This is a genomic window from Intestinimonas sp. HCP28S3_D6, from assembly GCF_052065695.1.
Classification (GTDB): domain Bacteria; phylum Bacillota; class Clostridia; order Oscillospirales; family Oscillospiraceae; genus Intestinimonas.
This window is the reverse complement of record NZ_JBQHTM010000020.1, coordinates 1-56,106: the sequence shown is the minus strand read 5'-3', so window position 1 is coordinate 56,106 and position 56,106 is coordinate 1. Positions and strand designations below refer to the sequence as shown.

General features: G+C 61.3%; 55 protein-coding genes. 27 read left to right on the top strand and 28 right to left on the bottom strand.

Annotated elements, in window-relative coordinates:
* Positions 1-189 precede the first annotated feature (189 nt).
* The 3 genes from ACTNBK_RS08470 to ACTNBK_RS08460 all read left to right on the top strand — a co-directional run bounded on the left by ACTNBK_RS08470 (position 190) and on the right by ACTNBK_RS08460 (position 4,584).
* The gene (locus tag ACTNBK_RS08470) at positions 190-1,596 is read left to right on the top strand and encodes an MATE family efflux transporter (protein ID WP_441145326.1); all 1,407 of its coding nucleotides are present in this window, start codon (positions 190-192) and stop codon (positions 1,594-1,596) included.
* Positions 1,593-2,171: an AAA family ATPase gene (locus ACTNBK_RS08465; protein ID WP_441145324.1), complete on the top strand. Its 579-nt coding sequence runs from the start codon at positions 1,593-1,595 to the stop codon at positions 2,169-2,171. Before ACTNBK_RS08470 ends, ACTNBK_RS08465 begins: the two co-directional genes overlap by 4 nt.
* 193 nt (positions 2,172-2,364) lie before the next feature.
* A complete protein-coding gene (locus ACTNBK_RS08460) occupies positions 2,365-4,584 on the top strand; it encodes a hypothetical protein (RefSeq protein ID WP_441145322.1) in 2,220 nt (739 codons plus the stop codon).
* Positions 4,585-4,775: 191 nt separating this feature from the next.
* On the opposite strand, the gene ACTNBK_RS08455 is transcribed toward ACTNBK_RS08460, so the two are convergent.
* From ACTNBK_RS08455 to ACTNBK_RS08440, 4 genes are all read right to left on the bottom strand, one after another.
* A complete protein-coding gene (locus ACTNBK_RS08455) occupies positions 4,776-5,267 on the bottom strand; it encodes a GNAT family N-acetyltransferase (RefSeq protein WP_441145320.1) in 492 nt (163 codons plus the stop codon).
* 166 nt (positions 5,268-5,433) lie between these two features.
* A complete protein-coding gene (locus ACTNBK_RS08450) occupies positions 5,434-6,495 on the bottom strand; it encodes a S1C family serine protease (protein ID WP_441145318.1) in 1,062 nt (353 codons plus the stop codon).
* 106 nt (positions 6,496-6,601) lie between these two features.
* Complete coding sequence (locus tag ACTNBK_RS08445) at positions 6,602-7,879, bottom strand: sensor histidine kinase (protein WP_441145316.1); 1,278 nt, start codon at positions 7,877-7,879, stop codon at positions 6,602-6,604.
* A complete protein-coding gene (locus tag ACTNBK_RS08440; RefSeq protein ID WP_441145315.1) occupies positions 7,876-8,553 on the bottom strand; it encodes a response regulator transcription factor in 678 nt (225 codons plus the stop codon). The genes ACTNBK_RS08445 and ACTNBK_RS08440 overlap by 4 nt, the downstream gene beginning before the upstream one ends.
* Positions 8,554-8,801: 248 nt before the next feature.
* On the opposite strand from ACTNBK_RS08440, the gene ACTNBK_RS08435 reads away from it, so the two are divergent.
* From ACTNBK_RS08435 to ACTNBK_RS08425, 3 genes are read left to right on the top strand one after another with little or no spacing between them, the layout of a single operon-like run.
* Positions 8,802-9,518: a polyphosphate polymerase domain-containing protein gene (locus ACTNBK_RS08435; protein ID WP_441145314.1), complete on the top strand. Its 717-nt coding sequence runs from the start codon at positions 8,802-8,804 to the stop codon at positions 9,516-9,518.
* The gene (locus tag ACTNBK_RS08430; RefSeq protein WP_441145313.1) at positions 9,511-10,206 is read left to right on the top strand and encodes a DUF4956 domain-containing protein; all 696 of its coding nucleotides are present in this window, start codon (positions 9,511-9,513) and stop codon (positions 10,204-10,206) included. The genes ACTNBK_RS08435 and ACTNBK_RS08430 overlap by 8 nt, the downstream gene beginning before the upstream one ends.
* A gap of 19 nt (positions 10,207-10,225) precedes the next feature.
* Positions 10,226-11,971, top strand: a complete 1,746-nt coding sequence (locus tag ACTNBK_RS08425) for a carbohydrate-binding domain-containing protein (RefSeq protein ID WP_441145312.1) — start codon at positions 10,226-10,228, stop codon at positions 11,969-11,971.
* 188 nt (positions 11,972-12,159) lie between these two features.
* Here the strand turns inward: ACTNBK_RS08425 and ACTNBK_RS08420 are convergent, their stop codons facing one another.
* From ACTNBK_RS08420 to ACTNBK_RS08400, 5 genes are all read right to left on the bottom strand, one after another.
* Positions 12,160-12,450 (bottom strand): DUF6809 family protein, encoded by a 291-nt coding sequence (locus ACTNBK_RS08420; RefSeq protein ID WP_441145310.1) that lies wholly within the window; start codon positions 12,448-12,450, stop codon positions 12,160-12,162.
* A 253-nt stretch (positions 12,451-12,703) separates the two neighbouring features.
* Entirely contained in the window at positions 12,704-13,003 is a 300-nt protein-coding gene (locus ACTNBK_RS08415; protein ID WP_294514391.1) for a hypothetical protein, read from the bottom strand.
* The gene (locus ACTNBK_RS08410) at positions 13,000-13,722 is read right to left on the bottom strand and encodes a 5'-methylthioadenosine/S-adenosylhomocysteine nucleosidase (RefSeq protein ID WP_441145308.1); all 723 of its coding nucleotides are present in this window, start codon (positions 13,720-13,722) and stop codon (positions 13,000-13,002) included. The genes ACTNBK_RS08415 and ACTNBK_RS08410 overlap by 4 nt, the downstream gene beginning before the upstream one ends.
* Positions 13,719-14,273, bottom strand: coding sequence for a phosphatase PAP2 family protein (locus tag ACTNBK_RS08405; RefSeq protein WP_441145306.1), 555 nt, complete (start codon positions 14,271-14,273; stop codon positions 13,719-13,721). Before ACTNBK_RS08405 ends, ACTNBK_RS08410 begins: the two co-directional genes overlap by 4 nt.
* Positions 14,274-14,355: 82 nt before the next feature.
* A complete protein-coding gene (locus ACTNBK_RS08400; RefSeq protein ID WP_441145305.1) occupies positions 14,356-14,889 on the bottom strand; it encodes a DUF4330 family protein in 534 nt (177 codons plus the stop codon).
* 143 nt (positions 14,890-15,032) lie between these two features.
* Between ACTNBK_RS08400 and csaB the strand changes: the two genes are divergently transcribed.
* From csaB to ACTNBK_RS08330, 14 genes are all read left to right on the top strand, one after another.
* On the top strand, positions 15,033-17,264 hold the full coding sequence (csaB, locus tag ACTNBK_RS08395) for a polysaccharide pyruvyl transferase CsaB (protein WP_441145303.1): 2,232 nt from the start codon (positions 15,033-15,035) through the stop codon (positions 17,262-17,264).
* A 21-nt stretch (positions 17,265-17,285) separates the two neighbouring features.
* Positions 17,286-18,371, top strand: coding sequence for a glycosyltransferase family protein (locus tag ACTNBK_RS08390; RefSeq protein WP_441145301.1), 1,086 nt, complete (start codon positions 17,286-17,288; stop codon positions 18,369-18,371).
* A gap of 302 nt (positions 18,372-18,673) precedes the next feature.
* Complete coding sequence (purE, locus tag ACTNBK_RS08385; protein WP_441145300.1) at positions 18,674-19,165, top strand: 5-(carboxyamino)imidazole ribonucleotide mutase; 492 nt, start codon at positions 18,674-18,676, stop codon at positions 19,163-19,165.
* Between the two features lie 47 nt (positions 19,166-19,212).
* Positions 19,213-19,932, top strand: coding sequence for a phosphoribosylaminoimidazolesuccinocarboxamide synthase (gene purC, locus ACTNBK_RS08380; protein WP_441145299.1), 720 nt, complete (start codon positions 19,213-19,215; stop codon positions 19,930-19,932).
* 2 nt (positions 19,933-19,934) lie between these two features.
* The gene (locus ACTNBK_RS08375) at positions 19,935-21,356 is read left to right on the top strand and encodes an amidophosphoribosyltransferase (RefSeq protein WP_441145298.1); all 1,422 of its coding nucleotides are present in this window, start codon (positions 19,935-19,937) and stop codon (positions 21,354-21,356) included.
* Between the two features lie 49 nt (positions 21,357-21,405).
* Positions 21,406-22,827: an amidophosphoribosyltransferase gene (purF, locus tag ACTNBK_RS08370; RefSeq protein ID WP_441145296.1), complete on the top strand. Its 1,422-nt coding sequence runs from the start codon at positions 21,406-21,408 to the stop codon at positions 22,825-22,827.
* 19 nt (positions 22,828-22,846) lie between these two features.
* On the top strand, positions 22,847-23,890 hold the full coding sequence (purM, locus tag ACTNBK_RS08365; protein WP_441145294.1) for a phosphoribosylformylglycinamidine cyclo-ligase: 1,044 nt from the start codon (positions 22,847-22,849) through the stop codon (positions 23,888-23,890).
* The gene (gene purN / locus ACTNBK_RS08360; protein WP_441145292.1) at positions 23,887-24,522 is read left to right on the top strand and encodes a phosphoribosylglycinamide formyltransferase; all 636 of its coding nucleotides are present in this window, start codon (positions 23,887-23,889) and stop codon (positions 24,520-24,522) included. Before purM ends, purN begins: the two co-directional genes overlap by 4 nt.
* Before the next feature lie 2 nt (positions 24,523-24,524).
* Entirely contained in the window at positions 24,525-25,226 is a 702-nt protein-coding gene (locus tag ACTNBK_RS08355) for an IMP cyclohydrolase (protein WP_441145290.1), read from the top strand.
* A gap of 19 nt (positions 25,227-25,245) precedes the next feature.
* Positions 25,246-26,418: a phosphoribosylaminoimidazolecarboxamide formyltransferase gene (locus tag ACTNBK_RS08350; RefSeq protein ID WP_441145288.1), complete on the top strand. Its 1,173-nt coding sequence runs from the start codon at positions 25,246-25,248 to the stop codon at positions 26,416-26,418.
* A 1-nt stretch (position 26,419) separates the two neighbouring features.
* Entirely contained in the window at positions 26,420-27,229 is an 810-nt protein-coding gene (locus ACTNBK_RS08345) for a TraX family protein (protein ID WP_441145286.1), read from the top strand.
* Positions 27,230-27,260: 31 nt separating this feature from the next.
* Complete coding sequence (purD, locus tag ACTNBK_RS08340) at positions 27,261-28,520, top strand: phosphoribosylamine--glycine ligase (protein WP_441145284.1); 1,260 nt, start codon at positions 27,261-27,263, stop codon at positions 28,518-28,520.
* Between the two features lie 114 nt (positions 28,521-28,634).
* Entirely contained in the window at positions 28,635-29,411 is a 777-nt protein-coding gene (locus ACTNBK_RS08335; protein WP_441145282.1) for a helix-turn-helix domain-containing protein, read from the top strand.
* Between the two features lie 56 nt (positions 29,412-29,467).
* Positions 29,468-30,535: a YkvI family membrane protein gene (locus ACTNBK_RS08330; protein ID WP_441145280.1), complete on the top strand. Its 1,068-nt coding sequence runs from the start codon at positions 29,468-29,470 to the stop codon at positions 30,533-30,535.
* Between the two features lie 45 nt (positions 30,536-30,580).
* Here ACTNBK_RS08330 and ACTNBK_RS08325 read toward each other — a convergent pair whose 3' ends face one another.
* The gene (locus ACTNBK_RS08325; RefSeq protein WP_441145278.1) at positions 30,581-31,717 is read right to left on the bottom strand and encodes a DUF4317 domain-containing protein; all 1,137 of its coding nucleotides are present in this window, start codon (positions 31,715-31,717) and stop codon (positions 30,581-30,583) included.
* A gap of 200 nt (positions 31,718-31,917) precedes the next feature.
* Positions 31,918-32,592 carry a GntR family transcriptional regulator gene (locus ACTNBK_RS08320; RefSeq protein WP_441145276.1) on the bottom strand — a complete coding sequence of 225 codons (675 nt, stop codon included), beginning with the start codon at positions 32,590-32,592 and terminating at the stop codon, positions 31,918-31,920.
* Between the two features lie 264 nt (positions 32,593-32,856).
* Here ACTNBK_RS08320 and ACTNBK_RS08315 point away from each other — a divergent pair, with 264 nt between their 5' ends.
* The 3 genes from ACTNBK_RS08315 (at position 32,857) to uxaC (ending at position 36,401) form a co-directional block, all read left to right on the top strand.
* Positions 32,857-33,816 carry a bifunctional 4-hydroxy-2-oxoglutarate aldolase/2-dehydro-3-deoxy-phosphogluconate aldolase gene (locus tag ACTNBK_RS08315; RefSeq protein WP_441145274.1) on the top strand — a complete coding sequence of 320 codons (960 nt, stop codon included), beginning with the start codon at positions 32,857-32,859 and terminating at the stop codon, positions 33,814-33,816.
* A gap of 18 nt (positions 33,817-33,834) precedes the next feature.
* Positions 33,835-34,863: a PfkB family carbohydrate kinase gene (locus ACTNBK_RS08310; RefSeq protein WP_441145272.1), complete on the top strand. Its 1,029-nt coding sequence runs from the start codon at positions 33,835-33,837 to the stop codon at positions 34,861-34,863.
* A 104-nt stretch (positions 34,864-34,967) separates the two neighbouring features.
* Positions 34,968-36,401 carry a glucuronate isomerase gene (gene uxaC / locus ACTNBK_RS08305; RefSeq protein WP_441145270.1) on the top strand — a complete coding sequence of 478 codons (1,434 nt, stop codon included), beginning with the start codon at positions 34,968-34,970 and terminating at the stop codon, positions 36,399-36,401.
* A gap of 62 nt (positions 36,402-36,463) precedes the next feature.
* Here uxaC and ACTNBK_RS08300 read toward each other — a convergent pair whose 3' ends face one another.
* Genes ACTNBK_RS08300 through ACTNBK_RS08290 form a run of 3 tightly spaced genes read right to left on the bottom strand, consistent with a single transcriptional unit; the run spans position 36,464 to position 39,123 of the window.
* The gene (locus ACTNBK_RS08300; protein ID WP_441145268.1) at positions 36,464-37,822 is read right to left on the bottom strand and encodes an MATE family efflux transporter; all 1,359 of its coding nucleotides are present in this window, start codon (positions 37,820-37,822) and stop codon (positions 36,464-36,466) included.
* A 19-nt stretch (positions 37,823-37,841) separates the two neighbouring features.
* Entirely contained in the window at positions 37,842-38,621 is a 780-nt protein-coding gene (locus ACTNBK_RS08295; RefSeq protein WP_441145266.1) for a type III pantothenate kinase, read from the bottom strand.
* A 22-nt stretch (positions 38,622-38,643) separates the two neighbouring features.
* Positions 38,644-39,123, bottom strand: a complete 480-nt coding sequence (locus tag ACTNBK_RS08290) for a metallophosphoesterase (protein ID WP_441145264.1) — start codon at positions 39,121-39,123, stop codon at positions 38,644-38,646.
* A gap of 72 nt (positions 39,124-39,195) precedes the next feature.
* Here ACTNBK_RS08290 and ACTNBK_RS08285 point away from each other — a divergent pair, with 72 nt between their 5' ends.
* From ACTNBK_RS08285 to ACTNBK_RS08275, 3 genes are read left to right on the top strand one after another with little or no spacing between them, the layout of a single operon-like run.
* Positions 39,196-39,468: a hypothetical protein gene (locus tag ACTNBK_RS08285; RefSeq protein ID WP_441145262.1), complete on the top strand. Its 273-nt coding sequence runs from the start codon at positions 39,196-39,198 to the stop codon at positions 39,466-39,468.
* Positions 39,469-39,508: 40 nt separating this feature from the next.
* Positions 39,509-39,937 (top strand): hypothetical protein, encoded by a 429-nt coding sequence (locus ACTNBK_RS08280; protein WP_441145261.1) that lies wholly within the window; start codon positions 39,509-39,511, stop codon positions 39,935-39,937.
* Complete coding sequence (locus ACTNBK_RS08275) at positions 39,930-40,250, top strand: hypothetical protein (protein ID WP_441145259.1); 321 nt, start codon at positions 39,930-39,932, stop codon at positions 40,248-40,250. The genes ACTNBK_RS08280 and ACTNBK_RS08275 overlap by 8 nt, the downstream gene beginning before the upstream one ends.
* A 1-nt stretch (position 40,251) precedes the next feature.
* On the opposite strand, the gene ACTNBK_RS08270 is transcribed toward ACTNBK_RS08275, so the two are convergent.
* The 8 genes from ACTNBK_RS08270 to yfmF form a co-directional block, all read right to left on the bottom strand.
* Positions 40,252-41,043, bottom strand: a complete 792-nt coding sequence (locus tag ACTNBK_RS08270) for a hypothetical protein (RefSeq protein WP_441145257.1) — start codon at positions 41,041-41,043, stop codon at positions 40,252-40,254.
* Positions 41,044-41,070: 27 nt separating this feature from the next.
* Positions 41,071-42,219 (bottom strand): non-hydrolyzing UDP-N-acetylglucosamine 2-epimerase, encoded by a 1,149-nt coding sequence (wecB, locus tag ACTNBK_RS08265; RefSeq protein ID WP_441145255.1) that lies wholly within the window; start codon positions 42,217-42,219, stop codon positions 41,071-41,073.
* Positions 42,216-43,301, bottom strand: coding sequence for an MraY family glycosyltransferase (locus tag ACTNBK_RS08260; protein WP_441145253.1), 1,086 nt, complete (start codon positions 43,299-43,301; stop codon positions 42,216-42,218). Before ACTNBK_RS08260 ends, wecB begins: the two co-directional genes overlap by 4 nt.
* Positions 43,302-43,338: 37 nt before the next feature.
* Entirely contained in the window at positions 43,339-44,346 is a 1,008-nt protein-coding gene (trpS, locus tag ACTNBK_RS08255) for a tryptophan--tRNA ligase (RefSeq protein ID WP_441145251.1), read from the bottom strand.
* A 186-nt stretch (positions 44,347-44,532) separates the two neighbouring features.
* Positions 44,533-45,375: a bifunctional methylenetetrahydrofolate dehydrogenase/methenyltetrahydrofolate cyclohydrolase FolD gene (gene folD, locus ACTNBK_RS08250; protein ID WP_441145249.1), complete on the bottom strand. Its 843-nt coding sequence runs from the start codon at positions 45,373-45,375 to the stop codon at positions 44,533-44,535.
* The gene (gene lgt / locus ACTNBK_RS08245; protein ID WP_441145247.1) at positions 45,356-46,285 is read right to left on the bottom strand and encodes a prolipoprotein diacylglyceryl transferase; all 930 of its coding nucleotides are present in this window, start codon (positions 46,283-46,285) and stop codon (positions 45,356-45,358) included. Before lgt ends, folD begins: the two co-directional genes overlap by 20 nt.
* Positions 46,282-47,562 carry an EF-P 5-aminopentanol modification-associated protein YfmH gene (yfmH, locus tag ACTNBK_RS08240; RefSeq protein WP_441145245.1) on the bottom strand — a complete coding sequence of 427 codons (1,281 nt, stop codon included), beginning with the start codon at positions 47,560-47,562 and terminating at the stop codon, positions 46,282-46,284. The genes lgt and yfmH overlap by 4 nt, the downstream gene beginning before the upstream one ends.
* A 4-nt stretch (positions 47,563-47,566) precedes the next feature.
* Complete coding sequence (gene yfmF / locus ACTNBK_RS08235) at positions 47,567-48,853, bottom strand: EF-P 5-aminopentanol modification-associated protein YfmF (RefSeq protein ID WP_441145243.1); 1,287 nt, start codon at positions 48,851-48,853, stop codon at positions 47,567-47,569.
* 190 nt (positions 48,854-49,043) lie between these two features.
* Here yfmF and ACTNBK_RS08230 point away from each other — a divergent pair, with 190 nt between their 5' ends.
* Positions 49,044-49,658, top strand: a complete 615-nt coding sequence (locus tag ACTNBK_RS08230) for a hypothetical protein (RefSeq protein ID WP_441145241.1) — start codon at positions 49,044-49,046, stop codon at positions 49,656-49,658.
* Positions 49,659-49,726: 68 nt separating this feature from the next.
* On the opposite strand, the gene ACTNBK_RS08225 is transcribed toward ACTNBK_RS08230, so the two are convergent.
* Genes ACTNBK_RS08225 through ACTNBK_RS08200 form a run of 6 tightly spaced genes read right to left on the bottom strand, consistent with a single transcriptional unit; the run spans position 49,727 to position 55,998 of the window.
* On the bottom strand, positions 49,727-50,614 hold the full coding sequence (locus ACTNBK_RS08225) for a ribokinase (RefSeq protein WP_441145239.1): 888 nt from the start codon (positions 50,612-50,614) through the stop codon (positions 49,727-49,729).
* A gap of 22 nt (positions 50,615-50,636) precedes the next feature.
* The gene (locus ACTNBK_RS08220; RefSeq protein ID WP_441145238.1) at positions 50,637-51,584 is read right to left on the bottom strand and encodes a nucleoside hydrolase; all 948 of its coding nucleotides are present in this window, start codon (positions 51,582-51,584) and stop codon (positions 50,637-50,639) included.
* 36 nt (positions 51,585-51,620) lie between these two features.
* Complete coding sequence (locus ACTNBK_RS08215; RefSeq protein WP_441145236.1) at positions 51,621-52,394, bottom strand: nucleoside phosphorylase; 774 nt, start codon at positions 52,392-52,394, stop codon at positions 51,621-51,623.
* Positions 52,395-52,417: 23 nt separating this feature from the next.
* Positions 52,418-53,344 (bottom strand): ABC transporter permease, encoded by a 927-nt coding sequence (locus ACTNBK_RS08210; protein ID WP_441145234.1) that lies wholly within the window; start codon positions 53,342-53,344, stop codon positions 52,418-52,420.
* Positions 53,345-53,356: 12 nt separating this feature from the next.
* Positions 53,357-54,445, bottom strand: coding sequence for an ABC transporter permease (locus tag ACTNBK_RS08205; RefSeq protein WP_441145232.1), 1,089 nt, complete (start codon positions 54,443-54,445; stop codon positions 53,357-53,359).
* Positions 54,442-55,998, bottom strand: a complete 1,557-nt coding sequence (locus tag ACTNBK_RS08200) for an ABC transporter ATP-binding protein (RefSeq protein ID WP_441145230.1) — start codon at positions 55,996-55,998, stop codon at positions 54,442-54,444. The genes ACTNBK_RS08205 and ACTNBK_RS08200 overlap by 4 nt, the downstream gene beginning before the upstream one ends.
* Positions 55,999-56,106: the final 108 nt, after the last annotated feature.

Sequence of the window (56,106 nt, the reverse complement as noted above, 5' to 3'; positions counted from 1 at the left end):
GTAAATGTTTCCTGTTTCTTCATCCCCATACACCACCATTGCGTTGATAGTGTTATTATCCCACATCCGGAGCCTTTATGGTAGTGCGGATTAAATCAGAGATTCCTTAGAGTAAAATCGTGTAGCAGAAGTGCGTAAGTCCGGATTTGGGCTTACGCACTTTATTTTTTGGAAAGAAAGGTGATTCAAGTGGACACAGCAAATCAGTTTTTAGGCAGTGAGAAGATCGGAGCCCTGATGCGGAAGTATGCCATCCCCTGCATCATTTCCCTGCTGGTGGGCGCCCTTTACAACATCGTGGATCAGATCTTCATCGCCAACGCCAGCTATCTTGGTTCCTACGGCAACGCCGCCAATACGGTGGTTTTCCCTTTAACGGTGGTGGCATTGGCCATCGCCGTTCTGGTGGGAGATGGCTGCTGCGCCTTTGTCAGCATCAGCCTGGGCAGGAGCGAGGTGGACAAGGCGAAGCACAGCGTGGGCAACGCGGTCATTCTGGCCGTGGCCAGCAGTCTTGTGCTCACCGCCATCTACCTCATCTTTGCCGACGCCATCATTTCCATGTTCGGCGGCACAGTCAATGAGGAGACCTTCCATTACTCCCAGGAGTATTTCTTCTACATTACCCTGGGCATCCCGTTCTACATGTTCGGCCAAGCCATGAACCCCATCATCCGGGCGGACGGCAACCCGAAATTTGCCATGGCCTCTACCCTTACGGGTGCGGTCATCAACATCATTCTGGACTCGCTCTTTATCTTCGGCTGCAAGTGGGGCATGATGGGCGCGGCGGTGGCCACCGTCATCGGACAGATCGCCACCGCCGCTTTGTCGGTCTGGTATCTACTCCATATGCGGATCATCCGGCCCGGACACGGTGATTTCGCATTGAACAGGAAGATCTGCGGGCGGATGCTGGTCCTGGGGATCACCAGTTTCCTCTCCCAGATCAGCCTGGTGGCGGCCATGGCAGCCATTAACAATATGCTGCGCAAATACGGAGCCCTGGACCCCGTGTTCGGTCAGGCGGAATATGCCCAGATCCCCATGGCGGTGGTGGGCATCGTCATGAAATTCTTCCAGATCGTCATCTCCATCGTTGTGGGCATGGCGGCTGGGTGCATTCCCATCGTGGGCTACAACATGGGCGCGGGAAAGGCCCGGCGAGTCAAAGACCTGTTCACCCGGCTGCTGATCGCCGAAGCGGCTGTGGGTGCGGTGGCCCTGATCTTTGCCGAATGCTTTCCTCAGCAGCTCATCAACATCTTTGGCGCGGCCAACGAGAGCAGCTATTATACCGAGTTTGCCATCAAGGCGTTCCGTACCTATCTCTGTATGATGATCCTTGCCTGCGTGAACAAGGCCTGTTTCATCTTTTTGCAGGCGGTGGGCAGAGCACTGGCCTCCACCATGCTCTCTCTGTTCCGCGAGGTGGTGTTTGGCGTGGGATTTGCGCTGTTGCTGCCAGTGTTTTTCGGGCTGGACGGCGTGCTGTACTCCATGCCCGTGTCTGACGTCCTCACCTTTTTGATCTCTGTATTTATCATCCGGAACACCTATAAAAAACTCAATGCAGAAGGAGCTGAGATCGCATGAAAAATCGCATTATTACCATCAGCCGGGAGTTCGGCAGCGGCGGACGCACCATCGGCAGGCAGGCCGCGGAGAAACTGGGCATTCCCTGCTACGATGCGGAGCTGATCCAGAAGCTGGCGGAGGAAAGCGGGTTTTCCGAAAGCTATGTCAAAGAGGCCGGAGAATATACGCCCCATAGTTTTTTGTCCTTTGCCTTTTCCAATCGCGCTCAGGGACCGACCAATGAGGATGTCCTGTGGGACCTGCAATACAAGGTGATCACGGAGCTGGCCGAGAAAGGCCCCTGCGTCATCGTGGGCCGGTGCGCCGACTACATCCTGCGGGACAAAGCGGACTGCCTGAAGGTGTTCATCCATGCGGACATGGCCTTCCGGGCGGAGCGGATCGTCAAAGTATATGGCGAGCGGGAGCAGTCTCCTGAGCAGCGGCTCCGGGACAAGGATAAGCGCCGCGCCGCCTATCACCGCTTTTACACCGACATGAAGTGGGGCCACGCCCAGAATTACCATATCACGCTTAACAGCGGGGTCCTGGGGATCGACCGGTGTGTGGATATCATCTATGGGCTTTTCTGATCATTAAACGAACGGGCAGAAGTTTTAATCAACTCCTGCCCGTTTATCTTCATGGGTAAGCTTGCGTTCTCACCCGCCCTTTCGATGAGAGCGGATGCCGTCATGGGTGAGCTCTGTTATATTTTCAGAGAATTAAAGTCCAGTTAATTTTCAGTATGTATGATAGCTCCACCATCAAACAGGAGGCACTTTTATGGATTTGAAAAAAGTCACCGCATTGCTGCTATCCCTGTCCCTGGCGGCAGGGTTATGCGCCTGCGGTCAGAAGGCAGAGGAACCGGAAGTCGAAGAAACTACTTCCACTGTGGCCAATGCCGAGGAAAAAGCCTATATTGAGGAGACGCTGAATCTGGCCAACAATGCCGATCTGACCTGGACCTACAACGCGGACGCTGACGCTTGGGTCATGTCTATCGTTTCGGCGGTGGCCTATCCGGAGCTGCCCGATCAGCAGGGCGTTTCCGTCTGCGTGCCCGGCGCCTATGTTACGGGCATTGACACGGACGGGGATGGCTCCGCTGATGTAACCGGTGCGGATGCCGGTGAAGAAGCCGTCAGCGGCACCCTGGTCATCGACTATGAGGCGGAAATCACCAGTACCAACGGCCAGACCTACACCGCCGCCACCGCCCCCATCATTCTGAATACCGGTGCGGCTGGCTACGGCTCTCAGAACAACTCTCTGGCTTCCACCACCTATGCCGCTGACGGCTATATCAATGTGTCCTGCGGCAACCGCGGCAAGCAGGATACCGCTACGGATGAAGATGGAAACACCTACTACACCGGCGACGCCCCTTTCTGCCTGGCTGATCAGAAGGCTGCGGCACGCTTCATCCAATACAACATCCTGCTGGGCAACCTGCCCGGCTGCGGGGACTATCTCATTTCCACTGGGGGCTCCGGCGGCGGAGCCCACGCGGTGATGTTCGCGGCCACCTCCAATAATTCTGATTTCTACGACTACCAGATTGAGGCGGGCGCTGTGGGCGTCTACTACACCGAGGACGGCGGCTATTCCACCGCTGTTACCATCGACGGCGTGGACTATGAGATTTCGGATGGGGCCTGGGGCTGTATTGGATACAGCGCCATTACCTCTCTGGCGGAGTCCGATATGACGCTGGCCTTTGAATACTACCTGAACGCCGACTATGACTTTTCCACCCAGTTCCAGGCTCAGCTGGCAGAGTATCTGTCCGCTGCCTATATGGAGTATATCAATGAACAGAACCTCTCCGTCAACGAGGCTGATGTAGGCTTTGACCTCAACGGCGACGGCGATTTGGAGGACACCGTCGCGCTGACCATCGAATATGACCTGGAAGCTCACCCCGAGACCAATGGCTACTACGGCACGTATCTGGATCTGTACCTGGCGGAATTCACCCAGAATCTCCAGTGGTATGTGGACAATCTGGACTATGCCGAGGACTGGACCTGGTTTGATGCCGACGGAAACCCGCTCAGCGATGAGGAAGTTGCCGCCATGACCAGTGAGGAGAAAGCGGAAGCCCTCCTGGAAGGCCGCTATGCCAAAGGCGCTTCCGGCGGTAAGGGGGACATGATGGGCGGTCGCGGCGACGGCATGGGTGATCTGCCGGACGGAGAGCTGCCGGACGGTGAACTGCCCGCCGATCTGAAACACGGCCAGATGGGCCGCGATACCGGTGACGGCAACCGGGAAATGATCGTAGGCACCCCCGATGCCGGTACGACCCAGGCCGCGGGCAGCGGCGTGGACTCCAACAACTACGCCACTTATGAGGAAATGGTGGAGGCCTACCGCGCTGACATTGAGAGCATCCAGGCCGGAGACCAATACGGCAACAACCTGGTGGAACTGTATGACCCCTTCAACTATATCAATGCCGATGGGACGGAGAACCCCACTTGGGTCAGAATCCTTTGCGGTGCGGCGGAGGGCGACATCTCCATGTTCAACTCCCTGAATCTTCAGATCGCCATGCTCAATTCCGGCATTGATGCAACGATTGAATGGCAGTGGGACGGCGGCCATGTACCCTCCGAGGTGCTGGGTGACTCCTTCAGCCTGTATGTGGATCAGATGTACGGCGAGTATGTGGACGGCGCCGCCACGATCACCAAGGCCGCCGCTGAGGCCCAGACCATCAACGGCACCGCCACAGAGCCTACCGGCACCGATCTCACCGGCTGGGTCAGCTATGAGAACGGGGAGGTCTCCTTCTCCCTGGCCGATGCGGCTGCCTACCGTACCGCCGGAGCCAGCAAGGCCATGCCCGGCTTCGATGTCATCGACTACGGCCAGGAGGACTATGTATTCGGCACCAGCGAGCAGGATGCCCGCCACTGGGACAGCGTCCTTCTGGAGATTTTCGAGACCTATGCCGACACGCTTGCACCTCTGTTCAACAGTAGCAGCGCACAATAATATTTCTTAGAAAAAGGGAAGCGGAGACCCTAAATGGGGCTCCGCTTCCTTACTATTGATCAGGTATCCCAATACTTTTTATAAATCTGGCTTTCATTGCCGTCAAGATTCAGCTGATATATCCACCAAAATGTTTCTGGGTTGCAACCGTTCCTCATAAAATCAAACACTCTGTATTAAAGCAAGTGTATTCATCTGATTCCCTCTCCGTTATTTGAATCCTCTACAGGCTTATGCGTAAGACGCATATATAAAAGCGGATAGGGATTGCCCTGCTCATCCAGCTCTGTCCTCTTATAAACCTGAAAGCCCATGTGCTCATAAAATCCCCTGGCCTGCGGGTTTTGCTCATTCACAGCTACCCGCTCTACGGCATAGGATTTGATCCCGTACTGGATCAGGCGCTTCCCCAGCCCCTTTCCTCGTTCTTCCGGGGAAAGGAACAACATTTCCAACGTGCCGTCCTCAACTCCCATAAAGGCTACGGGGCAGCCTGTATCATCTTCCGCAATCATCAAATGGGCGATTCCCATGAGCGCCTGCGGGACATATTCCTTGATGTGTTCGATCTCGCTGTCCGACAGGAACAGGTGTGTTGCCTTTACGGAGCTTTCCCATACCGTCAGCAGCCGGTCTATGAGATCCGCTGTCCTGTTTTTTGTTTCAACTTCAATGATTTTCATGCCGTCTCCTTTGCAGGATGTGCGATTACATATATGCCGATCTGTAAGCCTATTATACTTCGGCTGCCCCATCCGGGCAAGAGAAGCGCAGGCAGTTCCCCGTGGAAGGGGAGCTGCCTGCGCTTCGTTGCTTATCGATTATCTTCCTGGCATACGCTCTGCCGTGTTACGCGGCAGGGCGGCTTCCATGCCAGCCCGGCGTTGTGCTCCCAGCCGGCTGGGTGGTGCTGGAGCTGGTCTGGGCCAGATCTGTGGTCTGGATCATCAGCTGGGAGATCAGCTCCGCCACATCAGAGATGGGGATGGCGTAGCCCATACCCTCCACATCGGTGTCAGACAGCTTGGCGGTGTTGATTCCAATTAGTTCCCCATCCAGATTCAGCAGAGCGCCGCCGCTGTTGCCGGGGTTGATGGCGGCGTCGGTCTGGATGTAGGTGGAGGTGGTGCCGCTGTCACTGGTGATGCTGCGGTTCAGGGCGCTGACAATGCCGGTGGTCACGGACTGGCCGTAGCCCAGGGCATTGCCGATGGCCACCACCTGCTCACCGACCTCCAGGGCGTCGGAATCGCCCACTTTGATGACCGCGATCTGGGACAGCGTGTCAGAGGACAAATCGGAAACCGCCACCTTGATCACCGCCAGATCGGCATCCTCATCGGCGCCGCACAGCTGGGCATCATAGACGGAGTTGTCCACAAAACTCACCGACAGGGTGGTGGCGTCCTCAACCACATGGGCGTTGGTGACCATATACAGCCAGGTGCCGTCATTGGCGATGATGACTCCGGAACCGCAGCTGGTGGTCTCCTGTAGCTGGGTCTGGCCGGCGCCGTTGGGGCCAAAGCGGTTGAAGAAGCTCTGCACCTCCTGGACGGAGATGTTGGTAATGGCCACCACGCTGGGCAGGGCGGCAGAAGCAATGTCGGACACATCCATGCCGTACCGACTGCCGGAGTAGGAGGTGCTGGCCAGACTGGTAAGAACCGCTCCGGAAGACGCGGCACTGACGGAAGCCGTGCTGCTGTCCTCCTGGGGCAGGAGGGCGTTCACACCGTAAAATGTGCCCGCCGACACAGTTCCAAACAGAACCGCGCTCAGGGTCAGCGCCGCAACCCGCCGCAGGAACCCCTGTTTCTTTCGCCGGGTGCTGCGAACCGGGGCAGGATCACCGTGTTCGAACTCTTGTGTGCGCTCGTTCCAATCATAGTTCTGATTCATATCATTCATATAGCAGTCTCCTTTTCTTGGCTGTGCGATTGCATTGGTTTGACTTCAGGCTTCTGCTATAAGAATAAAAAATGAACCATAACTGGAGTTAAAAGGATTAGATTTTTTAAGCCGGAAAAGAGACGACCACCGTCAGGGACATTTCGTCGGGGCTCTCTGCCCGGATCTTTCCCTTATGGGCCAGCACGATGCTCCTGGCAATGGACAGGCCCAGACCGTAACCGCCTGTCTGGCTGTTCCGTGACTGGTCGGAGCGATAAAACCGATCAAAAAGATGGGACAGCTTATCCTCCTCCACAGGCTGGATGGTCGTATTTGTCACGGTGAGCAGGATATTCCGTCCCTGTTTTTCCAGCCGTAGCTCCAGCTGTCCACCGGTGGGTGAATATTTTAACGCGTTGTCCAGCAGGATGGAGATCAGCTGGCGGATGGCCTTTTCGTCTCCGGTGAAGGAGAGCATGGGCTGGATCTGCAGAGTAAGCTCCTTCTCCTGACTTTTGGCGGGGGCCAGGAAAGGCAGGGCCATTTCCTCCGCCGCATCGGAGAGCGGAAACTCAATGACCTGGAGCGGGGGCTGCTCCTCCTCCATGCGGGAGAGGTAGATGAGGTCGTTGGTCAGGCCCGTGAGCCGCTCCGTCTGACGGCGGATGTCGGTGAGCCACTGGTTTTCTCCGCACTCCATCTCTGCCAGATCCACATCGGCACTGATGATGGTCATGGGGGTTTTCAGCTCGTGGCCGGCATCGGTGATGAATTGCTTTTGCTTTTCATAGCTCTCGGTCACAGGACGGACGATGCGGTGGGACAAAATCAGCAGCAGCACCAGTACCGCCAGCAGACCCAGCAGGGACAGTGCCACACTGGCCAGCAGAGTCGTGCGGAAGGAGGACAGGCTCCGCCCGCAGTCCAGGAAAATGACGCGGGTGTTCCCTTCCTCTGCCAGCACCAGATAGCGGTAATCGTCCAGGAATCCGGCGGTGTAACCGGATTCGACCGCTGATTGGGCATACAGCTCCGCCGACTCATCATCCACAGCGGCGATCTGACCGGTGTCCGTCTGGATGACCTGACAGTTCTCATTCAGGACCACAGAGAAAAAGCGGGACTCGTAGGGGGTCTCCGGGGACAGCCCCTTTGCGCCCAGAAGATCCCGTTTGCCCGTCCCTCTGTCCATGGGAACCTCGCCATCCGGCAGGGCTTCCGGTTCACTGTGAAGTTTGGGGAATTCTCCGTCGTTGCTGCCCAGCAGTGCCAGCACCATATCGGCATCGGCCACCACTTTCTGATAGCTCATCAGGTTGACGCCGCCCAGGATCACGGTAAGAACGACGGCCAGGGAGATCATGCAGGCGGCTATGAGTTTTCGGCGCAGTTGTTTGATCATGTCTGTTCCTCCAGGGAGTAGCCGGCGTTCCGGGTTGCCTTGATCTGAATGTTCGCTTTCAGGGCGGTGAGCTTTTTCCTTAAATAAGAGATGTAGACCCACACCACATTGAGTTCCACATCGCTGTCGTAGCCCCAGATCCGTTCCACAAACCGCTCGGTGGGAATGAGCTGCCGAGGGTTGCGCAGCAGCAGCTCCATCATCTGGTACTCTTTGTTGGCCAGGCGGAAACTGCCGTGGGGTGAGGAGAGCTCGAAAGTGGCCTGATTCAGAGTGATATTGCCCAGGGTGAGTCGGCTCGTCACCTGGCCTCCGGTTTGGCTGCGGGTCATGGCCCGGATGCGGGCCATGAGCTCGGCGGTGGAGAAGGGTTTGGTCAGGTAATCGTTGGCACCCGTGTCCAGACCGGTGACCTTGTCCTCTACCTCTGACTTGGCAGTGAGCAGCAGTACCGGGATGGGGTTGCCAGCCTGACGCAGCCGGCGTAGCACCTCCAGCCCGTCCAGCTTGGGCATCATGATGTCCAGAATCAGGGCGTCGTAGTTCCCAGCCTCCAGATAGGCCAGGGCCTCCTCACCATCGTACACCGGGTCCACGGAGTAATTGTTCTTTTCCAACAGGGCCGTTACCGCCCGGGACAGGGAGCGCTCATCTTCTGCAAACAGGATACGCATACGATTGATCCTTTCTGTTTCTGTTTTTAAAGCCAGCATACCGCCGCTGCCTTAACCTTAATTAAAATCATAGCACAGTGTGCGCGTCCTGTCATGTATCCAGCGGTAAATGCGGCCACAGGCTTTTCATCCTGCAAAACCGTAAAGCGTTCACTTTTTGTTCACGAAAAAGGCCGCCGCAATTAAAGTCCAATTATGTTTTGGTTTTTACACTGGCATTACGATATCCAAACAAGGAGGCCACGCCTGTGAAGAACCAGATGACCTTTCAACGATACGAATTCAAATATTTGATGGATCTCCGCCAGCTGCAAGCCGTACTGAGCGCTATGGCTCCTTACATGGTGCCGGACGAATACAGCCACAGCTCCATCCGCAACCTGTACCTGGACACGCCGGATTACCGGCTGATCCGCCGCAGCCTGGAACGGCCTGTCTACAAAGAAAAACTCCGGGTACGCAGCTACGACCGGGCAGGAGAGCAGGCCCCGGTATTTGTGGAGCTGAAAAAGAAATATCAATCGGTGGTATATAAGCGCCGCATCTCCCTCCCGCAGGAACAGGCGCTGGCATGCATGGACGGGCGGCAGCCCTGGCCAGACAGCCAGATCGGCGCGGAGCTGGCCTACACCATGGATTTTTACAAAACACTCCGCCCGGCGGTGTTCCTCTCCTACGAGCGGGACTCCTTCCGCGGCGTGGAAGACGAGGAGTTTCGTGTGACCTTTGACAGCCAGATCCAATACCGGCAGGAGGAGCTGACGTTGGACTCCGATACCTGGGGTACGCCCATCCTGCCATCCGGCCAGGTGCTCATGGAATTGAAGGTGGCCGGAGGTCTGCCCCTGTGGATGGCCCATGTCCTTTCGGAACAGAGGATCTTCAAGACTTCTTTTTCCAAATACGGCGCCGCCTATCAGGACATCATGCTCAACAGACAGAGAGGAGAACAAAAATATGCTTGACACTGTATTCCGCGGGCTGTTTGATACCGCCCTGACCGACACCATCTCCCCCGGAAATTTTCTGATCTGCGTAGGCGTCTCCCTGGTTCTGGGGCTTCTGCTCTGCGCCATGACCGGCTGGCAGTCCCGCAGCAGCCGCAGTTTCACCATTACTCTGGCTTTGCTGCCGGCTGTAGTCTGCGTGGTCATCATGATGGTCAACGGCAATGTGGGCACCGGCGTGGCGGTGGCCGGCTCTTTCAGCCTGGTGCGTTTCCGCTCCGCCCCCGGCACCGCCCGGGAGATCTCCGCCATCTTTGTGGCCATGGGTACCGGCCTCATCACCGGTATGGGCTATTTGGCCTATGCCGCCCTGTTTGCCCTGATCCTGGGCACGGCCACCATGGCGTACACCGCATTCAGTCTCCGTCCCCACAGCGGCGGCCCCGTCTGCCGCACTCTCCATATCACCGTTCCGGAGGATCTGGACTACATCGGCGTCTTTGAGCCGGTGCTGGACGAATACACCCGGCAGTACAGCCTCACCCAGGTGAAGACCACCAACATGGGGAGCCTTTTCAAGCTGACCTACGACGTGACCATGAAGGACGCCGCCCTGGAAAAGAAATTCATCGACCAGCTGCGTCAACGCAACGGCAACCTGGAGATTGCCCTGGGGCATCAGGACAATGCCGTGGCAACACTCTAAAACAGGAGATGACAACACGATGAAACAGACAAAGCGCAAACTTACCGCGATTTTGCTGTGCGGCCTGCTGCTCCTCAGCGGCTGCGGAGCGCAGAACACGGCGGAGGACGCTTCCAGTACGGATACGGGAACCGCTTCCTCCGGGAATATCACGGCTGCCACCGTTTCCGCCATCGACACATCCGGCGTGTTCAGCGACCGGGATCTGGAAGGTACCTATGATGCGAGCGCGGCCATTCCCATTTTGCTGAATGGGGACAGCGCCTCCTGTGATTCCAGCTCCGTTGCCATTGACGGCAGCACGATCACCATTGCCGCCGAGGGGGTCTATCTCATTTCCGGTACCCTGAATGACGGACAAATCATCGTGAACGCCGGCGATACGGATAAGGTACAGCTGGTGCTGGCAGGAGCGGACATTACCAGCAGCACCTCCGCTGCCATCTATGCCCTGGAGGCCGACAAGGTGTTTATCACTCTGGCGGAGGGAACGGAGAACACCCTGACCAACGGCGGGGAGTACATTGCTATTGACGACAACAACATCGACGCAGTGATCTTTGCCAAGACCGATCTGACCCTCAATGGCTCCGGCAGTCTGACCATCAACGCCCAGGCCGGCCACGGCGTCGTGTCCAAGGACGAACTGGTCATCACCGGCGGAAGCTACACCATTACCGCTGCAAGCCACGGCCTCAGCGGTAAGGACAGCGTGGCCATCGCTGACGGTACCTTTGCCATCACCTCCGGCAAGGATGGTATTCACGCTGAGAACAGCGACGACACCTCCCTGGGCTGGCTCTATATCCAGGATGGCAGCTTTACCATCCGCTCGCAGGGGGACGCCATCAGCGCCCAGGGAGCCCTTCAGATTGACGACGGCACCTTTGACCTCTACACCGGAGAGGGCAGCGCCAGCGTGGAGATGACCAGCAGCGACCAGTTCGGCGGCCCCATGGGCGGCGGCCAGCGGGGCGGCTGGACGGATCAGACCACCGCCCCTGACACCCAGGCCACTTCCACCACCCAGACGGAGGAGGACTCCACCAGTCAGAAGGGGATCAAGGGCGAGAGCATCTATGCCATCAACGGCGGCACCTTTACAATCGACAGCGCGGATGACTGCCTCCACGCCGGAGGGGCCATGACCATCGCCGCCGGGGACTTTACCCTGAACAGCGGTGACGACGCCGTTCACTGTGACGACGCCCTCACCATCCAGAGCGGCACCTTCACCATCCCGTACTGCTACGAGGGCATTGAAGGTCTGTCCATCACCATTGAGGACGGTGTGTTTGACATCACCTCCAACGACGACGGCCTCAATGCCGCCGGCGGCGCCGACAGCTCCGGCTTTGGCGGCTTCGGCAACCGGTCCCAGGATACCTTTGCCGCCAGCTCTGACAGCTTTATCATCATCAATGGCGGCGCCTTTACCATTGTGTCCGGCGGCGACAGCGTGGACTCCAACGGCGATCTGACCATCAACGGCGGCACATTGGATCTCACCTGCAATGGCGCCGGCGACACCGCTATTGACTGCGATGGTACCTACACCAACAACGGCGGCGACGTCACCACCAATGACGGCTCCGAGAGCAATCCCGGCCAGATGGGCGGCGGCAAGGCCGGTATGGAGGGACGGACTGGAACTGACGGCCAAGGTGATATGCGCAGTCAAGGAGGTTCGGATGTCCAAGGTGGTATGCGCGGCCAAGATGGTGCAGTTCCCTCCGGAGATATGAGGCAAACGCCCGGAGCATAATCCAGCGAAAATCCGGTTTGTTTTTAGGGTTGTCTCTCCAGGTTTTCGCTCAATCGGTTATTCCTGTATTAATCTCAAGCTGCCCTTGTGAGGAATAGACCTTTAGTAATCCAGAAAATGCTGTTGCTCAAAATGAAGAAGTTCAGAGATGAAAAGATTACAATAGATCCCGCCTGACCGCATAAAAATCAGGCATTCCTCTCCGCTTCTTCCGCTGGAGAGGAATGCCTGTCCGTTTCAAAGTGATTCAATTCGTATGCCAGTTCCCATGCCAATTTGAACCCGTAGACAAAACTGTCCATAGAGCGTTCTTCCGCAATCAGACTCTGGTTGTCCATAATCCGCAGCACCAGTTTTCTCTCTGGCTTTCCTAATCTCTCGATGAGCTGCTTGTGACAAAATTCAATTTCCTGCTCAGCCTCCACCATGGGCAGTGGCGTGTAAAATCTGTTGTAGAGCTGTTTCAGAGTGTCGTTCAAATGTCCTGCCTCCTTTCAGCAAGACAACATACCACATGTCAACTGGAAAAGCCACTAAAACATTTATGGTTTCTAATCGTTTGGTCGTTTTGAAACATTGGCATAAAAATAGCCGCAAGTCACTTTTCATGGCTTGCGGCTATTTCCCCATTTTCCTCTGGGGTGACACCCCAGGGCCTCTCTCAATCGGTCATTCTTGGGGTCATCTCAAGATGTCCTTATGAGGAGTAGCCCTTCCCCGTCCTTTTTTATCTTATTCCGACTCCCGGACATACTCCCGGCCGTCCCAGCCGAAGCTGACGTGGAGCCAGTCCGGCTCCCCCTCCACGGTGTAGAGGTAGGCGGTGGAACCGTCGTCAAAGCGGACCCTGCCCAGCCGTTCCCCCACATGCCAATCGGAGAGTCCGTCCTCCCGGTAGACGGCACCCTCATAGGTGAGAAAAATCCCCTCTACCTCACCTACGATCCGCCGGTCCCAGACCAGGACCTTCAACAGAAAGACCGCCAGAAAAACCAGGAGCAGCACCCGGAGTAATAGGACCACCCGTTTCATGCTCCACCTCCCCAGCGCGCCAGCACGGACAAAATGAAGTCCTGGAGGTCCTCCCCCACCTCCCGGCGGTAGGCCTCCCCGGTGAGCTCATTGTTGGAGATGATGCGCAGGCCCAGACAGGGTACCCCGAACCGTCGGCACACCCGGTAGGCCGCCAGGCTCTCCATGTCCTCGCAGTCCTCTCCCGCCTGTGCCCGCAGCCATAAGATGCGGTCATGTTCCCGGTTGAAGACGTCGCCGGTACCCAAGCGGCCCGGGAGCACCCGTCCTGTGGCATAAGGAGCAGCCTCGAACCGCTCCGCCCAGTGGGCGTCCCCCTCCAGGACCACTGGAGGCGTATCAGCGTCAAAGTCCCACAGAGTCCAGGCAGCGGGGTCCATCCCCTCCCCTGCCCCACGCTTTGGCATGAGGACGCTTTGGATGTCCACGCAAGTGCGGCCTATCACGATGTCCCCCACATGCAGATCGGGGCGGTGAGCGCCTGCGGTGCCCTGGTTGAGGACCAGGCTGGGGGAAAGTCGCTGGATACCCAGAACGGTGGCCACCGCGGCGGATACCATTCCCACCTCGGTGCGGCTCACCACTAGGTCCCAACCGGCATACCGGCCTTGCCAGAACCGGAAACCGGCGATAGTCTCCTCCCGGCAGTTTTCCAGCCGTCCCACTGTTAGGTCGGTCTCCACGTCCATAGCGCCCTGGATCAGGATGGGCCCCGTCATGCCTTCCGCCCCCTCCATATGTTTTCGGCCTTCCGCTGGACGGCCCAGGCCAGCAGCGCACAGAAGCAGCCCACGGCACAGCCGGCAATGACATCACTGGGAAAATGGACACCCACGTACAGCCGGGAGAAGCCCATGAGGACGGTCAGAATCAGGCACAGGACCTTTACCCACCGCCTGGCGGCGAACCGGGCCCAGGTGACACAGCAGGCAAAGGCGGCGCAGGTGTGGCCGGATGGGAAGGAATTGGGGTCGTGCTCATCCACCAGCGCCTTTAGTCCCTCCACCACCAGCCAGGGCCGGGTCCGGGCCACCAGATGCTTGAGGAACACATTGGTAAAGAGTAGGCCGAAGAGCATGGCGATGAGTGCCCAGAAGCCCGCCTTTCGGGTCTTGGGGTACAGGAGCAGAAGCACCGACAGGACGATCCAAACCAGTCCGGCGTTGCCCAACTGGGTATAGAAGGAGAAAAAAGCGTTCAGAATGGGAGTGCGCAGGTCCTGGAGCCAGAGCAGAAAGCCCCCGTCCAGGGTCAAAAGGGTATCCAGCACGTCCGGTTTCCTCCGATCTTCTTAATTTGGGACAAAAAGGGGACGAGGCCGCCGCCCCGTCCCCTTTAGGGTGTCAAAAAACTCAGCCCTCCGCCCAGGGCTCGGCCTCGCAGGTGGTGATGATGCCATTGCTGAGCTCAAAATGGACCGTCTTGACGATGTGGGTCTTGCCGATACGGACTTCCTGAGTACCCACCTCATTGGTGACGGAGTTGACCACATTGGCCTGGATGGTAAAGCTGAGGTCCAGGGTGTCCTCCTCCACCGGGAAGGTAAGGGTGGTCCCGTTGACGTCAGTCATGGTAATCCCGCCCTCGTGAGGCTTGGCAGTGACATCGGTCACATAGGCATCCACCATCTCGCCGTTGGCCATGAGCTGATCGCCGATGCCGCTCTCGCCAGGCACATAGGCCTTGATGCCCTCGTAGACCTCCTTGTCCACGCCCTGCACCTCTACCGTATAGGTTAGAATGGTTCGGCTGACGTTGGATGCGCCATCCTTACGGGTGACCTTCCAGCCAATCAGGGCTACGGCCACGATCAACAATAAAATGACCAGCAGATCAATGATATTGAGTTTTCCAAATAGCTTTCCTCGTTCGTCCACCAGTTTCATGTCATGCCTCCGTATATCTCATTTCTCGGCGGATGCCCGGCATTTCCGTTGACCGGACTACCCAAGCATTGTATAATATTTTCCGTGAAGATACAAGGGTGGATTTTGAAATTTAAGAAACCCTTATGACATTGGAGGCAGCTATGAAAGTCATCCATCTCATCAGCGGCGGCGACAGCGGCGGGGCCAAGACCCACGTTCTCTCCCTGCTCCAGAACCTCTCCAAGAGCATTGACGTGACCATGGTGTGCTTTATGGAGGGGCCCTTCGCCCAGGAGGCTCGGGAGCTGGGCATCCGCACCGAGGTCTATCCCAGCCGGAACGTCCTCAAGACCTTGGCCATCCTCAAGCGGAAAATCCGTACCGAGGGCTGTGACCTCCTCCACTGCCACGGCGCCCGGGGCAACATGATGGGGGCTCTGCTCCGCCGTGCCACCGGCGTACCGGTGGTCACCACCGTCCACTCCGACTACCGGCTGGACTATCTGGGCCGCCCCTTCTCCCGCCTCACCTACGGCACCATCAATACCATCGCCCTACGAAAGCTGGACTACCGCATCGGCGTGTCTGACGCCATGGTAGACCTGCTCATCTCCCGTGGCTTTGACCCGGACAAGCTCTTTACTATCTATAACGGCATTGACTTTACCCTGCCGCCCCCCGCCATGAGCCGGACGGAATACTTCCGCTCGGTGGGACTCCAGGCCGACGAGAATTCGGTGGTGGTGGGCATCGCCGCCCGTCTCAATCCGGTGAAGGACGTCTCCACCCTCATCAGGGGCTTTGCCAAGGCCCATGAGACCTGCCCCCAGCTGCGGCTTCTCATCGCCGGCGACGGCGAGGAGCGCGCCATGCTGGAGAACCTGGCCCAGGAGCTCGGCGTGGCCGACACCGTGTGCTTCGCCGGCTGGATCAGCGACACCAACACCTTCTATCAGTCCATCGACATCAACACCCTCACCTCCCTCTCCGAGACTTTTCCCTACGCCCTCACCGAGGGCGCACGGGCCTCTCTTCCCACGGTCAGCTCCCGGGTGGGTGGCGTCCCCTACCTCATCGACCATGGCGTCAACGGCCTCCTCTTTGAGCCGGGCGACGCCGAGGGTCTGGCCCACCACCTCATCACCCTGGCCAAGGACCCGGTCCAACGGGAGCACCTAGGAGAGCGGCTGCGCCAGAAAGGGGTGGAGGAGTACTCCCTGGAGTCCACCATTGAACGTCAGCTGAATATCTACCGTACCATCCTCCGGCGTCAGGAGCGCGCGCGCACCATCGGCCGCCGGGACGGCGCCCTGGTCTGCGGCGCCTACGGCCGGGGCAACGCCGGTGACGACGCCATATTGGAGGCCATCGTCCGGGAGCTGCGGCAGATCGATCCCGATCTCCCCGTGTGGGTTCTCTCCCGCCGGCCCGACGAGACCCGGCTCACCTACCGGGTCAACGCCATCTACACCTTTGCCTTCCCCAAATTTTTGTCCCGGATGCGCAAGACCCGGCTCTATATCAACGGCGGCGGCTCCCTCATGCAGGATGTCACCTCCCGCCGGTCCCTGTGGTTCTATCTTTTCACCATCTCTGCCGGCAAGAAGCTGGGCAATAAGGTGCTCATGTATGGCTGCGGCATTGGCCCCATCCAATACCCCTCCAACCGAAATCTCTGCGCCAAGGTCCTCCAGAGCAACGTAGACATGATTACCCTCCGGGATACCCACTCCCTCACCGAGCTGGAGGACATGGGCATCCACAACCCCGAGATCGTCCTTTCCTCCGACCCCACCGTCATACTCCCCGCCGCCGAGCCGGAGGTGGTGGACGGTATGCTGGAGAGCCGGGGCCTGAACCCCCACGGCCGGTATATCGGCTTTACCCTGCGGCCCTGGCCCGGCTACGACGAGGAAAAGGCAAAAATTTTCGGCCAGGCCGCCGACTACGCCTGGGAAAAGTACGGTCTCACCCCCATCTTCATCCCCATCGAAAAGCGGCTGGATGTGGCCGCCTGTAAGCGGGCCGCCGCCTATATGAAGGCCCCCCACTATATCTTTACCGACACCGGCGCCTCCGATCACACCATTGGCCTCTTCGCCCGGATGCAGGTGGTTGTCTCCATGCGTCTCCACGCCCTGGTCTTCTCCGCCGGGCAGGGCGTCCCCCTGGTGGGCGTGGTCTACGATCAGAAGATCAGCTCCTTCCTGCGCTACATCGGCCAGGACCTCTTCACCGATCTGAAGGACGTGAGCTACGAGCGCCTGTGTGCCCACATCGACGCTGCCGTGGGCCGCATCGGGGACACAGAGTTCCTCTCCGGCGGTGTGGACCGGCTCCGCCAGGTGGAGCAGCGCAACAGCGAGGCCGCCGCAAAACTCCTCGGCCGGTAAACCCTACCCCCTTCTCATGAGGTGACCCCTTTGAAGCAATATATCATCGTCTCCTACACCCCCTGGCGGACCACACCGTCCCGGACCCAGCAGCTGGCCGCTCGGCTCCGGGACGGCGAGGTTCTCTTTTTCCAACCCAGTCGCCCGGGTCACAGTCACAAGGACCCGGGCCGTCAGGTACGCCCCAACGTCACAGTGTACGCCTTGCCGCCGGTGCGACCTTTGCCCGAGAACGCGGAGCTCCTGCTGCGCCACGCCGGGAAACGGCTGGCCGCCTTCATCCGCCGGACCGCCCTCCATCACGGCTTCCGGGATGTGGTCCTGTGGACTACCCAGCCCCAGCACGTCTACCTGCTGGACTACCTGAACCACCGGGGGTTGGTCTACGACTGTGACGCCGACTGGTCCGACCTGCCCCCCCAATGGGAGGGAGATCTGGCCGCCGCCGCCGACGTGGTCTTCGCTGCCTCCCCCGGCCTGCTGGACCGGCTCTCCCCCTGCAACGCCAACATCGCTCTCATCCCTAACGGCGTCAACTATCCCATGTTCTCCCGGCCCAGCCTGGAGGTGCCTCCCGCCCTCCGGGACATCAGAGGGCCGGTGATGGGCTGGGTGGGCCGCATCGACGCCGGGCTGGACCTCTCCCCCGTGGAGTATACCGCCATGGAACACCCTGAGTGGACCTTCGTCCTGGTGGGCAAGGTGGGAGAGCACCCCCGGCTCCCCCGGCTGGAGCGTCTGGCAAACATCCGCCTCCTGGGCCGAAAGCCCGCGGTGGAGGTTCCTGACTACATGTCCCGCTTCGACGTATGTCTGGACCTGCGCCGCCGGGAACAGGACTTCAGCGACGTGCTCCCCCGACGGATCTACGAGTACCTCTCCACCGGCAAACCCATCGTCACCCTCCTGGCCCCCGACCAGGTGGAGGAGTTCCCCGACGTCATCTACGGCGCCCACTCCCCCGCCGACTACTGCCGGCTGTGTGAGCGGGCTCTGGCGGAGGACCCCACCTGGGTCGCCCCCCGCCGCCGGGACTACGGCGCCGCTGCGGCCTGGTCCCGCCGGGCCCAGACCGTCCAGCGCATCCTGGGCGCCATCGGTCTGTGAGACGTGGACACAGTACGCCAAAACGATTTTTACGATTTCCTTCCCTCTTTTTTACGTCACGTTGTGTAAGCATACGAAATTCGCCCCGCACCCTTGCAATCACCGTCGATTTTAGATATATTTTATTTAGAATCGTTTGGACGGAGGTGCGGAAATGGCGGGTTCCATCGGCATGTGGGTCCCCTTCCATGGCCTCAATGCGTCCTCTTCAAGATCATAAGCCCCATCAGGCCATCCGCATACCGGATGGCCTGATTCTTTTTTTGTTTCTCTAAAAAATTTTCAATCACAGGAGGTCCTACATGAGTAATAAAGTCGCCGTGGTCATGGGTTCCGACAGCGATCTGGAGACCATGAAACCCTGCATTGCCCGTCTTCAGTCCTTCGGTATCCCCGCTGAAGTCCGGGTCATCTCCGCCCACCGCACCCCCGCCGCTGCCGAGCAGTTCGCCTCCGGTGCCAGGGAAAACGGCTTCGGTGTCATCATCGCCGCCGCCGGCAAGGCCGCCCATCTGGCCGGCGTGCTGGCTGCCTACACCACCCTCCCCGTGATCGGCGTGCCCATCAAGACCTCCATGATGGGAGGGCTTGACTCCCTCCTCTCCATGGTCCAGATGCCCAAAGGCATCCCCGTAGCCTGTGTGGCCGTGGACGGCGCCGACAACGCCGCTATCCTGGCTGCCCAGATGCTGGCCCTCTCCGACGAGGCCCTGGCCGGTCAGCTCTCCGACTTCAAGGTCAAGATGGCCGAGGAAGTGGCTGAGAAGGACCGCCACATCAGCGAGAAGCTGTAAGACCGAGATTTGATTCTAAAAATATAGATAGAAGGAGCAAGAAAGAAATGGCTTACGAGAAGAAAGAGCAGCTGTACGAGGGCAAGGCCAAGAAGGTCTACGCCACCAACGACCCCGAGGTGGTCATCGTCTCCTACAAGGACGACGCCACCGCCTTCAACGGCCTGAAGAAGGGCACCATCACCGGCAAGGGCGCCATCAACAACCGCATGACCAACAACCTCATGCTCCGCCTGGAGGCCAAGGGCGTGCCCACCCACTACGTGGAGGAGCTCAATGACCGTGAGACCGCCGTGAAGAAGGTGTCCATCGTCCCCCTGGAGGTCATTGTCCGCAACATTTCTGCCGGCTCCTTTGCCAAGCGCTACGGCGTGGAGGAGGGCATCGTCTTTGACGAGCCCACCTTTGAGTTCTCCTATAAAAACGACGATCTGGGCGATCCCCTGCTCAACACCTCCCATGCCCTGGCCCTGAAGCTGGCCACTAAGGAGGAGATCGCCCTCATCCGCAAATACACCATGATGGTCAACGAGCTCCTGAAGGGCTTTATGAAGGAGATCGGCATCGACCTCGTCGACTTCAAGCTTGAGTTCGGCAAGACCAGCGACGGCACCATTGTGCTGGCCGATGAGATCAGCCCCGACACCTGCCGTCTGTGGGACGAGAATACCCACGAGAAGCTGGACAAGGACCGCTTCCGCCGGGATCTGGGCGGCGCCGAGGAGGCCTACGAAGAGGTCATGCGCCGTCTGATGGGGGATAACTGAGGATGGGAGGCTTCTTTGGCGCCGTATCCCGGCAGGATTGTGTGCTGGACCTCTTCTTCGGCACCGACTACCACTCCCACCTGGGCACCAAGCGGGGCGGTATGGCGGTCTATGATGAGACTGACGGCTTTCAGCGGCAAATCCACAACATCGAGAACACCCCGTTCCGCACCAAATTCGAAAAGGACCTCCATGAATTTCACGGCCATGCCGGCATTGGATGTATCAGCGACACCGACCCCCAGCCCCTGCTGGTCCGCTCCCATTTGGGGCTCTATGCCATCACCACCGTGGGCATCATCAACAACGCTGACACCCTGGTGGAGAAGTACTTCTCCGACCACGGCCATCAGTTCATGGCCATGAGCTCCGGCAAGGTCAATGCCACCGAGCTGGCCGCCGCTCTCATCAACCAGTGTGACGACCTGGTTTCCGGCATCCGTCACGCCCAGGAGGAGATCTCCGGCTCCTGCACCATCCTCATTCTGGACAAGCAGGGCATCATCGCCGCCCGGGACAAGCTGGGCCGCCTGCCTGTGCTGGTGGGACAGGGGGAGAAGGGCTGCTGCGTCTCCTTTGAGTCCTTCGCCTACCACAAGCTGGACTATGCCGACGCCTATGAGCTGGGCCCCCAGGAGATCGTCCGCATCACTGCCGACGGCTGGGAAGTTCTCTCCCCCGCCGGGTCGGAAATGAAGATCTGCGCCTTCCTCTGGACCTACTACGGATACCCCAACTCCAACTATGAGGGGGTCAACGTGGAGGTCATGCGCTATCGCAACGGCGAGATTATGGCCCGGGATGAGGTCCAGAAGGGCAAGCTCCCCAAGGTGGACTATGTGGCCGGCGTCCCCGACTCCGGTGTCCCCCACGCCATCGGCTTTTCCAACCGCAGCGGCAAGCCCTTCGCCCGCCCCTTTGTCAAATACACCCCCACCTGGCCCCGCTCCTTTATGCCCGCCAGCCAGGAGGTCCGCAACCAGGTGGCCAAGATGAAGCAGATCCCCGTGCCTGAGCTCATCGAGGGCAAGAAGCTCCTCTTCGTGGATGACTCCATCGTCCGGGGCACCCAGCTCCGGGAGACTGTGGAATTTCTCTACGAGTCGGGCGCCACCGAGGTCCACATGCGCTCGGCCTGCCCCCCCATCATGTACGGCTGCAAATACCTGAACTTCTCCCGCAGCAACTCCGACATGGAGCTGCTGGCCCGTAAGACCATCCAGGAACTGGAGGGCGACGAGGGCCAGAATCACCTGGAGGAGTACGCCGATGCCTCTACCGAGCGGGGCGGCTGCATGCTCAAGGCTATCTGCGAGAAGATGGGTTTTGACTCCCTGGGCTATCAGTCTCTGGACGGCCTGCTGGAGGCCATCGGCATCGACCGCAGCAAGATCTGCACCTATTGCTGGACTGGAAAGGAGTAATCCGCACCTATACCCACGTCCTATCCCATTGAAAAAGGAAGTACCGATCATGTCTACCCTTCACGAAGAATGCGGCGTTTTCGGCCTGTATGTTGACGGCATAGAGCATGCCGCCGGCTGCGTCTACAACGCCCTTTATGCCCTTCAGCACCGGGGCCAGGAGAGCGCCGGTATCGCCATCAACGACGATGGCATCATCACCAGCCACAAGGACGTGGGACTGGTCAGCGAGGTATTCACCCCTGAAGTTTTGGAGCACCTGGGCAACGGCAGCATGGCCGTGGGCCACGTGCGCTACGCCACCACCGGCCGGAAGAGCCGCTCCAATGCCCAGCCCATGGTCATCAACCATGTGAAGGGCACCATGGCCCTGTGCCACAACGGCAATCTGACCAACGCTGCCGAGCTCCGGGAGAAGCTGGAGCTCTCCGGCGCCATCTTCCACACCACCAGCGACACCGAGGTCATCGCCTATACCATCACCGGCGCCCGGCTGAAGACCCCCTCCATCGAGGAGGCGGTAGCCGCCGCCATGGACGTCATCCAGGGCGCCTACTCTCTGGTGCTCCTCTCCCCCCGAAAGCTCATCGCCGCCCGGGACCCCAACGGCTTCCGCCCCCTGTGCATCGGCACTCTAGATGGAGGCTATGTCTTCGCCTCTGAGAGCTGCGCCCTGGACGCCATTGGCGCCCACTTCCTCCGGGATGTGGAGCCCGGCGAGATCGTGGTGGCCGACCAGGACGGTCTCCGGAGCATTAAGGACCACTGCGGCAAGACCAAGAGCAGCCTGTGCGTCTTTGAGTTCATCTACTTCGCCCGGCCCGATTCGGTCATCGACGGCGCCGGAGTCCATGAGGCCCGCCTCCGGGCCGGAGCCTTCCTGGCCCTGGAACACCCCGTCCAGGCCGATATCGTCATCGGCGTCCCCGACTCCGGTATCGACGCCGCCATCGGCTATTCCAGGCAGTCGGGCATCCCCTACGGCACCGGCTTTATCAAAAACAAATATATCGCCCGCACCTTCATCGCCCCCGGTCAGAAGAACCGGGAGGACAAGGTGCGCATCAAGCTCAACCCCATCTCCTCCGTGGTCCGGGGCAAACGGGTGGTCATCGTGGACGACTCCATCGTCCGGGGCACCACCTCGGCCCGGATCGTGCGGCTTCTGCGGGAGGCCGGCGCCACCGAGGTCCACATGCGGATCTCTGCGCCCCCCTTCCTCCACCCCTGCTACTTTGGCACCGACATCGACTCCCGGGACCACCTCATCGCCTGCAATCACTCGATGGAGGAGATCGGGTCCATCATCGGTGCCGATTCCCTGGGCTACCTCAGCGTGGAGAGCACCCACAAGCTGGCCAACGGCTGCCATTGCACCTTCTGTGACGGCTGCTTCACCGGACATTACCCTGTCCCCGTGCCCGAGGCCCGGGAAAAGTTCCGCTTCGAGCGCAAGCTCAGCCAAACCTGACATTCGAGGAGGTCCACACATGAAAAACTCCCATTCCGAGTCCTATGCCGCTGCCGGCGTGGATGTGACCGCCGGCTACGAGTCTGTGGAGCGCATCAAGCCTATGGTGGAATCCACCTACATTCCCGGCGTCATGGGCACCCTGGGCGGCTTCGGCGGTCTGTTCGCCCCCGACGTGTCCGGCATGAAAAAGCCGGTGCTGGTCTCCGGCACCGACGGCGTGGGCACCAAGCTGCGTCTGGCCCAGCTCATGAACAAGCATGACACCATCGGCATCGACTGCGTGGCCATGTGCGTCAACGACATCATCTGCGGCGGCGCCGCCCCCCTCTTCTTCCTGGACTACATCGCCTGCGGCAAAAACGACCCCGCTCGCATCGCCGACATCGTCACCGGCATCACCGAGGGCTGCCGCCAGGCCGGCTGTGCTCTGGTGGGCGGCGAGACCGCTGAGCACCCCGGCCTCATGGCCGAGGACGACTATGACGTGGCCGGCTTCTCCGTGGGCATCGTGGATGAGGAGAAGATCATCGACGGCAAGGACCTCACCGCCGGGGACGTACTCATCGGCCTGGGCTCCTCCGGCGTCCACTCCAACGGCTTCTCTCTGGTGCGGAAGGTCTTCGACGTGGAACACGCCGACCTCCACGCCCCCATGGACGAGCTGGGCGGCAAGAGCCTGGGCGAGACCCTCCTCACCCCCACCCGCATCTATGTCAAGTCCGTCCAGTGCCTGCTGAAAAACGGCATCCACGTCAAGGCCATCAGCCATATCACCGGCGGCGGCCTCTACGAGAACGTGCCCCGGATGATGAAGGAGGGCCTCACCGCCCGCATCGAGACCGCCTCCTTCCCTGTCCCCCCCATCTTCGAGCTTATCGCCAAGAAGGGCGACATCCCCATGCGGGACATGTACAACACCTTCAACATGGGCGTGGGCCTCATCCTGGCCATCCCCAAGGAGGAGGTGGGCCAGGCCAAGGAGATCCTCTGCCGCTCCGGCGATCGGGCCTACATCATCGGCTCCGTGGTCAGCGGCGACGCCGGGGTGGAGCTGGTATGAGCACAAAACGCATCGCCGTGCTGGTCTCCGGCGGCGGCACCAACCTCCAGGCCCTCATCGACGCCCAGAAGGCCGGAAAGCTCCAGAGCGGTGAGATCGTGGCCGTCCTCTCCTCCAAAGCCAGGGCCTACGCCCTGGAGCGGGCGGCCAAGGCCGGCATCCCCGGCTACGTGGTGGCCCGGAAGGACTTTGACTCCAACCGGGCCATGACCCTGGCCCTGGTGGAGAAGCTCCAAAGCCTGAACGTGGACCTGGTGGTGCTGGCCGGCTTCCTCCACATCCTCACCGAAGAGATGGTGGCCGCCTATCCCAACGCCATCCTCAACGTCCACCCCGCCCTCATCCCCTCCTTCTGCGGCAAGGGGGCCTATGGCCTCCACGTCCATGAGCAGGCCCTGGCCTACGGCGTCAAGGTCACCGGCGCCACCGTCCACTTCGTCAACGAGGAGCCCGACGGCGGCCCCATCGTCCTCCAGAAGGCGGTGGCCGTCCGGGAGGGGGACACCCCCGAAGTCCTCCAGCGCCGGGTCATGGAGGAGGCCGAGTGGATCATTCTGCCCCAGGCCGTCTCCCTCTTCTGTCAGGACCGCCTGACCGTGGAGGGGCGCATCGTCCATATCAAGGAGGTTTGATCATGATCGATCTCAAGGCATATCTGAGCCAGAATCCCTACCCCGGCCGCGGCATTCTGCTGGGCCGGTCCGCCGACAACACCAAGGCGGTCATCGCCTATTTCATCATGGGCCGCAGCGAGAACAGCCGCAACCGCATCTTTGAGACCACCGACGACGGCATCCGCACCAAGGCCTTTGACGAGTCCAAGATGGTGGACCCCTCCCTCATCATCTACCACCCTGTCCGGGTGGTGGAGGGCACCACCATCGTCACCAACGGCGACCAGACCGACACGGTGGCCAACGCCTTCCGGGACGGCACCGGCTGGGTCCGGGCCCTGCGCACCCGGAAGTTTGAGCCCGACGGCCCCAACTACACCCCCCGCATCTCCGGTATGGTCCGCCCCGACGGCTCCTACCGGCTGTCCATCCTCAAGTCCGCCGACGGCGACCCCGCCTGCTGCCAGCGCTTCTTCTTCGAGTACGACGCCCCCATCGCCGGTCAGGGCCACTTCATCAGCACCTACGAGACCGACGGCGATCCCCTGCCCTCCTTCCAGGGCACGCCCAAGACCGTGGCCGTGGGCAGCCAGAGCCTGAAGGACTTCGGCGACGGCCTGTGGGAGAGCCTCAACGCCGACAACAAGGTCTCTCTCTTCGTGCGGTACATCGACCTGAAGAGCGGCGAGACCCAGTCTCTCATCTACAACAAACACATTTGAGTATAAGGAGGTCGAAGACATGACGGAACTGGAACTGAAATACGGCTGCAATCCCAACCAGAAGCCCGCCCGTATCTTTATGGAGAGCGGTGAGCTGCCCATCAAGGTCCTCAACGGCAAGCCCGGCTACATCAACTTCCTGGACGCCCTCAACTCCTGGCAGCTGGTAAAGGAGCTCAAGGCCGCCACCAGCCTGCCCGCCGCCGCCTCCTTCAAGCACGTCTCCCCCGCCGGCGCCGCCGTGGCCAAGGAGCTCACCGATGTGGAGAAGCACCTCTACTTCGCCCAGGACATGGAGCTCACCCCCCTGGCCTCCGCCTACGTCCGGGCCCGGGGCGCTGACCGGCTGTGTTCCTACGGCGACTGGGCCGCCCTCTCCGACGTCTGCGACGCCGCCACCGCCCGATTTCTGGCCCTGGAGGTCTCCGACGGCGTCATCGCCCCCGGCTACACCGACGAGGCCCTGGCCATCCTCACGACCAAGCGCAAGGGCGGCTACAACGTGGTGGAGATCGACCCCAATTACGTCCCCAAGCCCATCGAGCACAAGGACGTGTTCGGCATCACCTTTGAGCAGGGCCGCAACAACTTCGAGATCAATGACGCCCTGCTGGGCAATATCGTTACCGCCAACAAGGACCTGCCCGAAACCGCCCGCCGGGACATGCTCCTCTCCCTCATCACCCTCAAGTACACCCAGTCCAACTCCGTGTGCTATGTGAAGGACGGCATGACCATCGGCGTGGGCGCCGGCCAGCAGAGCCGCATCCACTGCACCCGCCTGGCGGGCAACAAGGCCGACATCTGGTGGCTGCGCCAGCATCCCAAGGTCCTGGGCCTCCAGTTCGTGGACGGCATCCGCCGCCCCGACCGGGACAACGCCATCGACATCTACATCTCCGACGAGCACGACGATATCCTGGCCGAGGGCGTGTGGCAGAACACCTTCAAGGTGAAGCCCGAGGTCCTCACCGAGGCCGAGAAAAAGGCCTGGGTGGCCCAGCTCGGCGGCGTCACCGTGGGCTCCGACGCCTTCTTCCCCTTCGGCGACAACGTGGAGCGGGCCCGGAAGTCCGGCGTCCAGTACATTGCCCAGCCCGGCGGCTCTATCCGGGACGACCACGTCATCGCCACCTGCGACAAGTACGGCATCGTCATGGCCTTTACCGGCATGCGGCTGTTCCACCATTGATATGACGGCTCCCCGCGGCCTTACCGCCACGCAGCTCAAATACTTCGCCGCCGTCTTCATGGTCATCGACCACATCGGCATGCTCTTCGCCCCCATGGCCCCCTTCTTCCCGGCGGACTCCCTGTGGTTCTACGCCTTCCGCTACCTGGGGCGGCTGGCCTTCCCCATCTTCGCCTACTTCGCCGCCCAGGGCTGCCGCAAGACCTCCAACTACCCCCGGTATCTGCTGCGGCTGGGGCTCTTCGGAGCCGTCACCCACGCGGTGGCCTACATCGCCACCGGCGGCACCGGGGGCAGCGTCATCGCCACCTTCTTCCTGGCCGCCGCCGCCATCAGCGCCTGCCGGACCCTGAAAAACAAGGGGTATGTGTGGCTGGGCCTGCCCATTACCATCGTCCTGCTGGTTGTTGCTCAGCTGCTGCATGTGGATTACGGCTGGGTGGGGGTGCTCACGGTACTGGCGGTGTACGCCGCCGGGTCCGACCGCAGGCAGCAGTTTCTCGCCCTGGCGGGCTGCCTGCTTCTCTTCTACGTGGCCGGCGGCGTGTGGACCTACTTCGGTCCCGCCGCCCTCGCCCTGCTGAGCGCCGGAGACTGGGCGGGAATGTTTGCCCGGCTGGGGACCTATTTCCCCTCCTTCCGGCGCTTCTACCTGCCCTATTCCCTTCTCATGGCGGGCTTTGCCTGTCTGGCTCTCCTCCCCCTCTCCCGGTACAACGGGCAGCGTGGGAACGGGAGCCGCTGGTTCTTCTACTGGTTCTACCCCGGCCACCTGGTGGTGCTCTACGCATTGAGCATGCTAATCGGGTGAGTCTGGAATCTCGATATGGGAGGTCCTTACGATGAAAGTCCTCGTTGTGGGCGGCGGCGGCCGTGAGCACGCCATCGTCCGTACTCTGGCCAAGAGCCCCAAGATCGACGCTCTCTACTGCGCCCCCGGCAACGGCGGCATCGCCGCTCAGGCCCAGTGCGTGCCCATCCAGGCCACCGACGTGGAGGCCATGGTGGCCTGGGCCAAGGAGCACGCCATGGACTTTGTGGTGGTGGCCCCTGACGACCCTCTGGCACTGGGCATGGTGGACGCTCTGGAGGCGGCGGGCATCCCCGCTTTCGGCCCCCGGGCCAACGCCGCCATCATTGAGGCCAGCAAGGTCTTTTCCAAGGCCCTGATGGAGAAATACCACATCCCCACCGCCAGATACCGCTCCTTTACCGACCTGGACGAGGCCCTCAGCTACATCCGCCAGGAGGGCGCCCCCATCGTGGTGAAGGCCGACGGCTTGGCCCTGGGCAAGGGCGTGGTGGTGGCCCAGACCGTGGCCGAGGCTGAGGAGGCCGCACGGAGCATGATGGCCGACGGCAAGTTCGGCGCCGCCGGCGCCAAGGTGGTCATCGAGGAGTGCATGACCGGCCCCGAGGTCACCGTGCTGTGCTTCGTGGACGGGGAGCACCTCTCCCCCATGCCCCCCTCCCGGGACCACAAGCGGGCCTTCGACGGGGACAAGGGCCCCAACACCGGCGGCATGGGCGCTATCTCCCCCGCCCCCGGCTACACCCCTGAGATCGCCGACCGCTGCATGAAGGAGATCTTCCTCCCCACCGTGGCCGCCCTGAAGGCGGAGGGCCGTCCCTTCCACGGGGTGCTCTATTTCGGCCTCATGCTCACCCCAGACGGCCCCAAGGTGGTGGAGTACAACGCCCGCTTCGGCGACCCGGAGTGCCAGGCCGTCCTCTCCCTGCTGGAGACCGACCTCATGGACATTTTCCAGGCCTGCCGGGAGGGCACCCTGGACCGGCTGGACATCCGCTGGAAGAATGCCGCCGCCTGCTGCCTGGTGCTGGCCTCCGGCGGCTACCCCACAAGCTATCAGAAGGGTTATCCCATCACCGGACTGGACGAGGCGGAGCAGACCGCCGTGGTCTTCCACGCCGGCACCAAGCGGGACGAGGACGGCACCATCCGCACCTCCGGCGGCCGGGTACTGGGGGTCACCGCCATAGGTGATGATCTGGACGCCGCCATCGACGGGGCCTACGCCGCCGCCAAACACATCTCCTTCCAGGACATGCACTTCCGCACCGACATCGGCCGCACCGTCTGAAGCCCTTGCGCCCCAATGGATGCAACCTGCGGTTGTCAAATTGGACGCACTTGTTGGTTGCGCCTTTTGACCCCATTTGCTATGCTGTGAGGCGTCAAAAGGAGGAATCATCACATGGATCTGCAAGATCGTCTCTACCGGCTGCGGAAGGAGCGGGGTCTCTCCCAGGAGGAGCTGGCCCACAGTCTGGGTGTCTCCCGGCAGGCCGTTCAAAAGTGGGAATCGGGCTCCTCCCGGCCTGATCTGGACAATCTGACCGCCCTGGCCCAATGCCTCCAGGTGAGCCTGGACTACCTCATTCTGGGGAAGGAGGAGACTCCCCCGCAGGAGGAGCCCCCTGCCGCCTATGCGCCCTTTTGGGCCTGGCACTATGAGTACAAGAGCAAAGCCACCCTCTTCGGTCTGCCCCTGGTCCACATCAACGTGGGCCACCACGGTCTGTACTGGGCCCGGGGCATCATCGCCGTGGGGAATCTGGCTACCGGCGTTTTCTCCCTGGGTGGACTCTCCGCCGGGCTTCTCTCCGTAGGCGGTATGTCTGTCGGCGGACTGGCCTTGGGTGGGCTGGGTGTCGGTCTGGCGGCCCTGGGCGGGCTGGCCGTAGGGGCCCTCTGTGCCATCGGCGGCTTAGCCCTCAGTCTGGGGCTGGCTATGGGCGGCGGAGCGGTGAGCGCCTCCTGGGCCATCGGCGGCGGAGCCATGGCCGGACAGATCGCCATGGGAGGGGCCGCATCCGCCCCCATCGCCATCGGTGAGGCGGCAACGGGCGCGGTCACCTTTCCCAAGGACGGCTGGGGACCGGGCACCGGACAGGCCATCCGGTCCGCCATCCAGACCATGTTCCCTCACACACCCGGTCTCCTGGTGGAGATCTTTTCCCAATTCCTCTGATGTTCCTGCGGCTCCGGTCCCCCGGAGCCGCTATCCTTATCTGCGGAGGTCTGCCCATGAAACGGATTACCCCCCTGGAGGTGGCCACCGTCTTTACCGGCAGCTTTCTGGGTGCCGGCTTTCTCTCCGGCCAGGAGCTGCTCCAGTTTTTCGGTGTCTTCGGTGGCTACGGCATCGCCGGCATGGTGTTGGCCATCGCCGCCTTCGTCCTCTTTAGCCTGCTGGTACTGGACATCTCCAAAAAGACGGGGCGGACGGATTTTGACCGGGTCATCCTCCAGCCGGAGCTGCCCTGGCTCCGGGCCTTCCTCAGCGGCGTCTTTCTCTTCTTCCTCTTCGACGTGATGATCGCCATGACCGCCGGGGCAGGCGCCCTGCTGGAGCAGGTCTTTGGCCTGCCTGCCATCGCCGGAAACGGTCTCACAACCGTCCTGGTACTGGCGGTGGCTCTGGCAGGGGCCGCCGGACTGCTGGCCTCCTTCAACATCGTGGTCCCCCTGCTGGTGGTTGCCGCCCTGGTCATCGCCCTGGCCGCCCCCTTCCGGCTGCCCGTGGAGGCGGTGACGGCCTCTCCCTTCTCCGACGGCAACCCGCTTCTGGGCAACTGGCTGTGCTCCGCCCTCTCCTTCATTTCCTACAACATGATGGCGGCGGTGTCCATCCTGGTGCCCCTCTCCGCCGGCATGGAGGGCAAGACCGTCCGCCGGGGACTGGCTCTGGGGGCCGGACTCCTCACCCTGATCTCCGCCGCCATTCTCCTTCCCATGATCCTCTTCCGGAGCGCTGTGGGCACCGCCGAGCTCCCCATGCTGGAGCTGGCCTACCGGGTGACTCCGGTGCTGGGGCTGATTTACGCTGTCCTCCTTCTGGCCGGCATGTTTACCGCCGCCCTCTCCAGCCTCTTCGCCATCACCTCCCGTCTCCAACTCTGGGCCGGCGGACGGCTGGCCGCCCGGCGGACCACGGTAGCGCTGTGCCTTTTCTCCTTCCTGGGAAGCATCTTCGGCTTTAAGAACGTGGTGAGCTTCGTCTATCCCATCTGCGGCTACATCGGCTTCCTAGCCTTAGCCGGTATTCTCCACCATGCCATGGTGCTGCGGAAAATGACAACTATCAAAAAATAAAAAAACGGCTGTGTACCGCAGGTACACAGCCGTGTTTCTTTTTTTTTACCCGGTGTCAAACACCCCAATGCCATTCACCGACACCTCGCCGTCGGCAGGGATGAGGATGTACTTCCGGCCGCCGATGATCCTGGTCTCCACCAGAGCGCTGTGCTCCGGATCGATGTTGAGGACAACCTCGTCGGTCTTGACTTCGAAGCGGCGGCTATCGATGAGGTTGGCCGGCGCCAGGGCCGCCCCCTCCCCGAATCGCTCCCCGCACTTGGCCAGGAAGGCCTTGGACTCCTGCTCGTCGGCGCCGCAATCAGTGAGGATGCGCCCCAGCTCTCCCGCCGTCAGAGCCAGAGGCTCCGGGTCGTGGCTCTCCTTGTGCTCCTCGATCCTGGCCCTCAGCTCCTGGTGGACCGCCTGGACCAACTCCAGGCTGCACTTCTCCCCCAGGGACTCGGTGAGGGCCCCCTCAAAGGCCTCCTTCTGCTCCGCCGCCGACATGGGCGGCTCGGTGCGGAAGATGGCGTCGATAAACTCCTGGTGGAGCTGCTCCGGCTTCCGGGCGTAGAAGAGGGCGTTATAGATGTTGGCCGCGCGGTCGTCGAAGGCCGGAAACAGGAAGCCCAGCTCCGGCTGAGCCACGATCTGGCCGGGGGTGCAGCTGTGGAACTCGTTCTCCCCGGGGAAGTAGCCCAGGGCGGGCTTGCCGTCCTTCACCGGGCAGACACAGCAGACGAAGTAGGAAAAGACCTGGTCGCCGGCATCGGCCTGATCCTCATCGTCCTTGCCCCGGTAGGGCACATCATACACGTCGTGGCCCAGGAGAATGAGGTAGTTGCTCCCTTCCGGGTCCAGGGTGTGGATGACCTTACCATAAAAGGCCTGCCGCAGGGCACTGTCGGCCAGGCCGGAGTCCCGCAGGCCCATAAGGAGCCGGTGTTCCTCACTGTCGGCCACCTGCCGGGTGGAGAATACGATGTCGATGAGATTCTTCCCCAGAGTGCCGGAGAGGGATTTCTTCAGCAACCCCAGATATTTTTCCGACTCCTCCTGGGGCATGGCACCCAAAGAGCTGTCGATATAGGAGATGATCTCCCCGCTTCCGTTCACATAACAGCCATACACCCGGCTGATGGCGCTCCGGTCGGCGCGAAACCGCCGGCGTAGCTCGTTCAATTCCTTTTGGTTCATGATCGATACCTCGCTTTTTCAGTGTCTACCCTTGCCGGCACAGCCAGCCGAACATACAGATTTTATTCTACTGCCTATCGGCGGGAAATGCAATCTTCCCTTTTCCCATTCGGACCAGATATGCCATATGTCCCCCGGCGCAAATATAGCTGCGCCGGGGGACATTTTTCGTTTATCTCCAACTGTGATGCTACTTCTCTTTACTTAAAATAGTCAGGATATTGTGCCCGAATTTCCTCGACATCGATCTTATAGCGGTTCAAATGCTCCTCTGTCAAGGCTCTTGCCTTTGTCGCATCACGGGCCGCGATGGCGCTGGTGATGTCCTCATAGTCCTGGACGATCTTCCCATTTTTCACGCTGCTCAGGGCCATGTTCCGGACCCGGTCAAAGTGGATGGCGATGTTGTCCATCAGGGTATAGACCTGGGATTTCTCCGCGATTTCAAAGAGGGTTTTGTGGAACTGGTTGTCCAGCTCCATGAGGGTCTCGGAGAAGTAGTTCTCCAGATAGAATTTCTGGAGCCGTACATTCTCCTGGAGCCGCCGCAGCCCCTCCGGCGTGATCATCTCACAGTCCAGCTCCACCACCGCACACTCCAGCACCTTTCGCATAAAGCGGGACTCCTCCACCAGGTTGACGTCGATGAGCGAGACGGCACTTCCCTTCTGGGGATAGATCTCCACGATCTTGGCCTTGGACAATTCAATGAGGGCCTCCCGCACCGGCGTCCGGGAAAGTCCCATCTCCGCTGCCAGCTCATTCTCACTGACCATGCTGCCCGGCGCCAGCTCCAGATGAATGATATTATCCCGAATGGTACGCAGGGCATAGTCTCGCCCCGTCTCTCTGGGCAGTCGTTCTGTCAGCCGCATGCTTTTTTCTCCTCTCTGCTTGCCGATCCCGTGTCCTGAGAGCCTCTCCCAGCACACAGACACTAGTATACCAGCTTTTCAAGTCTCTGTCAAAGACCCAGGCTTTCCGTCGTTTCTCCAACAAGATGCACAAAATTAGGTCTCGATTTTTTATCATTCAGACACTTGTTTTCTAGTATACAAGTATTATAATGATAACTACAAACACGGGTCGTGCATTGGCAGGCCCAACCATCCAGGGAGCATGTTTAGGAGGAACGCAACATGGACGAAATTCTGCAGAGGATTTATGAAATTGGTATCATCCCCGTCATCGCCATCGACGACGCCGAGCAGGCCGTGCCTCTGGCACGGGCACTGGTGGCCGGCGGCCTGCCCGCCGCCGAGGTGACCTTCCGCACCGCCGCCGGTGAGGAGGCTATCCGCCGCATCTCCGCCGAGGTGCCCGAGATGCTGGTGGGTGCTGGCACCGTCCTCACCAAGGACCAGGCCGACCGCGCCATCGCCGCCGGCTCCAAGTTCATCGTCAGCCCCGGCTTCAACCCCGAGATTACCCGCTACGTCATCGACAAGGGCGTCCTCATGATGCCCGGCACAGCCACCCCCGGCGAGATGGAGCAGGCCATGAGCATGGGCCTGAACGTGCTGAAGTTCTTCCCCGCCGAGCAGAATGGCGGCGTGGCCAAGCTGAAGGCTCTGGCCGGCCCCTACACCAATCTGCGCTGGATGCCCACCGGCGGCGTGAACACCAAGAACATGATGGACTACCTGAACTTCGACCGTATTGTGGCCTGCGGCGGCACCTGGATGGTGAAAAAGGACCTTATCGACGGCCAGAAGTGGGATGAGATCACCGCCATCTGCAAGGAGGCAGTCCAGACCATGCTGGGCTTCTCCCTCCACCACGTGGGTATCCCCTGCGGCGACGCCGACAAGGCCGCCAGCACCGCCAAGACCATCTGCGCCCTCTTTGGCTTCCCCTACAAGGCCGGCAACTCCTCTGACTTCGCCGGTCCCGTGGAGTGCTGCAAGGTGGAGTTCCCCGGTGAGCGGGGCCACATCGCCATCGGCGTCAACAACATCGACCGCGCCATCTTCCACCTGGGCCTCCAGGGTGTCACCTTTGACGAGTCCACCCGGAAGATCGACGAAAAGGGCAAGACCAAGGCCATCTATGTCCAGGGCGACTTCGGCGGCTTTGCCATCCATCTTGTGCGGAAGTAAGGAAAGGGGTAAAATACAATGAGTAAGATCGTGACCTTCGGTGAGCTGATGATCCGGCTCCAGCCCTATAACTATGAGCGTTTCGTCCAGGCCGACCACCTGGAGTTCTCCTTCGGCGGCGGTGAGGCCAATGTGGCCGTCTCCCTGGCCAATTACGGTATGGATGCCGCCTACGTCACCAAGCTGCCCGCCCACGCCATCGGCCAGGCCGCCGTCAACTCCCTGCGCCGCTACGGCGTGGACACCTCCATGATCGTCCGGGGCGGCGACCGCGTGGGCATCTACTTCAACGAGAAGGGCGCCTCCCAGCGCGGATCCGTGTGCATCTACGACCGGGCCCACTCCGCCATCCAGGAGGCCACCACCGCTGACTTCGACTGGAACAAGATCTTCGAGGGCGTGGATTGGTTCCACTTCACCGGCATCACCCCCGCTTTGGGCCCCAATGTGGTGGAGATCTGCAAGGAGGCCTGCAAGGCCGCCAAGGCCAAGGGCGTGAAGATCTCCTGCGACCTCAACTACCGCGGCAAGCTGTGGACTCGCGAGCAGGCCCGGGAGGCCATGACCGAGCTGTGCCAGTACGTGGACGTGTGCATCTCCAACGAGGAGGACGCCAAGGACGTGTTCGGCATCGAGGCTGAGGCCACCGACATCTACGCCGGTACCCTGAACCACGAGGGCTACAAGTCCGTTGCCAAGCAGCTGGCCGACAAGTTCGGCTTCGAGAAGGTGGCCATCACCCTCCGTGAGTCCCACTCCGCCTTCGACAACGGCTGGAGCGCCATGCTCTACGATGTGGCCTCCGATGAGTACTGCTTCTCCAAGAAGTACGAGCTCCACATCATCGACCGCGTGGGCGGCGGCGACAGCTTCGGTGGCGGCCTCATCTACGCCCTGCTCAACGGCAAGTCCACCCAGGATGCCGTGGAGTTCGCCGTGGCTGCTTCCGCCCTCAAGCACTCCATCGAGGGCGACTACAACATGGTTACCGTCTCCGAGGTGGAGAAGCTGGCCGGCGGCGACGGCTCCGGCCGCATCCAGCGGTAATAGCACACCAACCAGACGGCGCCTCCCCCTGCGGAGTGCGCCGTCTTACGGTTATTTTTGAAAAAGGAGGTTCGCGGCGGCGCTTTGGCGCCGTCCTTATCGCCATGAAAGCATTTATGGACAAGGATTTCCTGTTGGAGACCGAAACTGCAAAGCACCTCTTTCACGACTACGCCGAGTCCCTTCCCCTGGTGGACTACCACTGCCATATCCCCCCTCAGGAGATCTACGAGGACCGGCGCTTTGACGACCTGGCCCAGGTGTGGCTGGGGGGCGAGAACCCTGACGGCACCTACTTCGGTGACCACTACAAGTGGCGGCTCATGCGCTCCAACGGCGTCAGCGAGGACTATGTCACCGGCGCCAAGCCCGGCTTGGAGCGGCTGGAGAAGTTTTCCGGGGCCGTGGAGATGGCCATCGGCAATCCCATGTACCACTGGTGCAACCTGGAGCTGCGGAAGTTCTTCGGCTATGAGGGCTACCTCTCCCCCAAGTCCGTCCAGGAGATCTGGGACGTGACTGGTGAAAAGCTGCGCCACGACCCCGATCTCACCGTCCGCGGCCTCATCCGGAAGGCCAATGTGGCCTTCATCGGCACCACCGACGACCCCATCGACTCCCTGGAGTGGCATGAGAAGATTGCCAACGACCCCACCATCACCTTCCAGGTCCGCCCCTCCTTCCGCCCCGACAAAGCTGTCAACATCAACAAGGCCGGCTTTGTCGAATATATGGGTAAGCTGGCCGCCAGCGTGGGCAAAACCACCCTCACCTCCGCCCAGGAGGTCTGCGACGCCCTGGTGGAGCGGCTGGAGTTCTTTGCCAAGATGGGCTGTCGGGCCAGCGATCACGGCCTGGACTATGTGCCCTTCCGTGCCTGCACCATGGCCGAGGCCGACACCGCCTTCCGGAAAGCCATGGCCGGTGAGGAGCTGACTCTGGCCGAGATTGAGGGCTATCAGACCACCCTCCTGCTGCACCTGGGCCGCGCCTATCACCGCCTGGGCATCGTCATGCAGCTCCACTACTCCTGCCTGCGCAATAATAATGAGCGGATGTTCCGGCGCATGGGAGCCGACACCGGCTTTGACATGATCGCCCAGAACACCTGCGGCGGCAACATCGCCCAGCTCCTCTCCGCCCTGGACCTGACCAAGGAGTGCCCCAAGACCATCCTCTACTCCCTCAACCCCGCCGACAACGCCCAGCTGGGCACCCTGCTGGGCTGCTTCCAGTCCGACGAGATCCCCGGCAAGATCCAGCACGGCTCCGCCTGGTGGTTCAACGACACCAAGACCGGCATGGAGGACCAGATGAAGTCCCTGGCCAGCCTGGGCCTGCTGGGCAACTTCGTGGGCATGCTCACTGACTCCCGCTCCTTCCTCTCCTACGCCCGGCATGACTATTTCCGCCGCATCCTGTGCAACCTCATCGGCCACTGGGTGGAAAACGGCGAATACCCCAACGACGAGGAGGCCCTGAAGAAGATCGTGGAGGGCATCTGCTACAACAACGCCGCCCGTTACTTCAATCTGTAAACACATACCGTCGAGAAACCAAAGAAGCTCCGTTGGAATGGACCATTCCAACGGAGCTTCTTTCATTCCGTGATTTGGGCTGCCGGACAGGCCCGCTTCCACCGCCCGCGCAGATAGACGGTGCCGCTGATGAGGACACCGATGACCCAACCGATGGGATAGGCCCAGTAGAGGGCCTCCTTGCCATAGAAGTGAGCCAGCAGGTAAGCCGCCGGCACCCGGGCCACCCACAGAGCCACGATATTGGACACCATGGGGGTCACCACGGCACCCGCGCCCCGGAGGGCATTGTTGAGGGGGTACATCACCGCCAGCAGCACCATGGTAGAGAGGACCCGCTCCAGATAGGCCCGGCCCGCCTGGATCACCGCCGGGTCGGAGCTGAAGATGGAGAGGAAAAAGTCGGAGTTGGGTACCACCAGGGCCGACATGACGGCACACACCACGATGCACAGCACCAGAGCCTTCCGCACACCGGTCTTCACCCGGTCCAGCCGCCCCGCTCCCACGTTCTGGCCCACATAGGTGGTCACCGCCAAAGCAAAGCTGTCGATGGGCATGAAGGCAAAGGTGTCGATCTTGTTGGCGGCGGAGAAACCGGCGGCAAACTGCTCTCCAAAGCTGTTGATAAGGGCTTGGAGTACCAGCACCGCCACCGCCAGCTGACACTGCTGGATGCCAGAGGGTACCCCCAGCCGCAGTACCCGCTGGAGAAGGGGCTCCTCTATGGCCAGCCGGAAGGGGTGAATGGAGAAATAACTGTATTTCCGGTTCACATAGAAGATGCCGAAGAGCCACGAACTGATCTGGGCAATGATGGTAGCCAGGGCCACGCCGAAGACATCCCAGTGAAAAGCCAGCACGAAGACCAAATCCAGCACGATGTTCAGGATGCAGGCCACCGCCAGGAAAAGCAGGGGCGTCCGGCTGTCCCCCAGGCCCTGTAGGATGCCGGCGTTGATGTTGTAGCCCAGGCTGCCGATGATGCCGGCGAAGACCACCAGCAGATAGACATGGGCCTGGTCATAGACATTCTCCGGCACCTGGATCAGCCGCAGCATGGGGCCAGAGATGGCAAGGCCGAAGACCGTCAGGGGGATAATACTGACCATGAAGGCGCCATACACCGTGTTCACGCCGCGGCGAACGGCGTCCCGATCTTCGGAGCCAATGAACTGGGCGATCATGACGCTGGCACCGATGGACAGGCCGATGAACAGCGACGAGAGGAGGAATACCACCGGGAAGGCAATCCCCACCGCTGCCAGGGCTGTGGTACCCACAAACTGGCCCACAACCCAGCTGTCCACCATGTTATAGAGCTGCTGAAAGGCATTGCCCACCAAAAGGGGCAGGGAAAACCGCACGATGAGGCCCAAGGGCTCTCCCCGGGTCATATCGATGGTCTTCTCGCGTCCCACGGACACGTCCTCCCTCCTTTTATGTACGCTCCTGCAAGTATTTCCGGTACAGGAGCCGCAGCCCGTCGGGGATGAGCTGCCCGTCCACCACGTCGATGAGGTCGGTGCCGGCGGCGATGACCGGCGCCAGACCTCCGGTGGCCACCACGATGGCCTCCGGCTCGTCGATCTCCTCCCGGGCCTGGGTGATGAGGCGCTCCATGGCCCCGATGTAGCCCAGCACCGCACCGGCCTGGATCTGTCCCACAGCGGTGCCGCTGAGGACCCGCTCCGGCAGCGCCAGATTCACCTGGGGCAGCAGGGCTGTCTTCTGGAAGAGTGCCTCAATGGAAATCCGGGCGCCGGCGGTGATACAGCCGCCCATATAGACCCCCTCCCGGCTGATGGCGTCCACCGTGGTGGCTGTGCCCATATCGGCCAGGATGAGAGGGGCGCCGTACTTGTGGATGGCAGCCACGCAGGCCACCGACCGGTCGGTGCCCAGATGTTCGTTGCTCACCACTCCATAAGGGAGACCCGGGTCCACATCCACATCCACCACGATGGGTGTCTTACCCAGATAGCGGATCAGAGCGTCAGTGAGCGCCGCCATCACCGGCGGCACCACCGAGCTGATAATCGCATCCGACAGATCCTCTGGCTTGATTCTCAGACGGGAGAGCTGGTTCCAGATGTCCATGCCCAGTTCGTCGGAGGTGCGCCCCGTCACCGTGGTCAGTCGGAAGCTCCCCTTCAGGGTCTCCCCGTCGAATACACTGAATACCATATTGGTGTTGCCCACATCGATGGTCAGCAGCATACCTGTCACATCCTTCCGCCGGTCATGTGCCGGCTCTGTTCTCTTCAATGCGGAAGAGGGCTTCCCCCTCGCCCAATTCCATCACGCCGTAGGTTCCCCGGCTGCCCTGGCAGGAGCCGGGATTCATCACGTGGAGCCCCATAAGGTCCCGGTCCAGGGCTACATGGGTGTGACCACACAGGAGAACGTCGGCCTCCGCCTCTCTGGCTGCCCACATGGCCCGGGAATACCCCAGCTTTACCTCATACCGGTGGCCGTGCATCATAAGGATGCGCTTCCCCTCCACCAACAGCACCCTCTGGTCGGGCACCTCGGTAAAGCCGTCACAGTTGCCGCAGACATTCTGCATGGCCTGAGTCACGGGCAGGCGCCACCGGAGCTCGTCAAAGTCCCGGCACAGATCCCCCAGGTGGAGGATCAGGTCGGGCCGCTCCCGGGCCACCGCCCGCTCCATGGCGTTCACATCCCCATGGGAGTCGGACAGGACCAATACCTTCTTCATTTCGGTCACCTCTGGGAAAAAGTCACATATAATACCATGAGTCCGGTCATATCTTAGATGGAGGGATCCCACATGGCAAACAAATCACAGCCCGGCAGCATCCTGCACACACCACAGGCGGAAAAGCTCCTCAATGACAAGGCGGCCCTGGAACGGCTCCTCCGCTCTCCGGACACCAAAGCCCTGATGGAGATGCTGCAGCGACAGGGCGGGCTTCAGGCGGCGGCCGATGCCGCCATGCATGGGGACCCCACACAGCTTCAGAACCTGGTGGGGCGGGTCATGGACGACCCAACCGGTGCCGGTGTGGTGGAGCGCATCAAACAAAACGCACCTAAGCCATAAGATCTTCCCGGCTGTCGGGTGAAGAGAGGGGGGCATGACCATGTCAGACGGCTTTTCGGAAAAACTCAATGCCATACTGGCCGACCCCGACGCCATGGGCAAGATCATGTCCCTGGCCCAGAGCCTGGATGGCGAAGCAGCTCCCACCGATCAGGACGCATCAGAGGAGCCGTCCTCTCCACCCGGAGGCCAAGAGAACGCTACACCCGACCTGAGCGGTCTGCTGAGTGCCTTTACCGGAGGCAGCGGTGGCGAGGGTCTAGACCCCAAACTGTTACAGCTGGCCGGCCGGCTGCTCTCCGAGTGGAACCGGCCCGACGACCGCAAAACCGCCCTGCTGGCCGCCCTGCGGCCCTATGTGAAGCCGGAGCGCTACGCCAAAGTGGACCGGGCCATCCAGATCGCCAAGTTTTCCCGGCTCATCCGGGTGGCTCTGGCCGCTCTGCGGGAGGGAAAAGAGGATGTATAACCGCTATATTCCCCGCTCCGGAGGCTATGAACGGGTCGCAGTAGAGGAAAGTCAGGACCGGCACAGCGGCAGTGAACACCATCAGGACCGGAGACCGCCGCCTGCCGGTTCTCCGGCAGGCGGCGGTCATGGCGCCTGGCTCACAGGGCTTCTCAAGAGCCTGGGGCTGGAGGAACTGGACCGGGGAGACATCCTCCTCCTACTGATCCTGCTCCTGCTGCTCACCGACGGCGACGACCTGGAACCCGTCATCACCCTGGGACTCCTGCTCCTCTTCAGTCTGGGTGGCCGGGAGAGCAGAGATAAATCATGAATTATGGCGTGGTCTGTTCGTACAGCACGGTGCCGTCTGGCAGGGTAAAGCGGTCCTTCTCCGCCGCCTGGAGCACTTCGGCATCGGTGGAGCGCATACGCATGATCACCACGTCGTCCTTGACCGTCTCCGAGGCGATCAGCAGGCCGTTGCCAGTGGAGACCCAATAGCGCTCCAGATAGCCCAGCTCGTCTACAGAGGTCTCCACATAGATGCAGGGCACCCCATCCCGGGTCACATAGTTGGCGTCCACAATGGACTCCTGGTCCAGCTCCAGCACATCCTCATAGGTGGGGATGTGCTGGGCCAGGTCCGCCCCGCTCTCCCCCACCGGCCAGGACTTGACCTCCGTGCTGCCGGCGTACCAGCGGTACAGGGTCCCCTCTCCACTCTCCGGGTTGGTATAGACAATGGTGTACTGGGTTCCCATTGGCTGGAAGCTCTGAGTCAGTTCGATGCTGGTCCAGGCACCGTCTACCAGCACGTTGGCGGTGAAGCTCCCCGCCTGGCTGGTCCCTGTAGTCATCTCCACCGTGACTGTGCGGGCATAGTTCTCCGGCCGGGTCAAGGTGGAGATGATATTCTGCACCGTCTCCGGCGTCGTGCGGACCGGCAGCACCTGACCGCCGCCCTCCAGGCCCTCGTCTTCGCCGGAGGCCGTGGTATCCGGCGTGGGCAGGACAATCTCCGCCCCCTTGCCGGCAAAAATATTGAGACCAAAGCTGGAGATCAATGCCACCGTCATCACCAGGACGATGAGCAGGAAGAGCACCAGCTTGTTTTTTCGTTCCATCCCGCTCCCTCCTGTCCTAGTTCTGGATCAGGCCCGGAACTCCTCCGGCGTCTCCTCCCGCATACCGAATTTCCACTCGATAGCGTCAGCGATGCGCCGGCAGGCCTGCCCGTCTCCGTAGGGGTTGACAGCGTGGGCCATCTGTGCGTACACCGCCTGGTCCTCCAGCAGGAGGCTGCCCAGGCGGTAGACCTCGGCCTCCTCCGTTCCCGCCAGACGAACCGTACCGGCGGTGATGGCCTCCGGCCGCTCGGTCTCCCGGCGGAGGACAAGCACCGGCTTGCCCATGGCGGGCGCCTCCTCCTGGAGGCCGCCGGAGTCCGTCATCACCAGATGGCACCGGGCCATCAGGTTGTGCATCTCCTCCACGTCCAGAGGATCAATGAGGTGAATGCGGTCGTGGCCGGAGAGGTACTTGGCCGCCGCCTCCCGCACCACCGGGGAAAGGTGGACAGGATAGACCAGCTCCACCTGGGGGTGGTCCTCCACAATACGCCGCAGGGCGGTCATAATGTGGGCCATGGGCTCTCCGTAGTTCTCCCGGCGGTGACAGGTCACCAGGACCACCTGACGCCCGGCATAGTCCAGCTCGTTGAGGAGCTGGGTAGAGAACTTGAAATCGGGCCGCACGGTGGTGGACATGGCGTCGATGACCGTGTTGCCCGTGATAAAGACTCCCTTGGTGATGCCCTCCCGGGCCAGATTTTCACGGTTTGCGGGGGTAGGGCAGAAATGGAGATCAGCGATGTCCCCCACCAGCGTGCGGTTCATCTCCTCCGGGAAGGGGGAATATTTGTCATAGGTCCGCAGTCCCGCCTCCACGTGGCCCACCATGACCTGCTGGTAGTAGGCGGCCAGGGCGGCGGAGAAGGTAGTAGAGGTGTCCCCATGGACCAGCACCAGGTCTGGCTTGGCCTGAGTCAGCACCCCTTCCACGCCGGTGAGGCACTTACAGGTAATGGTGGAGAGGGTCTGCCGGGGCTCCATAATATTGAGGTCGTAGTCCGGCGTCAGTCCGAAGATGTGGAGCACCGAGTCCAGCATCTCACGGTGCTGGGCGGTGACACAGCACAGGCTCTCCACCCCCTCCCGGCGAGAGAGCTCCTGGACCAGAGGCGCCATCTTGATGGCCTCCGGCCGGGTCCCGAATATGGTCATGACACGGATGGTCTTCACGGCTGATCCTCCTTATGGTCGGATTCCTCGTTTTTCTTCTTCTCATTGTTGCTCAAAAAGATCCGGGCGGACACAGCACCGGCGGCGCACAGGGCCAGCAGCAGCAACATGGCCTTGAGCTCGCCGCTGGTGGTGAGCACCACAGCGCACAGGCCCAGAATGGCGCTGATGATGTAGAGCACTGCCACCGCCTGCTTCTGGTTGAAGCCCATGTCGATGAGCCGGTGGTGGACGTGGCTCCGATCGGGGTGCATGGGGCTCTGGCCGTGGGCGATGCGCCGGATAAAGGCAAAGCAGGTGTCAAAGATCGGCAGGCCCAGCATCAGGAAGGGCACGGCAAAGGAGATAATGGTATAGAACTTGAAAAGGCCCTGGATGGACATGACGGCCAGTATAAAGCCCAGGAAGGTGGAGCCAGTGTCCCCCATAAAGATCTTGGCAGGGTTGAGGTTATAGGGCAGGAAGCCAATGCAGGCTCCGGCCAGGGCGGCCATGACGATGGCTACCGGGGCATCGGCCACCGCCAGGGAGATGACCAGCATGGTGAGGGCGCTGATGGTGGACACGCCGCAGGCCAGGCCGTCCAGGCCATCGATGAGGTTGACGGCGTTGGTGATGGCCACGATCCACAGCACAGTGGCGGGATAGGAGAGCCATCCCAGGTCCCACCAGGGATTGGGCGATAGGACGTTGGGGTTGGAGATGATCTCGATGACATTGCCGGACAGCACCGCCACCAGTGCGGCAATGATCTGGATGACCAGCTTGAACTTGGCCCCCAGGGCATAGATGTCGTCAAAGATGCCCAGCACCACGATGATAACGCCGCCCAGCAGCATGCCCCGGAACTGAGGGGTCATCTCCACATAGAGCAGGGCGCTGAGGATGAAGCCAAAGAAGATGGCCAGGCCGCCCATCCGGGGGATGGGGTGGTCATGCATCCGGCGGTTGTCCTTGGGCACGTCCACGGCGCCCACCTTGAAGGCCAGATTCTTTACCACCGGCGTGGTGATGAGGGAAACCACCATGGCGGTGACCAGAGCGGCGGCCACCCAGCCCATGGTCTGTAAATCACTGTTCATTGACTAAAATGCTCCTTTTCCGGACAAGACCGGGCCGTTACCGGGCCACGAAGCCCACCTTTTTGTAGACCTTGCGCAGGGTCTTGTTGGCCACATAGGAGGCCTTCTCGTCGCCGGCCTTGTAGATACTCTCCAGATAGGCCTTATCCTTGAGAATCCGCTGGGCCTCCTCCCGGATGGGACGCAGGCACTCGATCACCGCGTCACCCACGGCGGGTTTGAAGACGCCGTAGCCCTGGCCGTCAAACTCGGCCTCGATCTCCTCCATGGTCTTGCCGGTGACGGCGGCATAGATGCTCATGAGGTTGGACACGCCGGGCTTGTTCTCCGGGTCAAAGCGGACACAGCGCTCGGTGTCGGAGTCGGTAATGGCCCGCTTGAATTTGCGCTGGATGTCCTCCGGCTTCTCCATGAGGAAGACGCAGCCGTCCGGGATGGACTTGCTCATCTTGCTGGAGGGGTCGTTGAGGGACATGATCCGGGCGCCGGTCTTGGGGATGTAGGGCTCAGGGATCTTAAAGACGTCGCCGTAGATGTTGTTGAAGCGCTGGGCCACATTCCGGGTGAGCTCCACATGCTGCTTCTGATCGTTGCCTACGGGGACGTAGTCGGGCTGGTAGAGCAGGATGTCCGCCGCCATCAGGGCGGGATAGGTGAAAAGGCCGCCGTTGATGTTGTCGGCATGCTTGGCCGACTTGTCCTTGAACTGGGTCATACGGCTGAGCTCACCGAACATGGTGTAGCAGTTGAGGACCCAGCCCAGCTCGGCGTGGGCGGGGATGTGGGACTGGATGAAGAGGGTGTTCTTCTCCGGGTCCAGGCCGCAGGCGATGTAGGTTGCCAGCTGCTCCAGAGTCCGCCGGCGCAGGTCGGCGGGATTCTGGCGGACGGTGATGGTGTGCATGTCGGCCATAAAATAGTAGCAGTCGAACTCCTCGGCCCGGGCGCCCCAGTTCTTGATGGCACCCAGATAGTTGCCCAAGTGCAGGTCACCGCTGGGCTGAATGCCGGAGAGCATCACTTTTTTCTGCATTTCTTGTTCCATATCATTGCACCTCGAAACAGGATCCTATCGATCTTTCTTGCGGCATCGGCGGTCCGCCCGGGAATCGTACCCCAAAAGCGTCCCACAGTGCCTATACAGCGGATAATATCATACCACATTACCCTCAAAATGACAAGGCCGGGGGAAGCCTGCGCCTCCCTCGGCCCTGTCATTTTTTCTCGGTTTTCAGCACCCGTGCCGACGGGCGGCCTCCAGGGTATTCACCATCAGCATGGCCCGGGTCATGGGACCCACCCCTCCGGGCACCGGGGTGATGAGGGAGGCCTTCTCTGCCACGGCGGGATAGTCCACGTCACCGCAGAGCTTGCCGGCCTCGTTGCGGTTCATGGCCACGTCGATGACCACCGCGCCCTCCTTGACCATATCGGCGGTGATGATGTTCCGCCTCCCCACCGCCGCCACCAGAATGTCGGCCCGGCGGCAGACCTCGCCCAGGTCCTTCGTCCGGGAGTGGCAGACGGTGACGGTGCCGTGGGCGGCCAGCAGCAGCATGGCCATGGGCTTGCCCACGATGTTGGACCGGCCCACCACCACGCACTCCTTCCCCTTGGGGTCCACCCCGTACTCCTTGAGCATCTCCATGACGCCGGCGGGGGTGCAGGGGGCAAAGCAGGACTGGCCGGTGGACAGCCGGCCCACGTTGATGGGGTGGAAGCCGTCCACGTCCTTGTCCGGGTCGATGGCCAGCAGGACAGCCTCCTCGTCATAGCCCTCAGGCAGGGGGAGCTGGCAGAGGATGCCGTCGATGTCGGCCCGACTGTTAAGGCTTTCGATGATCTCCATAAGGGCGGCCTGGCCCGCATCCGCAGGAAGGGCGTACTCCTCGCTGTAAATGCCGCACTCGTCGCAGTCCTTCCGCTTGCTGTTGACGTAAGTACGGGAGGCCTGGTTGTCTCCCACGATGATGACCGCCAGCCCCGGCCGCCGGGACAGTCTCTCCACCTCCTTGGCCACTCTGGCCTTGCACTTGGCCGCCAGGGCCTTGCCGTCAATGACTGTCGCCGCCATGCTCATCCTCCTCCTTTTTGTTGCGTTCCGCCCGGCCGGCCTCCCTGGCCGCCCGGAGCCGGTTGACATAGAGCTCTTCCGGCTTGTGATGCCGGACAAAAAGATGATAGATCAAAAAGCCCGCCGCCACCAACGCCGAGGCGAAGCCCAGCAGCTGGGACACCCGGATTGGGGTGTTGAAGAAATAGAGGCTGTCGGTGCGCAGGCCCTCAATGAGTCCCCGCCCGAACCCATACCACAGGAAATAGCTCCACATGATCTGGCCGTCGAAGCGACGCTTCCCTTTGAGCACCACGAAGAGCAGCAGCAGGAAGCCCAGCAGATTCCACAGCGACTCATAGAGAAAGGTGGGATGGACCTCCATGTACTGCCAGGCCCCATCCACATAGGCGTCGATGCCCATGCGCCAGGGTAGGTCGGTGGGACCGCCGTAGGCCTCCACATTCATGAAGTTGCCCCAACGGCCCACGCACTGGCCGATGAGGAGTCCGAAGACCCCTACGTCGGCAAAGGCGAAAAAGTTGATCTTCTTCACGCGGCAGAAAACGATAAGGGTGAGGACCGCCGCGATGACGCCGCCGTAGATGGCCAGGCCGCCATCCCGGATGTCTACCATCTCCAGAAAGTCAAAGCTCCCGTCCTCGTTCCGATAGAGGTCCAGGTAGAAGATGACATAGTAGAGACGGGCTCCGATGATGGCCAGGGGCACGGCGAAGAACAGCAGGTCGATGACGTCGTCGGGCTTGATGCCGAACCGGGGTGCCATCTTATAACAGAAGACAACCGCCAGCAGGAAGCCACAGGCGATGATGACGCCGTACCAGTAGATGGGCAGGCCAAAGAGCTCGAAGGCCACCCGGTTGAGGTGGAATTCCAAGCCCAGGCCAGGGAAAAGGACAGTCCTGGTCATGCCTGCTCCTCCTTGGGGAGAACAATGGAAAGGCCAGTGCGCTCCGGGGTCATCCACCGCCGGATCACATTCTCCACATCGGCCTTGCCGATGTTCTCGAAGACCGCCGGGAACTGGAAGAACTCCTCACCGGCAAAGTGGCTCTGGGCCAAACCGATGCAGATGTTTTCAAAGGAGTTGAGGGCCCGGACCTTAGCACCGTAGACCCCCTTCTTGATGCGTCCGAAGAGGGTGGGATCCAGCCCCTCCCGACGGATGCGGGCCACCTCGTCGGCGATGGCCTGACGCACTGCCCTGGGGTCCCGGCTCTCACCGCCCACGGTGAGCATGGCACACTGTGGATAGGCCTCGTAGCCGTAACTGAAGCTCTGGTTCACCAGGCCCTGGCTGTATAGCCGGGCGTAGAGAGGCGTAGAGGTTCCAAAGACTGCCTCGCAGGCCAGTTCGCCCAGGAACTGCTGACGCATGTGCTCCTCCCCCTTGGGGGCGGGGTCGGCCTTCCAACCCAGCTGGAAGATGGGGGTGGACACCGCCATAGACTGGACGGTCTCCGTCCGGAAGGCCCCCTCGGGCTCTGGCTCACCGTAGTCCCGGGGGATGTCGGTGATGCCCTCCTTGGGCAGGACCTCCAGTGCGATCTCCCGCACCCGCTGGGGGTCCACATTGCCACAGACGCACAGGGTCATATTCCCCGGGTTGTAAAAAGCGGCGTGGCAGTCGTACAGGGTATCGGCGGTGATCTGGGCGATGGACTCCACCGTGCCGGCGATGCTCACCCGGACGGGGTTGTGGGCGTAGAGGGCCTCCAGCATGCCGTAAAAGACCTGGTTCTGGGGGTCGTCCTCCACCATGCGGATCTCCTGGCCGATGATGCCCTGCTCCTTGGCCACGCTCTCGGGGGTGAAGTACGGCACAGAGACGAAGGAGAGGAGGATCTTCAGGTTCTCCTCAAACTTCTCCGTGCTCTCGAAGTAGTAGCCCGTGATGTCGGTGGAGGTGAAGGCATTGGGGCTGGCCCCGTTGGCGGCCAGGTCCTGGAGGGCGTTGCCGTCCTTGGTGTCGAACATCTTGTGCTCCAGGAAGTGGGCCACTCCGGCGGGGGTGTCGTGCCAGGCGCCGTTCAGCTGAAAGCGCATATCCATGCCGCCGTAGTTGGTGGCGAAAAAGGCAAAGCTCTTGGAGAACTCCGGCTTCACGTCCACGTAGATGTGAAGGCCGTTGTCCAGCTTGGTGTGCCAGAGCTTTTCTCCGATGTGGGTATATTCCTTGGTCTCCATGGTATCAGTCCTCCTTGCCCTTGAGGAAATAGATGGTGTCCAGCTCCATTTTTCCGGCCACCGCTGTCACCTGCTCCCGGGTGACGGCCTCCACCCGGTCCACCAGGTCCTGAGGCGGCTCCTCCAGGCCGGCCACCGCCTGGCCCAGCCAGTAGTCCTCCAGCCGGCCCTGGGCGTCCATGGTAGCCCGCAGGGCGCTGACCACCGCCCGCCGGGCGCCTTCCAGCTCCCAGTCCTCAAAGGCACCGGTGCGGCAGTTGTCCAGCTGGGCCAGAATCTCGGCCTTGGCCTTCTCGTAGTTTCCAAATTCAATGCCCGAGGAGACCACCATGACCCCCTTGAACTTCTCCAGCATGGAGCTGGCAAAGTAGCACAGGGAGAGCTTCTCCCGGACGTTGAGGAAGAGCTTTGAAGTGGGGGTGCCGCCGTAGAGGGCGTTGAACACCAGCAGGGCCGGGTAGTCCTCCTCCCACACGCAGGCGCCGCCGGTGCGGAAGCCCAGGGCCAGCTTGCCCTGGGTCACGTCCAGGGACTCGGTGACCAGCCGGGGCTGGTCCTGGGTGGCATTGTCCTGAACGCTGTGGTCGGGCTCCTCCAGCTCCCCCGCCCGGGGCAGACCGTCCAGGGCGGCGGTGAGGGCGGCGGCCACCCGGTCGGCGTCGGCGCTGCCGCAGTAGTAGAGCTCCACCGGAGCGTGGGCCAGAAGGGCCTGGTAACGCTCCCACAGTCCCTCCGCCGTGATGGCGGCGGCGCTCTTCTCATCGCCCAGCCGGTCCACGCCGTAGGGCTCCCCGGCGCACATCTCCTGGGTGAGGCGCAGGAGGGAATAGGAGCGCTTCTCGTTGACCTGGGCCTGAATGCGGTCCACCAGGTTACTCCGCTCCCCCTCCACATACTCCTTTTTGAAGCCGCCGTCCTCAGTGGCGGGGCGCAGCAGCACCTCCCCCATCAGACGAGCGGCCTGCTCCAGGATGTGGGTGTCGTCCAGGGCGTAGGCGTCGTCCAGGAAGCTGCCCACGAAGCCGATGCCCTGGGCCTCTCCCTTCTTGCGGACGGCGGGCTCGATGGAGCCGCCGTAGAGCTCATCCAGAGCGGCGGAGAGGGACTCCATGTCGGGGTGCTCCTGGGTGCCCCGGCGGAGGACATAGGGCAGGAGGGCGTTGGCCGACGCCGTCTTAGCATCCAGCGGCGCCAGGAGGGTGACGGAGAGCAGATTGCTCTTGAATTTATTGGTCTGCACCGCCGTCAAACGGACGCCGGGCAGCAACTCCCTGTGGGTCACTTGGGTCATATCTGACCTTCCTTTCCTTGGTAGGGTTTCTTCACGCAGGTCCCATTATACTATATTTTTCCCGCTTTGACACCCTTAAAACAAAAATCTCCCCCACCCATCCCCTCCTCCTTTTATTGCGACCCTCTTGACAGCCCGTCGCGCCACTGCCCTTTCCCGCATAGGATAGGACCGTAAGGAAGTGATCCCAATGTCTATACGCTCCCGTTTGACCACACTGCGGACCGGACTGGCCAGGATCCATCCCGTGGACAAGAGCCTGCTGCTGTTCATGGCTCTCCTGCTTCTCCAGTCCGCCTACACTATCTTCTTCCCCTCTGAAGCCGACCCGGCGGTCAGCGACATCGACGTCATCATACGCACCTCCTCCGCCGCCATTTTCGGCTATTTTCTCAGCGCCAACTTCGTCAATCGCTCCTCTGTTCAGACAGAGACGGTATCGGCTCCTTCTCCGCTGACAATCACTGCCCAAGCGGAGGCAGAGACCGGCGTCCCTAAGAACCAGATCGGTTTTACAGCCGGAGATGCCACCATGGAGAGCGGCGGCACCCAATCTGTCCCATCCCCTTCTCTTCCGGCCTGGCTGCCGGATACCAGCTGTCTCCAGGTGGCCACCGCCACAGTCATCGGTCTTTTCTGCCTGCTGGTCCTGCTGATCCTCCGAAACATGGGGGCAGCCGGCGGCCAGCTTCTAGCCTCCGACTCCGTCAGTGCCACGGTGGTCCAGTTCCGTGACTTCGTCTCCGGCTGCGTGGGTTTTCTCATCGGCTTTCCCACCCATGCCAACAACCGGACTTCCATTTGAAAAGAATGCGGCGCGCCCGGGCTCTCCCCGGACGCGCCGCGTCCCTGTTCTCTATGATCCGCTCATGCTCAGGAGCGGTAAAAGGCCACGGCCTCGTCGTAGGCGGGCACAGCGTCAGCAGCCCCCACCCGGGTCACGGCAAGAGCGCTGGCCGCCGCCGCCAGGCCCAGGGACTCCTCCAGGCTCCGCCCATCCAGGACACCCCGGAGGAAGTAGCCGGTGAAGGTGTCCCCAGCGGCGGTGGTGTCCACCGCTTTCACCGTCCGGGCAGGCATCCGGACCCGCTCCTGCCCCAGTACGGCCAGGGAGCCCTGGACCCCCAGGGTCAGGACCAGCATGGTCTTGGGGTAGCGGGCTGTCAGCACCCGGGCGATCTCCTCCGGGTCCTCGGTGCCAGCCAGAAAGGCCCCCTCCACCTCGTTGACCAGCAGCCAGCTGAGCTTCTCCAGGGGAAGGCCGTTCAGCTTCTCATTGGCCGGAGCGGCGTTGAGGGCGATACGCATGCCCAGTGCCGCCGCCCGGTCCATGATGTAACCCACGCAGCTGGTCTCATTCTGAAGCAGCGCCACATCTCCGGGGGCAAAGTGCTCCAGCACCTGGTCCACAAAGGACTCGGTGATACGGCTGTTGGCCCCGTCGTAGAGGAGGATACTGTTCTGGCCCGACCGGTCCACCTGGATGATGGCGTGGCCGGTGCTCCCCTCCACCTGGCGGACAAAGGTGGTATCCACTCCGGCGGAGGTGAGCTTGTCCCGCAGAAATTCTCCCTCAGGGCCGATGCAGCCGGCGTGCCACACCTCCACCCCGGCCCGGGCAAGGGCCACTGACTGGTTGAGGCCCTTTCCGCCGCAGTTTACCTGAAGGGATAAGGAACTCATCGTCTCCCCAGGCTGGACGAAGTGGTCCACCTGGTAGACGTAGTCGATGTTCAGCGAGCCGAAGTTCAGTACGCGCATCTCTGACCTCTCCTTTCCACCTTTAATCCATAAAGGTAGTGAGCAGTTCTTCCACGGCTTTCCGGCCGTCCACGTCCACGCAGATGTTCAGATACTGGGCATCCATGGGATACTCCCGCAGGTCGGTAACCACCATGCCACGGCAGAAGGTGCCGCCGCACTCCACCCGGGCGGGCATCCGCCGCACGGTGACCAGGGCGGGGTCCACCACGGTCAGCATGGCCATGGGGTCGTGGACCGGGCAGTGGTCCAGGCAGTTGTTCTGCTGCCGGTTAAACCGGAAGTAGAGCGGCATGGCCTGTTTGAGGTAGTCCACAATGGGACGGTTCTCCGGCGCGGCGTACTTGTCCAGCTTCTCGATGTGCTCCGCCGTCAGACGGACCTTCTGGGTCACGTCCAGGCCCACCATGGTGATGTCAAAGCCGGCCTGGAGCACCTGGTCGGCGGCCTCCGGGTCGCCGGCGATGTTGGCCTCCGCCACCGGCGTCACGTTGCCGGGAGCATGGTAGGTGCCGCCCATGAAGACCACGTTTTTCACCAGCCGGGGCAGCGCCGGCTCCTTCTGGAGGGCCAGCGCCAGGTTGGTCATCCGACCCAGGGTCACCAGGGTCAGCTTCCCCTCGTACTCCTTTGCCATGCGGATGATGAAATCACAGGCCGCCTCCTCCAGGGGCTGCTGGGAAGAGGCGGGGATCTGGGCGTCGCCGATGCCGTTGTGGCCGTGGATGTGAGGGACAGGCCCCTCCCACTCCCCCACCAGCGGACCGGTGGCGCCCACCGCCACGGGGACCTCATAGTCCACGCCGGAGAGCTGGATGAGCCGCAGGCTGTTGTCCGCCGCCTGGCGGGCGTTGGTGTTGCCGAAGCCGGTGGTGATGCCCACCACCCGCACATCCTTCCGCTTGAGCGCAAACAGGATGGCAATGGAATCATCGATCCCGGTGTCGGCGTCGATCAAAATATACTTCATGCTTCAATACGCTCCTTGTTTTCTGCTGGAAACGGCTCAGTGACGGCTCTGGTCGATGCGGTAGATGGTCTCCAGGACCACCTTGATCTCGTCCTCCCAGCCCTGGGCCAGGCCAGTATTCTCCTTCTCGTAGATCACGTCGGCGCGGACCAGATTGCCAGACACCGCCGAAATCATGGCTCCCTTCACCCCTCTGCGGTGGCAGACGGTGTAGAGGGCGGAACTCTCCATCTCCACATTCAGGCAGCCCAGGTCATGGAGCTTCTGGATCCACTCCGGCGTCTCGCCGTAAAAGGCGTCGTCGCTGGCGTTGATGCCGTAGTAGACGCCGCAGCCCAGGCTGGGCTGCATCTCCCGGGCGGTATCGATGAGGACCCGGGTGAAGTCGAAGTCGGGCACCGCCGGGAAGCAGTCGGGCACATAGAACCGGGAGGTGCCCTCGTTCTTCATGGAGCCGGTGGAGATCACCAGGTCGCCGATCTTCAGCTCGGGCTGGACGGCGGCGGTGCTGCCGATGCGCACCAGATACTTGGCGCCGATGTTGATGAGCTCCTCGGCGGCGATGGCGGTGGAGGGGCAGCCCATGCCGGTGGAGGTCACGGAGACCTTCACCCCCTTGTAGTAGCCGGTAAAGGTGCGGTGCTCCCGGTTGTGGGCCACCAGGCGGGCGTCCTCCAAATAGGCCGCCACCCGGTCGCTGCGGGCGGGATCGCCGGGCAAGAGCACATACTCCCCGATATCGCCGGGCTCCAGGTGGATGTGATACTGCCGTTTGCCCAGAGTCATCTCGTCCTTGTTGAGCATATCCATGTCTTTTTCCTCATTTCCTAATGTCATGCCGCCAAACGGCGCTTGGCCTTTCTGGCGCGCTGGATGGAGTAGGCGGTGAGGCCGCCAATGGTGGCCAGGTAGGGGAGCATGTCGATGAACTGAGAGGGCAGGGCCAGCAGCTGCAGGGTGTTGGACATGCCGTCAAAGAAGGCGAAGAGCATGGAGGACAGGAACACACCGATGGGGGTGGACTGTCCCATGGCGGCGGCGGCCAGGGCGATGAAGCCGCGGCCGGCCACCATCTCCCGGGTGAACATGCCCAGATAGCCCATGGACATGTACATGCCGCCCAGGCCGGTGAGGGCGCCGCAGAGGATGATGGCGATGTAGCGGGCCCGCCGGACGTTGACGCCCACGGAGGAGGCGGCGTTGGGGTTCTCCCCCACGGAGCGGATCCGCAGGCCCAGGGGCATCTTATAGAGGAGGAACCACACTGCCACCACGGCCAGCAGGGCCACATAGGTCATGAGGTTGTGTCCGGAGAGGATCTTGCCGATGACGGGGATATCCTCCACCAGAGGGATGTTTACAGTGGGAAAGGAAAAGCTCTTCAGGGAGGCGCTGGTGCCCTTCTCACCGGTGATGGTGAAGAGGAGCAGCACCGTAAAGCCGGAGGCAAAGGTGTTGATGGCGGTACCGCAGATGGTGGCGTCGGCCTTCAGGTTCAGATGGAAATAGGCAAACACCAGGCTTACCAGCAAGGCAGTGCCCAACCCCGCCGCCAGTCCGGCCAGCAGGCCGCCGCCGAAGGCGCTTCCCAGCACACCGGCCAGGGCGGAGAGGAGCATGATGCCCTCCAGGCCCAGATTGACCACGCCGGCCCGGTTGCAGATGGCGCCGCCCAGGGCGGGCAGCAGGATGGGGGTCACCACACGGATCCACATGTAGACGAATTCCGTGCTGAAAATGTTTTGTAAAATGATAGACATACCAGCACCCCCTTACGCCTGTACCTGCTCAGCGGCAGCGGCAGCCTGCTCCTGCTCGGCGGCCTTGTCAATGAGCTTCTGGCGCCAACGCTGCAGCAGCGCGCCGGAGGCGATGAGCAGCATGATGACGCCCTGAATGATCTGAGCCATCTCACTGCTCACGTCGCTGTTCATGGCCATGATATTGGCGCCGGTGTTGATGTAGGCGATGAAGGCGGCGGCCAGGGGCACCATCAGGGGGTTGTCCTTGGCCAGCAGGGCCACCACGATACCGGTCCAGCCGTAGCCGGGGGTCTCGGTCCACTTGAAGCGGGTATACATGCCCAGCAGCTCGATGCTGCCGCCCATGCCGGCGATGGCGCCGGCGATGACCTGGGCGCCCACCATGACGCCGGTCTCCTTCAGGCCCACATAATGGGCGAAGGAGGGATTGCAGCCGGTGATGCGCAGCTGATAGCCGAACCGGGAGCGGTAGATCAAAAACCAGCAGAACACGCACATCAGGATGGCGATGATCACGCCCAGGTGCACGTTGGTGCCGGGCAGAATGCCAGGCAGCAGACTGGTCTCGGCCAGCTTCAGGGAGGCCAGAGAGGAGGACTGCATCTCACGGAAGTGGTAGGTCACCAGATAGATGGCAAAATACTGGACCACATAGTTGAGCATGATGGAGGTCACCACTTCGCTGACGCTCCACAGCTTCTTCAGGAAGGCAGGGATGGAGGCCACCAGAGCGCCGCCAGCGGCGGCACAGATGAGGCACGCCACAGCGTGGATCCCGGTGGGCATGGGCACGGCGATGGAGACCGCCATAGCGATGGCGGCACCCATGAAGAAGGCGCCCTCGGAGATCATGGAGAACTGACCTGCCCGGAAGATAATCATGACGGCCAGGGCCGTAAAGACCAGAGGGCAGGCACCCTCAATGATATTGCCCACCCGGCGCAGGGAGAGGAAAGGCCCGATGAAAAAGTTATAGAGGGCGTTAGACGGTTCCGCACTGACGGCAAAGACGATCCCCGTCACCAGCACCAGTGCCACTATGATCACCAGCAGCATCTTGACGCTGTCCACCAGGAGGTTGGCTTTTTTCAGTGTCATTTTGTCACCTCCGCAATCTCCTGCTCACTCTGCCGGTCCAGACCCAGCATGTACTGACCCACGTCGTCCTCAGTAATGGCGGTGGTGTCCGGGAAGTAGGCCGCGATCTTGCCGCCGCACAACACGATGAGCCGGTCGGCCAGACCCAGCAGCTCATTGAGGTCGGAGGATACCAGGAAGACGCACTTGCCCTCGTCCCGGAGCCGCAGCAGCTCCTTCCGGATAAACTCCGTGGCACCTACGTCCACCCCTCGGGTGGGCTGGTCGGCAATGATGACCTCGGGATCACTGGAGAGCTCCCGGGCCAGCACCACCTTCTGGATGTTGCCGCCAGACAGGCTGGAAATGGCCACGTCCGGGTCCTTACAGAAGATATGGTAGCGCTCCACCATCTTCCGGCCGTACTCCCTGATGTTCTTTCGCCGCAGCAGGGTGCCCTTGCCGCAGAACGCCGGGTCGTAGGACTTGTCCGCCATGGCGTTCTCTGTAATGGAGAGAGCCCCGGCGATGCCGGTAGTCATACGGTCCTCGGGGATGTGGCTCACCTTCTGAGCCCGGAGCTGTCGGATGCTCATGCCGCTGATGTCCTTGCCCAGAATGCGGATGCTGCCGCCGTGGAAATCCATGTTGCGGCTGAGGGCCTCCACCAGCTCGGTCTGGCCGTTGCCCTCCACACCGGCCACGCCAAAGACCTCGCCCCGCTTGGCGCGGAAGGAGATACCGTCCAGCTTCTTCTGGCCGATGATGTTGCGCACCGTGAGACCCTCCACTTCAATGGCGGCCTCGCCCTGGTGGGCGGGCTTCTTCTCCAGGTGGAGCGCCACATCGCGGCCCACCATCAGATGGGAGATCTCCTCCTCATCCACGTCCTTCACGTCGTAGACCCCCATAGTCTGGCCTCGGCGGATGATGGTGATGCGGTCGCACAGCTCCCGTACCTCGTTGAGCTTGTGGGAGATGAAAATAATGGTATAGCCGCTGTCCCGGAGGATCTTCAGCTCGTGGAAGAGCTCACGGGTCTCCTGGGGGGTGAGCACGGCGGTGGGCTCGTCCAGAATCATGATCTTGGCACCGTGGAGCAGCGCCTTGAGGATCTCCACCTTCTGCTTCTGACCCACCGTCAGGTCCTGGACCTTGGCATGGGGCGGCACGATGAGGTTATACTTTTCCGAGATCTCGGCCACCTGCCGCTCCGCCAGCTTCTGGTCGATGATGAGCCCCTTCCTGGGCTCCATGCCCAGGATCATGTTCTCGATCACCGTCAGGGACGGGACCAGCATGAAGTGCTGGTGCACCATACCGATGCCCATACGGATGGCGGCGGTGGGCGAGGCAATCACCGTCTTTTCTCCGTTGATATAAATGTCTCCCCGGGTGGGCTGCTCCTCACCGAACAGCATCTTCATCAGCGTGGTCTTACCCGCGCCGTTTTCCCCGGAAAGGGCGTGGATCTCACCGTGGTTGACTGCGAACGTGATGTCGCTGTTGGCCACGACACCATTGGAATACACCTTGCGGATGTGTTCCATACGCAGGATCTCCGTCCCAGGCACAGCCATTCCTCCTTGCATTGCTTTTTCAGACTTACAGTGCTGTAAAACAGGAGCAGCGGGGGCGGGTTACCCGCGCCCCCGCCGGGCCCGCCGCTGAGTGGGGGTGCT

What these genes read in the sequence shown, in the direction of transcription:
- ACTNBK_RS08465 (WP_441145324.1), top strand. Translation starts at nt 1,593, where the DNA reads ATGAAAAATCGCATTATTACCATCAGCCGGGAGTTCGGCAGCGGCGGA.
- ACTNBK_RS08460 (WP_441145322.1), top strand. Translation starts at nt 2,365, where the DNA reads ATGGATTTGAAAAAAGTCACCGCATTGCTGCTATCCCTGTCCCTGGCG.
- ACTNBK_RS08455 (WP_441145320.1), bottom strand. Translation starts at nt 5,267, where the DNA reads ATGAAAATCATTGAAGTTGAAACAAAAAACAGGACAGCGGATCTCATA.
- ACTNBK_RS08450 (WP_441145318.1), bottom strand. Translation starts at nt 6,495, where the DNA reads ATGAATGATATGAATCAGAACTATGATTGGAACGAGCGCACACAAGAG.
- ACTNBK_RS08445 (WP_441145316.1), bottom strand. Translation starts at nt 7,879, where the DNA reads ATGATCAAACAACTGCGCCGAAAACTCATAGCCGCCTGCATGATCTCC.
- ACTNBK_RS08440 (WP_441145315.1), bottom strand. Translation starts at nt 8,553, where the DNA reads ATGCGTATCCTGTTTGCAGAAGATGAGCGCTCCCTGTCCCGGGCGGTA.
- ACTNBK_RS08430 (WP_441145313.1), top strand. Translation starts at nt 9,511, where the DNA reads ATGCTTGACACTGTATTCCGCGGGCTGTTTGATACCGCCCTGACCGAC.
- ACTNBK_RS08425 (WP_441145312.1), top strand. Translation starts at nt 10,226, where the DNA reads ATGAAACAGACAAAGCGCAAACTTACCGCGATTTTGCTGTGCGGCCTG.
- ACTNBK_RS08415 (WP_294514391.1), bottom strand. Translation starts at nt 13,003, where the DNA reads ATGAAACGGGTGGTCCTATTACTCCGGGTGCTGCTCCTGGTTTTTCTG.
- ACTNBK_RS08410 (WP_441145308.1), bottom strand. Translation starts at nt 13,722, where the DNA reads ATGACGGGGCCCATCCTGATCCAGGGCGCTATGGACGTGGAGACCGAC.
- ACTNBK_RS08400 (WP_441145305.1), bottom strand. Translation starts at nt 14,889, where the DNA reads ATGAAACTGGTGGACGAACGAGGAAAGCTATTTGGAAAACTCAATATC.
- csaB (WP_441145303.1), top strand. Translation starts at nt 15,033, where the DNA reads ATGAAAGTCATCCATCTCATCAGCGGCGGCGACAGCGGCGGGGCCAAG.
- purE (WP_441145300.1), top strand. Translation starts at nt 18,674, where the DNA reads ATGAGTAATAAAGTCGCCGTGGTCATGGGTTCCGACAGCGATCTGGAG.
- purC (WP_441145299.1), top strand. Translation starts at nt 19,213, where the DNA reads ATGGCTTACGAGAAGAAAGAGCAGCTGTACGAGGGCAAGGCCAAGAAG.
- ACTNBK_RS08375 (WP_441145298.1), top strand. Translation starts at nt 19,935, where the DNA reads ATGGGAGGCTTCTTTGGCGCCGTATCCCGGCAGGATTGTGTGCTGGAC.
- purF (WP_441145296.1), top strand. Translation starts at nt 21,406, where the DNA reads ATGTCTACCCTTCACGAAGAATGCGGCGTTTTCGGCCTGTATGTTGAC.
- purM (WP_441145294.1), top strand. Translation starts at nt 22,847, where the DNA reads ATGAAAAACTCCCATTCCGAGTCCTATGCCGCTGCCGGCGTGGATGTG.
- purN (WP_441145292.1), top strand. Translation starts at nt 23,887, where the DNA reads ATGAGCACAAAACGCATCGCCGTGCTGGTCTCCGGCGGCGGCACCAAC.
- ACTNBK_RS08355 (WP_441145290.1), top strand. Translation starts at nt 24,525, where the DNA reads ATGATCGATCTCAAGGCATATCTGAGCCAGAATCCCTACCCCGGCCGC.
- ACTNBK_RS08350 (WP_441145288.1), top strand. Translation starts at nt 25,246, where the DNA reads ATGACGGAACTGGAACTGAAATACGGCTGCAATCCCAACCAGAAGCCC.
- ACTNBK_RS08345 (WP_441145286.1), top strand. Translation starts at nt 26,420, where the DNA reads ATGACGGCTCCCCGCGGCCTTACCGCCACGCAGCTCAAATACTTCGCC.
- purD (WP_441145284.1), top strand. Translation starts at nt 27,261, where the DNA reads ATGAAAGTCCTCGTTGTGGGCGGCGGCGGCCGTGAGCACGCCATCGTC.
- ACTNBK_RS08335 (WP_441145282.1), top strand. Translation starts at nt 28,635, where the DNA reads ATGGATCTGCAAGATCGTCTCTACCGGCTGCGGAAGGAGCGGGGTCTC.
- ACTNBK_RS08330 (WP_441145280.1), top strand. Translation starts at nt 29,468, where the DNA reads ATGAAACGGATTACCCCCCTGGAGGTGGCCACCGTCTTTACCGGCAGC.
- ACTNBK_RS08325 (WP_441145278.1), bottom strand. Translation starts at nt 31,717, where the DNA reads ATGAACCAAAAGGAATTGAACGAGCTACGCCGGCGGTTTCGCGCCGAC.
- ACTNBK_RS08320 (WP_441145276.1), bottom strand. Translation starts at nt 32,592, where the DNA reads ATGCGGCTGACAGAACGACTGCCCAGAGAGACGGGGCGAGACTATGCC.
- ACTNBK_RS08315 (WP_441145274.1), top strand. Translation starts at nt 32,857, where the DNA reads ATGGACGAAATTCTGCAGAGGATTTATGAAATTGGTATCATCCCCGTC.
- ACTNBK_RS08310 (WP_441145272.1), top strand. Translation starts at nt 33,835, where the DNA reads ATGAGTAAGATCGTGACCTTCGGTGAGCTGATGATCCGGCTCCAGCCC.
- uxaC (WP_441145270.1), top strand. Translation starts at nt 34,968, where the DNA reads ATGAAAGCATTTATGGACAAGGATTTCCTGTTGGAGACCGAAACTGCA.
- ACTNBK_RS08295 (WP_441145266.1), bottom strand. Translation starts at nt 38,621, where the DNA reads ATGCTGCTGACCATCGATGTGGGCAACACCAATATGGTATTCAGTGTA.
- ACTNBK_RS08290 (WP_441145264.1), bottom strand. Translation starts at nt 39,123, where the DNA reads ATGAAGAAGGTATTGGTCCTGTCCGACTCCCATGGGGATGTGAACGCC.
- ACTNBK_RS08285 (WP_441145262.1), top strand. Translation starts at nt 39,196, where the DNA reads ATGGCAAACAAATCACAGCCCGGCAGCATCCTGCACACACCACAGGCG.
- ACTNBK_RS08280 (WP_441145261.1), top strand. Translation starts at nt 39,509, where the DNA reads ATGTCAGACGGCTTTTCGGAAAAACTCAATGCCATACTGGCCGACCCC.
- ACTNBK_RS08275 (WP_441145259.1), top strand. Translation starts at nt 39,930, where the DNA reads ATGTATAACCGCTATATTCCCCGCTCCGGAGGCTATGAACGGGTCGCA.
- ACTNBK_RS08270 (WP_441145257.1), bottom strand. Translation starts at nt 41,043, where the DNA reads ATGGAACGAAAAAACAAGCTGGTGCTCTTCCTGCTCATCGTCCTGGTG.
- ACTNBK_RS08260 (WP_441145253.1), bottom strand. Translation starts at nt 43,301, where the DNA reads ATGAACAGTGATTTACAGACCATGGGCTGGGTGGCCGCCGCTCTGGTC.
- trpS (WP_441145251.1), bottom strand. Translation starts at nt 44,346, where the DNA reads ATGGAACAAGAAATGCAGAAAAAAGTGATGCTCTCCGGCATTCAGCCC.
- folD (WP_441145249.1), bottom strand. Translation starts at nt 45,375, where the DNA reads ATGGCGGCGACAGTCATTGACGGCAAGGCCCTGGCGGCCAAGTGCAAG.
- lgt (WP_441145247.1), bottom strand. Translation starts at nt 46,285, where the DNA reads ATGACCAGGACTGTCCTTTTCCCTGGCCTGGGCTTGGAATTCCACCTC.
- yfmH (WP_441145245.1), bottom strand. Translation starts at nt 47,562, where the DNA reads ATGGAGACCAAGGAATATACCCACATCGGAGAAAAGCTCTGGCACACC.
- yfmF (WP_441145243.1), bottom strand. Translation starts at nt 48,853, where the DNA reads ATGACCCAAGTGACCCACAGGGAGTTGCTGCCCGGCGTCCGTTTGACG.
- ACTNBK_RS08230 (WP_441145241.1), top strand. Translation starts at nt 49,044, where the DNA reads ATGTCTATACGCTCCCGTTTGACCACACTGCGGACCGGACTGGCCAGG.
- ACTNBK_RS08225 (WP_441145239.1), bottom strand. Translation starts at nt 50,614, where the DNA reads ATGCGCGTACTGAACTTCGGCTCGCTGAACATCGACTACGTCTACCAG.
- ACTNBK_RS08220 (WP_441145238.1), bottom strand. Translation starts at nt 51,584, where the DNA reads ATGAAGTATATTTTGATCGACGCCGACACCGGGATCGATGATTCCATT.
- ACTNBK_RS08215 (WP_441145236.1), bottom strand. Translation starts at nt 52,394, where the DNA reads ATGGATATGCTCAACAAGGACGAGATGACTCTGGGCAAACGGCAGTAT.
- ACTNBK_RS08210 (WP_441145234.1), bottom strand. Translation starts at nt 53,344, where the DNA reads ATGTCTATCATTTTACAAAACATTTTCAGCACGGAATTCGTCTACATG.
- ACTNBK_RS08205 (WP_441145232.1), bottom strand. Translation starts at nt 54,445, where the DNA reads ATGACACTGAAAAAAGCCAACCTCCTGGTGGACAGCGTCAAGATGCTG.